At 35.9% G+C, this 57,671-nt stretch carries 47 protein-coding genes and 1 pseudogene (2 of these 48 cut by a window edge); 34 read left to right on the top strand and 14 right to left on the bottom strand.

The window, feature by feature from the left end; genetic code table 11:
• The 4 genes from IPH52_19455 to IPH52_19440 all read left to right on the top strand — a co-directional run.
• On the top strand, positions 1 to 1,251 hold the final stretch of the coding sequence (locus IPH52_19455; GenBank protein MBK7057181.1) for a hypothetical protein. It extends 2,001 nt beyond the left edge of the window; the window shows 1,251 of its 3,252 coding nt (coding positions 2,002-3,252); its start codon lies off the left edge, out of view; the stop codon is at positions 1,249 to 1,251.
• A 554-nt stretch (positions 1,252 to 1,805) separates the two neighbouring features.
• Complete coding sequence (locus IPH52_19450; GenBank protein ID MBK7057180.1) at positions 1,806 to 2,591, top strand: hypothetical protein; 786 nt, start codon at positions 1,806 to 1,808, stop codon at positions 2,589 to 2,591.
• A gap of 52 nt (positions 2,592 to 2,643) precedes the next feature.
• Positions 2,644 to 4,329, top strand: coding sequence for an ABC transporter ATP-binding protein/permease (locus IPH52_19445; protein ID MBK7057179.1), 1,686 nt, complete (start codon positions 2,644 to 2,646; stop codon positions 4,327 to 4,329).
• 77 nt (positions 4,330 to 4,406) lie between these two features.
• Positions 4,407 to 4,961 carry a Uma2 family endonuclease gene (locus IPH52_19440; GenBank protein MBK7057178.1) on the top strand — a complete coding sequence of 185 codons (555 nt, stop codon included), beginning with the start codon at positions 4,407 to 4,409 and terminating at the stop codon, positions 4,959 to 4,961.
• A gap of 3 nt (positions 4,962 to 4,964) precedes the next feature.
• Here IPH52_19440 and IPH52_19435 read toward each other — a convergent pair whose 3' ends face one another.
• A complete protein-coding gene (locus IPH52_19435) occupies positions 4,965 to 6,251 on the bottom strand; it encodes an ATP-binding protein (GenBank protein MBK7057177.1) in 1,287 nt (428 codons plus the stop codon).
• Between the two features lie 102 nt (positions 6,252 to 6,353).
• Between IPH52_19435 and fliN the strand changes: the two genes are divergently transcribed.
• Both fliN and IPH52_19425 read left to right on the top strand, forming a co-directional pair.
• Positions 6,354 to 6,854, top strand: coding sequence for a flagellar motor switch protein FliN (gene fliN, locus IPH52_19430; protein MBK7057176.1), 501 nt, complete (start codon positions 6,354 to 6,356; stop codon positions 6,852 to 6,854).
• A 7-nt stretch (positions 6,855 to 6,861) separates the two neighbouring features.
• The gene (locus IPH52_19425) at positions 6,862 to 7,560 is read left to right on the top strand and encodes a hypothetical protein (protein ID MBK7057175.1); all 699 of its coding nucleotides are present in this window, start codon (positions 6,862 to 6,864) and stop codon (positions 7,558 to 7,560) included.
• 52 nt (positions 7,561 to 7,612) lie between these two features.
• Here IPH52_19425 and IPH52_19420 read toward each other — a convergent pair whose 3' ends face one another.
• Together IPH52_19420 and IPH52_19415 are read right to left on the bottom strand one after the other, a co-directional pair.
• On the bottom strand, positions 7,613 to 8,641 hold the full coding sequence (locus IPH52_19420; protein ID MBK7057174.1) for an alpha/beta hydrolase family protein: 1,029 nt from the start codon (positions 8,639 to 8,641) through the stop codon (positions 7,613 to 7,615).
• Between the two features lie 252 nt (positions 8,642 to 8,893).
• A complete protein-coding gene (locus tag IPH52_19415; protein MBK7057173.1) occupies positions 8,894 to 9,424 on the bottom strand; it encodes a hypothetical protein in 531 nt (176 codons plus the stop codon).
• Positions 9,425 to 9,905: 481 nt separating this feature from the next.
• On the opposite strand from IPH52_19415, the gene IPH52_19410 reads away from it, so the two are divergent.
• The 12 genes and pseudogenes from IPH52_19410 (at position 9,906) to IPH52_19355 (ending at position 22,922) form a co-directional block, all read left to right on the top strand.
• Positions 9,906 to 10,487, top strand: a complete 582-nt coding sequence (locus IPH52_19410; protein MBK7057172.1) for a hypothetical protein — start codon at positions 9,906 to 9,908, stop codon at positions 10,485 to 10,487.
• Between the two features lie 61 nt (positions 10,488 to 10,548).
• Entirely contained in the window at positions 10,549 to 10,980 is a 432-nt protein-coding gene (locus tag IPH52_19405; protein ID MBK7057171.1) for a hypothetical protein, read from the top strand.
• 2 nt (positions 10,981 to 10,982) lie between these two features.
• A complete protein-coding gene (locus tag IPH52_19400; protein ID MBK7057170.1) occupies positions 10,983 to 12,092 on the top strand; it encodes an AI-2E family transporter in 1,110 nt (369 codons plus the stop codon).
• A 4-nt stretch (positions 12,093 to 12,096) separates the two neighbouring features.
• Positions 12,097 to 13,368 (top strand): exodeoxyribonuclease VII large subunit, encoded by a 1,272-nt coding sequence (locus IPH52_19395; protein ID MBK7057169.1) that lies wholly within the window; start codon positions 12,097 to 12,099, stop codon positions 13,366 to 13,368.
• Positions 13,369 to 13,647: an exodeoxyribonuclease VII small subunit gene (locus tag IPH52_19390; protein MBK7057168.1), complete on the top strand. Its 279-nt coding sequence runs from the start codon at positions 13,369 to 13,371 to the stop codon at positions 13,645 to 13,647.
• Positions 13,647 to 14,846: an MFS transporter gene (locus IPH52_19385; protein MBK7057167.1), complete on the top strand. Its 1,200-nt coding sequence runs from the start codon at positions 13,647 to 13,649 to the stop codon at positions 14,844 to 14,846. The genes IPH52_19390 and IPH52_19385 overlap by 1 nt, the downstream gene beginning before the upstream one ends.
• A gap of 275 nt (positions 14,847 to 15,121) precedes the next feature.
• Positions 15,122 to 16,498 carry an MFS transporter gene (locus IPH52_19380; GenBank protein ID MBK7057166.1) on the top strand — a complete coding sequence of 459 codons (1,377 nt, stop codon included), beginning with the start codon at positions 15,122 to 15,124 and terminating at the stop codon, positions 16,496 to 16,498.
• Positions 16,499 to 16,531: 33 nt separating this feature from the next.
• Positions 16,532 to 16,720: a hypothetical protein gene (locus tag IPH52_19375; GenBank protein MBK7057165.1), complete on the top strand. Its 189-nt coding sequence runs from the start codon at positions 16,532 to 16,534 to the stop codon at positions 16,718 to 16,720.
• Entirely contained in the window at positions 16,704 to 17,477 is a 774-nt protein-coding gene (locus tag IPH52_19370; GenBank protein ID MBK7057164.1) for a lipase, read from the top strand. Before IPH52_19375 ends, IPH52_19370 begins: the two co-directional genes overlap by 17 nt.
• A 44-nt stretch (positions 17,478 to 17,521) precedes the next feature.
• Positions 17,522 to 18,345: pseudogene (gene serB, locus IPH52_19365) on the top strand (phosphoserine phosphatase SerB).
• A gap of 24 nt (positions 18,346 to 18,369) precedes the next feature.
• Positions 18,370 to 20,001 (top strand): PEGA domain-containing protein, encoded by a 1,632-nt coding sequence (locus IPH52_19360; GenBank protein ID MBK7057163.1) that lies wholly within the window; start codon positions 18,370 to 18,372, stop codon positions 19,999 to 20,001.
• A gap of 56 nt (positions 20,002 to 20,057) precedes the next feature.
• A complete protein-coding gene (locus IPH52_19355) occupies positions 20,058 to 22,922 on the top strand; it encodes a tetratricopeptide repeat protein (GenBank protein ID MBK7057162.1) in 2,865 nt (954 codons plus the stop codon).
• Positions 22,923 to 23,147: 225 nt separating this feature from the next.
• On the opposite strand, the gene IPH52_19350 is transcribed toward IPH52_19355, so the two are convergent.
• Positions 23,148 to 23,837 (bottom strand): peptidoglycan-binding protein, encoded by a 690-nt coding sequence (locus IPH52_19350; protein MBK7057161.1) that lies wholly within the window; start codon positions 23,835 to 23,837, stop codon positions 23,148 to 23,150.
• A 125-nt stretch (positions 23,838 to 23,962) separates the two neighbouring features.
• Here IPH52_19350 and IPH52_19345 point away from each other — a divergent pair, with 125 nt between their 5' ends.
• Both IPH52_19345 and lpxA read left to right on the top strand, forming a co-directional pair.
• Complete coding sequence (locus tag IPH52_19345) at positions 23,963 to 26,035, top strand: adenylate/guanylate cyclase domain-containing protein (protein MBK7057160.1); 2,073 nt, start codon at positions 23,963 to 23,965, stop codon at positions 26,033 to 26,035.
• Positions 26,036 to 26,157: 122 nt separating this feature from the next.
• On the top strand, positions 26,158 to 26,976 hold the full coding sequence (gene lpxA, locus IPH52_19340) for an acyl-ACP--UDP-N-acetylglucosamine O-acyltransferase (protein MBK7057159.1): 819 nt from the start codon (positions 26,158 to 26,160) through the stop codon (positions 26,974 to 26,976).
• Between the two features lie 15 nt (positions 26,977 to 26,991).
• On the opposite strand, the gene ppk2 is transcribed toward lpxA, so the two are convergent.
• Positions 26,992 to 27,864: a polyphosphate kinase 2 gene (gene ppk2 / locus IPH52_19335; protein ID MBK7057158.1), complete on the bottom strand. Its 873-nt coding sequence runs from the start codon at positions 27,862 to 27,864 to the stop codon at positions 26,992 to 26,994.
• Between the two features lie 185 nt (positions 27,865 to 28,049).
• Between ppk2 and IPH52_19330 the strand changes: the two genes are divergently transcribed.
• Genes IPH52_19330 through IPH52_19320 form a run of 3 tightly spaced genes read left to right on the top strand, consistent with a single transcriptional unit; the run spans position 28,050 to position 34,167 of the window.
• The gene (locus IPH52_19330; GenBank protein ID MBK7057157.1) at positions 28,050 to 30,659 is read left to right on the top strand and encodes a response regulator; all 2,610 of its coding nucleotides are present in this window, start codon (positions 28,050 to 28,052) and stop codon (positions 30,657 to 30,659) included.
• A gap of 1 nt (position 30,660) precedes the next feature.
• Positions 30,661 to 33,009, top strand: coding sequence for a response regulator (locus tag IPH52_19325; GenBank protein ID MBK7057156.1), 2,349 nt, complete (start codon positions 30,661 to 30,663; stop codon positions 33,007 to 33,009).
• A complete protein-coding gene (locus IPH52_19320; protein MBK7057155.1) occupies positions 33,010 to 34,167 on the top strand; it encodes a hybrid sensor histidine kinase/response regulator in 1,158 nt (385 codons plus the stop codon).
• 6 nt (positions 34,168 to 34,173) lie between these two features.
• Here the strand turns inward: IPH52_19320 and IPH52_19315 are convergent, their stop codons facing one another.
• Both IPH52_19315 and IPH52_19310 read right to left on the bottom strand, forming a co-directional pair.
• Complete coding sequence (locus IPH52_19315; GenBank protein MBK7057154.1) at positions 34,174 to 34,791, bottom strand: NAD(P)-binding domain-containing protein; 618 nt, start codon at positions 34,789 to 34,791, stop codon at positions 34,174 to 34,176.
• A 177-nt stretch (positions 34,792 to 34,968) separates the two neighbouring features.
• A complete protein-coding gene (locus IPH52_19310; GenBank protein MBK7057153.1) occupies positions 34,969 to 35,715 on the bottom strand; it encodes a type 1 glutamine amidotransferase domain-containing protein in 747 nt (248 codons plus the stop codon).
• A 294-nt stretch (positions 35,716 to 36,009) separates the two neighbouring features.
• On the opposite strand from IPH52_19310, the gene IPH52_19305 reads away from it, so the two are divergent.
• Together IPH52_19305 and IPH52_19300 are read left to right on the top strand one after the other, a co-directional pair.
• The gene (locus IPH52_19305) at positions 36,010 to 36,393 is read left to right on the top strand and encodes a helix-turn-helix transcriptional regulator (GenBank protein ID MBK7057152.1); all 384 of its coding nucleotides are present in this window, start codon (positions 36,010 to 36,012) and stop codon (positions 36,391 to 36,393) included.
• Positions 36,394 to 36,705: 312 nt separating this feature from the next.
• On the top strand, positions 36,706 to 38,424 hold the full coding sequence (locus tag IPH52_19300; protein MBK7057151.1) for a PAS domain-containing protein: 1,719 nt from the start codon (positions 36,706 to 36,708) through the stop codon (positions 38,422 to 38,424).
• Between the two features lie 13 nt (positions 38,425 to 38,437).
• Here the strand turns inward: IPH52_19300 and IPH52_19295 are convergent, their stop codons facing one another.
• Genes IPH52_19295 through IPH52_19285 form a run of 3 tightly spaced genes read right to left on the bottom strand, consistent with a single transcriptional unit; the run spans position 38,438 to position 40,680 of the window.
• Positions 38,438 to 39,187, bottom strand: a complete 750-nt coding sequence (locus tag IPH52_19295) for an MBL fold metallo-hydrolase (protein MBK7057150.1) — start codon at positions 39,185 to 39,187, stop codon at positions 38,438 to 38,440.
• Position 39,188: 1 nt separating this feature from the next.
• Positions 39,189 to 39,809 carry a hypothetical protein gene (locus IPH52_19290; GenBank protein MBK7057149.1) on the bottom strand — a complete coding sequence of 207 codons (621 nt, stop codon included), beginning with the start codon at positions 39,807 to 39,809 and terminating at the stop codon, positions 39,189 to 39,191.
• A 1-nt stretch (position 39,810) separates the two neighbouring features.
• Positions 39,811 to 40,680 (bottom strand): M48 family metalloprotease, encoded by an 870-nt coding sequence (locus IPH52_19285; protein MBK7057148.1) that lies wholly within the window; start codon positions 40,678 to 40,680, stop codon positions 39,811 to 39,813.
• 171 nt (positions 40,681 to 40,851) lie between these two features.
• On the opposite strand from IPH52_19285, the gene IPH52_19280 reads away from it, so the two are divergent.
• The 4 genes from IPH52_19280 (at position 40,852) to hemW (ending at position 45,367) form a co-directional block, all read left to right on the top strand.
• Positions 40,852 to 41,526 (top strand): hypothetical protein, encoded by a 675-nt coding sequence (locus IPH52_19280; GenBank protein MBK7057147.1) that lies wholly within the window; start codon positions 40,852 to 40,854, stop codon positions 41,524 to 41,526.
• 14 nt (positions 41,527 to 41,540) lie between these two features.
• A complete protein-coding gene (locus IPH52_19275) occupies positions 41,541 to 42,185 on the top strand; it encodes a hypothetical protein (protein ID MBK7057146.1) in 645 nt (214 codons plus the stop codon).
• 278 nt (positions 42,186 to 42,463) lie between these two features.
• On the top strand, positions 42,464 to 44,203 hold the full coding sequence (locus tag IPH52_19270) for a glycoside hydrolase family 3 protein (protein MBK7057145.1): 1,740 nt from the start codon (positions 42,464 to 42,466) through the stop codon (positions 44,201 to 44,203).
• A gap of 12 nt (positions 44,204 to 44,215) precedes the next feature.
• Positions 44,216 to 45,367 (top strand): radical SAM family heme chaperone HemW, encoded by a 1,152-nt coding sequence (gene hemW / locus IPH52_19265; protein MBK7057144.1) that lies wholly within the window; start codon positions 44,216 to 44,218, stop codon positions 45,365 to 45,367.
• A 273-nt stretch (positions 45,368 to 45,640) separates the two neighbouring features.
• Here the strand turns inward: hemW and IPH52_19260 are convergent, their stop codons facing one another.
• Positions 45,641 to 46,519 carry a tail fiber protein gene (locus IPH52_19260; protein ID MBK7057143.1) on the bottom strand — a complete coding sequence of 293 codons (879 nt, stop codon included), beginning with the start codon at positions 46,517 to 46,519 and terminating at the stop codon, positions 45,641 to 45,643.
• 356 nt (positions 46,520 to 46,875) lie between these two features.
• On the opposite strand from IPH52_19260, the gene IPH52_19255 reads away from it, so the two are divergent.
• On the top strand, positions 46,876 to 48,894 hold the full coding sequence (locus IPH52_19255) for a hypothetical protein (GenBank protein ID MBK7057142.1): 2,019 nt from the start codon (positions 46,876 to 46,878) through the stop codon (positions 48,892 to 48,894).
• A 2-nt stretch (positions 48,895 to 48,896) separates the two neighbouring features.
• Here IPH52_19255 and IPH52_19250 read toward each other — a convergent pair whose 3' ends face one another.
• Together IPH52_19250 and IPH52_19245 are read right to left on the bottom strand one after the other, a co-directional pair.
• Positions 48,897 to 50,786, bottom strand: a complete 1,890-nt coding sequence (locus tag IPH52_19250; GenBank protein MBK7057141.1) for a M48 family metalloprotease — start codon at positions 50,784 to 50,786, stop codon at positions 48,897 to 48,899.
• Positions 50,787 to 51,013: 227 nt separating this feature from the next.
• Positions 51,014 to 51,316, bottom strand: a complete 303-nt coding sequence (locus tag IPH52_19245; protein ID MBK7057140.1) for a hypothetical protein — start codon at positions 51,314 to 51,316, stop codon at positions 51,014 to 51,016.
• Between the two features lie 246 nt (positions 51,317 to 51,562).
• Between IPH52_19245 and IPH52_19240 the strand changes: the two genes are divergently transcribed.
• The 4 genes from IPH52_19240 (at position 51,563) to mgtE (ending at position 55,427) form a co-directional block, all read left to right on the top strand.
• The gene (locus tag IPH52_19240) at positions 51,563 to 51,790 is read left to right on the top strand and encodes a hypothetical protein (GenBank protein ID MBK7057139.1); all 228 of its coding nucleotides are present in this window, start codon (positions 51,563 to 51,565) and stop codon (positions 51,788 to 51,790) included.
• Positions 51,783 to 53,057, top strand: coding sequence for a replication-associated recombination protein A (locus IPH52_19235; protein MBK7057138.1), 1,275 nt, complete (start codon positions 51,783 to 51,785; stop codon positions 53,055 to 53,057). Before IPH52_19240 ends, IPH52_19235 begins: the two co-directional genes overlap by 8 nt.
• Positions 53,050 to 53,913 (top strand): DUF4261 domain-containing protein, encoded by an 864-nt coding sequence (locus IPH52_19230; protein ID MBK7057137.1) that lies wholly within the window; start codon positions 53,050 to 53,052, stop codon positions 53,911 to 53,913. The genes IPH52_19235 and IPH52_19230 overlap by 8 nt, the downstream gene beginning before the upstream one ends.
• A gap of 122 nt (positions 53,914 to 54,035) precedes the next feature.
• Positions 54,036 to 55,427, top strand: coding sequence for a magnesium transporter (mgtE, locus tag IPH52_19225; GenBank protein ID MBK7057136.1), 1,392 nt, complete (start codon positions 54,036 to 54,038; stop codon positions 55,425 to 55,427).
• Positions 55,428 to 55,478: 51 nt separating this feature from the next.
• Here mgtE and IPH52_19220 read toward each other — a convergent pair whose 3' ends face one another.
• On the bottom strand, positions 55,479 to 57,671 hold the 3' portion of the coding sequence (locus tag IPH52_19220) for a PAS domain S-box protein (GenBank protein MBK7057135.1). The gene runs 180 nt beyond the window's last position; 2,193 of the gene's 2,373 nt are visible here — the last part of the coding sequence; the start codon falls outside the window, past its right edge; it ends in the stop codon at positions 55,479 to 55,481.

Here is a 57,671-nt window from a genome sequence, read left to right as displayed (position 1 = left end):
TATGTAGCAGATAAGAGCGGAAATAAAATTCGTAAGATTGATGTTTCTGGAATTGTATCGACGATTGCAGGTACGGGGGTAACAGGGAGTGCAGATGGAACAAGCACTACAGCAAGTTTCAGCAATCCCGAATACTTAGCTTTCGATACTTCCGGCAATTTATATGTAGCCGATGCGGGAAATAATAAAATCAGAAAGATTGCGTCAGTTGCGTCAAGCCAATCAACGACTACAACGCCAGCACTTTTAGGTTGCTCTGATCCAACTAAAACAACAGTAACAGTGTCTACCTTTGCGGGATCTGGTGTTGCTGGTTCTACAGATGCAACGGGAACTGCGGCTACTTTTAATTTGCCGAGCGGAGTAATGGCTGATAGTTCGGGGAATTTGTTTGTAGCTGATAGAAGCAGTAACAAAATTCGTAAAATAACATCAGCAGGTGTAGTAACAACATTAGCAGGTTCCGGCGTTGCTGGTTCTTTTGATTCAACAGGAACTGCGGCTACTTTTAGTTCTCCATACGGAGTAACGGCTGATAATTCTGGGAATTTGTATGTAGCAGATACAAGCAGTAACAAAATTCGCAAAATAACATCAGCAGGCGTTGTGACCACATTAGCAGGCTCTGGTTCAAATGGTTCTTTTGATGCAACCGGCACAGCGGCTACTTTTAGTTCTCCATTTGGAATAACAATTGATAGTTCGGGGAATTTGTTTGTAGCTGATACAGGAATTAACAAAATCCGTAAGATAACATCTGCGGGAGTAGTGACAACATTGGCAGGCTCTGGCACAACTGGATCTACAGATGCAACAGGAACTGCTGCTAGTTTTAATTTGCCTCGTGGAGTTATGGTTGACAGTTCTGGAAATTTGTTTGTAGCAGATGCAAGCAGTAACAAAATTCGTAAAATAACATCAGCAGGTGTAGTAACAACATTAGCAGGTTCTGGCATAGCTAGTTCTATTGATTCAACAGGAACTGCGGCTACTTTTAGTTTGCCGTCTGGAGTAACGATTGATAGTTCTGGGAATTTGTATGTAACAGATACAAGCAGTAACAAAATTCGTAAAATAACATCGGCGGGTGTTGTGACAACATTAGCAGGCTCTGGCACGACTGGTTCTATTGATGCAACAGGAACTACGGCTACTTTTAGTTTGCCATTTGGAATAACGATTGATAGCTTAGGAGTTCTTTATGTGACTGACAGTGGTAACAACAAAATCCGAAAGATTGTATGCCAATAAGAAAATCTAACTAATAATAAAAAGGAAATAACATGAAAAGTAAATCATTCAAAAAAGCAATAGCCTTGTGGATTATGCTCATTATGCTATGTGTATCAATTCTCGATTGTAATACCAAGAAACAAAAAGATAACACAAACTTATTTTTAGGTTTGTTTTTACTCAGTCGTTCGAGTTCGACAAATTCCCTCGGATCAGAAAATAGAAGCACTGTTTTAAGCACGTATAATAATGATTATCTGCAATCGACCGTTGTTAGTTTGGGTTGGACTGGTTCTGTTTCTGGTTGTATTGCCGGGACAACATCTGATGATTCACAAACTAAGACTTTGAATCGGATTAATTTTTTTAGAAATAGAGTCGAACTTGGAAACGTTAGTTGGGATACTACTACCTTTTCGAAGACTCAGGAAGCGGCTCTTATGATGAAAGCGAATAATACTCTTAATCACAATCCGCCTTCTACTTGGACATGCTATACATCCGATGGAGCAAACGCAGCGGGTAGTTCTAACTTAGCTGGTTCTCATTCTGCTGATGCAATAACTGCTTATATGCAAGATGCAGGATCAAACAATACGGCTGCGGGTCATCGAAGATGGATACTCTATTCGAGAGCGCAGACAATGGGAAGTGGAAATACGGATACAAGTAATGCTCTGTGGGTAATTGGAAATTTCGCTAGTTCTTATCCTTCCTCTATGCCTACATTTATATCTTGGCCTCCGAAGGGATTTATCCCAAGACAATTAGTATTTGATAGATGGTCTTTTTCTGTTCCTGCAGCAGATTTTACAAATGCTACAGTGACTATGACCGCAGCGGATAATTCTAATATATCTCTTTCAAAAGAGCCTATCGCTGTCGGCTATGGAGATAATACTATTGTTTGGATTCCAACTGGAATTAATACTTCGTCCAAATCAGATATTCTTTATACAATAAAAATTTCCAACGTAATCGTCAGTGGAGTAACTAAATCCTATGAATATACTGTTAACATAATTGATCCAGGTGACTCAGGAGTAGCCACAGAAATTCCAAATGTAACATGGACAACGACTGGATTCTTTGGTTTTTATCAAGCAATTGGACAGAGGTTTATATTGAATTGCCCTAGTGGCGGAACTGCTAATAATCTATGGGGAGTAGATCAATACATTTACCTTTCCTCTGTTTGCACTGCTGCCGTTCATGCAGGAAAAATAACATTAGCCACAGGTGGAAAAGTTACGATAATAATTCGTGATGGAGTATCAACTTTCACCGGCTCAACTCGAAATGGTGTAACGAGTTATTCACAGAGTGGATGGACATCTAAACATTTTGTATTTGAGTGAAATTTTTTTGATACAGGTAAAGAAGTATTATGTTACAACAAAGGAACTCAACTTGAAACAACTACTAGCAAACACAAAAGAAATTTTTAGAAAGATACATTATCTTTCGTATCCGTTTTGGGTCTCGGAAGTGAAGAAGAAAGCTTTTTTTCTCCTATTTATTTTACTAGCACTTGTATCATTCGGAATATGGATTGATGTAGAGAACACTAAAATTTACGGACAATGGATGGAAAACCTGCAAGCTAAGAATGAGGCAGAATATTATAAATCTCTTTTATGGTTGATAGGGACTTTTCTAATAATGATCACAACTTTCTCTAGTTATTATTTTCTGCAACAATATCTTGCTTTATTTTGGAGAGAATGGATGACCAAAGATTTTTTAGATAAATATTTTTTGAATCATTCTTTCTATGCGTTACAACAAAAAAGAGTAATAGATAATCCCGATCAACGGATAACGGATGATATCCGTTCTTTTGTAGAAAGGACGTTAAACTTGTTCGTCGATGTCTTTCGATCCTTTTTTACCTCTATGGCTTATTTTTATATGCTTTGGAATATTTCTACAATTCTATTTTATGCAACGCTTGGAATTGCTACCTTTGTTACATTGGTTTCTGTTTATTTCTTTGGAAGAAAACTTTCTCGTCTCAATATTGAACAATATAGAAAAGAAGCGGATTTTAGATATAGTTTAATGCGAGTTCGAGAGCATTCGGAATCAATTTCATTCTTTTCGGGAGAAAAGCGAGAATTTACTTCTGTAGGTAAGTATCTAAAAGATGTAATTGAAAATAAATTTAGAATACTTATCGTGAGCACAAGCCTACGATACTTTCAATTAATTATTCAATTTACTGTCGGGGCACTTCCATATATCTTGATTGCAAATAGTTATTTCAAAGGAGAAGTAAATTATGGCACAATCAGTCAAGCGTCTATCGCATTTGGATCTATACTAGGTTCACTTCTTCTCATAGCATCAAACTTAGAAACTCTCACCGTCTTCTTCGCTGACGTTAGTCGTCTTACTGAATTAAAAGAAGCAATGGAAAATCGAAAGTCAGACATGACAAAAATAGAAATTAGAAATGAAAACGCTATTGAGCTGAGAGGATTACAGCTATTTACCTACGATGGAGAGCATGAATTGATTTCCAATCTAAGTCTTGTCTTAAAACCCAATGAATCATTGCTTATCACAGGACCAAGTGGAGTAGGAAAAAGTTCTCTCCTTCGTGCTATTGCCGGACTTTGGACTCGTGGCTCAGGTCAAATTCTAATTCCTGCGCGAGAAGAGCTTTTCTTTTTTCCGCAAAAGCCTTATTTGCCCATAGGCTCGATTCGCGATGTTCTTACTTATCCAAATGAATCATACGAAGTTTCTGATCATGAGCTTGTTACCTTGCTTGGAAAAATTGGATTAGAAACTCTTCCAGATAGAATTAATAATTTAGATAGGGTGATGGATTTCTCTCATATACTATCTCTCGGCGAACAACAGCGAGTAGCCTTTGGTAGACTGATTCTTTCGGGCAAAAAAATTGCAATCCTAGATGAAGCTACTAGTGCTCTTGATTCTGACAATGAGGATAAGATGTATTCCCTTCTTAAAAGTTCCGGTATTCAATTTATCAGCGTTGGACATCGAGATAGTTTGCGTAAATTTCATACATCCGAATTACACATAGAAAATAAAAATAAATGGTCGATAAAGTCTCAAAAGAAGTAGTGATTGTAAAGCTAGCCTAACTAACAGGTTGTTTTTTTCACTTGACAAAGTTTAAAAATAATTGCTAAACTGTTACCATGAGTGCGGTTCTTGAAAAGTCGTATACAGAAAAAGCCTTTCGATATGATATTGAGACATATCATAAGCTAAGTGCAACTGGAATTTTACCGCGCAATACAGAGCTCATTCATGGAATTGTTGTAAACAAAATGACTATTTCCCCAAAGCATTCTAAAGTTGTAACTAAACTCGGTCATATTTTAGCGCAAGCCGTATCCGAAAGTATTATTGTTCGCCAAGAAAAGCCAATCACAATTGGTGACTCTGAGCCTGAGCCAGATATCTCGGCTGTAGAAGGGAGTTATGATGACTTTGGAGACAAACATCCAGTAACCGCAGCCTTTGTAGTGGAAGTTGCTCTTAGCTCTTACGAGGATGATTTATACAAAGCAAATATCTATGCAAAGGCTAATATTGCTACTTATTGGATTTTAGATTTGCAAAATAATAAAATCGAAGTTTTTCAAAATCCAATTAGCGGCAAATACACATTGCATACAACGCATGGTCTAGATGAAAAACTTACTATTCCTCTGACCAATAAAAGCATAAGCCTCGCTGAAATTATCTAACCGCTATCTATTCTTCCTTATCACCTCTGCGGCTTCCTGATATACTTCAAAAGGTGGGGGTGATGCTTGTAAGCTTCTTTCGATAATCGCAGAAGCCCATTTACGCTCTACAAAATCACAGAAGTCTTTCATATTTCTTCCCGAGTAGCCATCTAATAGACTTGAAATCACAAAGCGATTTTCTTCATTCAAGTGAAATGCATAATTTTCTAGAATCGCTGCTCTTTCTTTTGTATCAGGCAATGGAAAGTAAATTGATTTATCAAATCTAGAAAGGAGTGCTCTGTCTAAATCTTGTTTACGATTCGTTGCACCAAGCGTTAGTGTGCGGGGCTTTCCTTCAAATCCATCTAGCTTACGAAGTAAAACAGAAAGCAACTTACGAGTAGCCTCCACAATTCCTTCTTCTCTGCTTCCTGCTAGAGAATCAATTTCATCTAAGAAAATTAACGCACTTGGAAAAAGTGCCGCCGCATCGAATACATAAGCGAGGTTTTGTGAACTCTCTCCGTAGTATTTACTCAGAATGGATTCTATTGGAACATATACCATTGGAATTTTACAAAGACAGGCTACAACTTTTGCCATCGTTGTTTTTCCTACTCCCGGATCTCCTTCGAATAGAACGGCGCGAGGTCTATTGCGAGATGGAAATTTTCGAGTCAACTTAGAGACTTCATCGAAAGTATTCGGACTTAAGATTGGCATTACAATGGATTCTAAAATTTCTTGTTTCACATTATTATACCCCGCGATATGATCGAAGGTGATAATGTTGCCGGTTAACGCTTCCTCTGCTGGATCAAAGACTGTTACCCCAAGTCTAGACAATAGCTCTTTTGGATTTGCATTCTTTTTAGAATTTGACCCTGTCACATATTTAAAAAGAGAGATGATTACAAAAATCTCTTCTCGTTTGAAATCCCCTTTCTTGGAAATTTCTACTTTGTTCTGGTTGTTATACACGATGAATCTAAATTTGATATTGTCTAGAATGGACTTGCTATCGAACATATTTTCGTTTAGAGCTTGGAAAACGTAAAAGCCCGGCTCAAAGGTATGAATGCGAATGTTTTCGATATGGTTTTTTATAATCTGGAGGCATTCTACAATTTGCTCCGGTGCGAGGGAACTTGCTAAAAACTCCACTTTCACTTCATTTTTTTCCGGGTAAATCTCTGGTAGAGCAATCTCTCCCGAAGAGACTGCTTCTAAGGCGGAAAGCTCTTTTAAAATGGCTTCCTTTGCCGTAATAAAATCAATAACAGTAGATTTATTTTTATCGTCCATGGTTCTTATTCTACCGTTATTAAAAATGTATTCCTGTCGTCTTTTATTCTTTGCTTGACAACATAATTTTTTTTTTATTTTTACTCTAAGAGGTACTTACATATGGCAGATGGCGCCCTTTCACAAGAAGATATAGATGCCCTACTAGGTGGGGGAAGTTTTGGCGGTGGAGAATCATCGAGTGGTGGTGATTCTAGCGATGATCCCTTTGCAGGAATGAATCTAGGCGGAGGAGATGGACCTAGTTCAGATGCCATTGCCGCAGCCCTTGGTCCTGGGTTCTCACAGTCACCTCAAACAGCGAAGCCTACAGCCGGAAAGATGGGTGGCTCAATGGCTTCTTCTAGTTCTAATTTGAATCTTCTTATGGACGTTACCATGTCTCTCACAGTAGAGCTTGGAAGAACGAATATGTATATCAAAGATGTCTTACAACTTTCCGAAGGTGCAGTCGTTGAACTTGACAAAAATATTGGGGAAGAATTGGATTTACTAGCCAATGGAAAAATTATTGGACGCGGTAAAATCATCATTCTTGATGACTACTACGGAGTGCAAGTAACTCATATCATCGATCCAATGGAACGATTGGCAATGGGTTAAGAGGAACATGAATAAAATAATTTTTTACAGTATTTTGATTTTGGCTTTAGTTTCTGTTTTTAACAGTTGCAGTAAAAAGTCAGTGAAACCCCTAAAATTTGGTTCTAAAATGGAATTCAAAGATGTTGATACAAATAAAGACGATAAGATCGACACCAAGGGATATTATATGGACGATTCTGGAAATTATCGTCTTGTCTACAATGAGTTAGATACAAATTCAGATGGTTACACTGATTTAATGATTTGGGTAGGCTCATCGAGTGCTCCCACCAAAGACGCACAAGTCAAAGAGATTGTAAAAATCCACGAAGAAGAAGATGAAGACCACGACGGAAAAATTGATATTCTAAAATGGTATCTTCCAAATGAATTCATCGCCCTTTCTCAACATGACAAAGACAAAGACGGATACTTTGAAGTAACCTCCTACTATAATTTCAAAAAGAATATTGTAAGATCTGAAATAGACACGAACTTCGACGGTCGCGCTGATAGAATTGTCTGGGAAACAAAAGCAGAGATCGACACGGACTTCGATGGAATCCCTGATACCTACACAGAAGCACCTACAAAGCTCATCTTAGAAGACAAAATAGAGCGCAAAATTGATTTAAAACCACTGGATAAATCTAAGTCCTGGTTTTTAAATCCAACTCTTGCTCCTCCAGAATATAGAGCCATTATTGGCAGTGGTTACTTTTAGTTATATCAAACCATCTCAAATGGGTTTCCAACTTGTGGAAATTTCATCTATTTTATTGGGAAGAATTGCCAAGCAATCGAAATGAATCCACGACTGCTTTTCTAAAATCACCAAGACAAAATAAGAAGGATCCAACGTGACCAGTTGAAACCCAACGAATAGTAGATTCAGACAAATGATTCTTTATAATTTTTGTAGAGTAATTGGGAATATAACCGTCATTTTGCGCTCCTACAATAATCATTGCATCTGGTCTTTTGGGTTTGGGAAAGCTGCGAATATCTGCACGATCTAAAATTAAACGCATAAAATGTCTGGCATCATTTTTATTCGGAGAATCAGATTGAAGACTTTTCCAATCACAAGCTCGACTGAGTGCTCCATCAATATAAACAGGAGAACCAGAATGACTTGGAATACAAGCTGCAACTGCCAATTCTAATTCTGATCTAGCAGCAGCGGTAATTGCTACGTATCCGCCCATGCTAATTCCTGTTACTCCTAGATTAGAATAACCTTCTTTACGAAGATAGCGGAGTAGGGCAATTCCTTCATCAGTAGTTGCGCGTGACATTCGAAGAAACTCTGTGAATGTTTTTAACACAACTCCTTTTTGGTCTTTTGGTCTGCGACTTCCATAAAAAGGATTTTCCAGAAGAACAGAACCTATTCCTTCTTGGATCAGGGGGATAGCCATGCTTATCCGCCTTCGAGTAAATCCTTCATCTCCTGTAGCAGCAAAATGAATAGCCAGCGGTGTATTTGAATTATGATTTTTAGGAAGAATCATTTGCACATACGCCTGTTTTGCCTCTTCGGGTAATTCTATTATCTTGCGCTCTCTTCCTAGTTTGTATTCAAATACAAATGGACTCTCGAAACTACCTTCTTTAATGATAAATTCTTTTTCTTTTGTTTCTGATTTCCAGATTAGTTCAATGTCTCTTACGGGACGAAGATGAATTTCTGTTGGATGATTTGCTAATAAATAATAAAGTCCCTCTTTGTCTCCCCAACCCGATTGAAAGAATAAGTCTCGATTCGCAAGCTTTGAATAAATAGTATCTAATAAGCTGATCATGTTTCTCCTATATACTCGGTGACGGCACCAGTGTGAGTTTATCGAATTCATGATAATCTAATGTAGTCAACTTAAGAAAAGGAAAAAAAGAATTAACCACATTATGTTGCGGCCCTTACGAACCAACATTGAGTTTAAGCGCGAAGAACGCGAAGAAAACACAGGATTTCATTACAAAATCCCTTCCTGATCTTCGTGCCCTTCGTGGTTAAAAAATCTTAATTTGACAGCATTACACGGAAATCCAGTATTCTACCATTTAATAAAATAAACGGAATTCCCATTTTCTTCTTTATATTCAACTTTTCCTGTTTTTATCATCGACATTTCTAAAATTCCAAGAAAAACGCCTTCAATTAAAACTGGTGAATAACCGGGTGAATTCGCTTCAATTACTACATTTTTATCTTCTGCAACTAGGATTTTTCTCGGTTTCACATCAGAGCCTTGGTGGTTTAATAAAAACCCTTCTGCTTCAAACTTTATAAAGTCAAGTGGAGTCTTTAATGTTTTAGGAAGCCCGGCTGTCTTTTCTATTGTTGGATATACTTTTTGTCCAATGTGTTTAATAGCTGCTCTTGCAAGGAGAGGCGAAGTATTGTCTTCGATTGCTTGAAATACGCCTTGAAAAATCTTTGTATCATACCATCCTTCTGGATCCAATTCATTGAATTCCTTACCGGTCATTCTCTTGACTACGTCTAGTGCTTCTTTTTTTGCGTTGGGTTTTGTCTCAAGTAAACTACAAGACAGCATAATAAATTTTCCTTTAACTTGTGCCATAATCCTTAATCCTTTTTGATTTTGAGTTTTAATTTAAATTATATGGAAGATTAATTATAAGATTGATTAAATGAAAACAAAATAATCAAATTTCAGGTTGTTTGATACTTCTCAATTAACGAGAAAGCATGAGAATTTTTATTTTTTTTATTTTTTACACTCCTTGCGGCTAAGCAATATTATACTAAATTACTCAACGAAATTACCTTCGGATGCATCAACCATACTGCTAATGATACTGTCTAGTATACTATCAAAGATACTGAATTTGCATTTTTGAGTATATTTAATAGTGGATTTAAGATTATCGTTGATAGTAAAATAGGTATATGAAAAACAAAAACTAAGGAATGGGACTACAATTGACTTCTCAGAGAGAATTTAGACTTTGTGGAGATGGATTATTTTATCAACTCTTTTCTCTGCGATCTCTGTGCACTCTGTGAGAAAAAAAACAATTTACAAAGTTAGTTCAGTCTGAATGATACTAGCCTATTCTATGAAAATGAACTTAAACATTCTACTATTCTTAATAACAATTCAAATATTTCCTCAATCCCAAGAAGAAATTCTGAAAGATCTAAGTGAGGATAATGCACCTTATACGCAAACAGATGCTTTCACCAAAGAATCCTATTTAGAAAAACTTAAAACGATTTACCTTGGAGTAAACACAGCTCTTGAAAAGAATTCCGATAAACAAGCAATCGAAGAAAGCAATCGTTTAGAACAATCAGGTATTACCTCGGATAAAATGAAAATCAGAGGCAACGCTGAATTAGGCGAAGAACAGATTCTTTACTTAAAAATCAGAAGACTTCGCGCCGAAGCCTATTATAATCTACGAGATTTTAAAGGGGCACTTTCCGATTCCAAGTTCATTGTAGAAAATCATCCTAGACCGGTAGTGTTCGATTTTACAAGGTATGCAGTTTCACTTTATTATTCGGGGGACGCGAAAACTTCTAAAAGAATTCTTGCACAGGCAAAATCAAAGTTCAAGAATGAAAATGACCAGACCATTCTTTCCAAAACAAACCGACTCCTTTTTCCAGAATACTAATTTTTGCTTGCTTGTCTGAGTCATTTTAAAAATACTAATTTCACTACTCCAAGGTGTCTTTATGAATAAAATTATTCCATTCCTATTTCTACTTTCGATTCCCCTTTTTGCAGAGGAAATGAAAGAAGAAGTTTTTCAATTTGAAAATCTTCGCATTATTAAAAAACCTAGCTCTCCTCCGAGAGCTGTGATTTCACATGATTTTATTCCCGCCAATGGAACTGTCTTGCAATCCGTTGAACTAAGCAATGTTACCGGCATGATTCCCGAATCTGCATTGTTTCTAGAGTCCACTCAAAGCGTAGAAGAATTGATAAAATTCTATGAATCCGTTCTAGTCGCAAGAGACTGGAGAATTTTACAAAAGGACAGCAAAGGAAATAAATCCGTTATCCTCGGAGAAAACACTTCTAAGAAAGTAATGACCGTTTTAATTCGAGATGACAAAGACCATCGACTAGTAAAAATTTTCTATCGTAGACCTGGATTCTAACTGTGAGTCATGGCGAATTAAAAAATAGCAAGTATGTTTTACTTGTAGTCTTACTTGGACTCTTTTCAATTGCGAGTGCATTCGCTTTCTTGGTATATCAGTCTTATTTTTGGGCGGGGATTATTTCGCTTATCCTCTATATAGGATCAAGAGACTATTATTTAAGACTAAAAAATATTATACCGGAAAGAATTCGTGGAGTTGCACCAACTCTCATGATTTTAATTGTTCTAATCACCATTGTATTGCCTTGCTTTTTCGTGATTCGCACACTCTTAGATGAATTGATTTCTCTTTTATTTGTTTTAAAGGTAAACCTAAGTGAGGAAAGAATCGTTCCTACGCTAATGAGCATTAACCTCATCACAGATTATTTTACTGACACAGAATTTTTTTGGGTTCAATTCCCAAATATGTATCGAGAGATCGTTAGTTCCTATGGTGACATTCTCAATATAGATAGCCTCTATGGAATTCTAAGTAATACTACTTCTCTCATTTTAGGTGGAATCAAAATTCCACTCGCAATATTCGTAAATATTTGTTTTTCTTTTATGCTTTTATTTTTCTTCTATAAAGATGGTCATAAATTGGAACTTTTTCTAATGAACAATCTTCCTTTCTCGGAAGAAGTAGAAAAACAAATTGGAATAAGAATTTCCGAAGCAGTAAAAGCAGTTCTCAAGGGGAATATACTGATTTCCCTCTTGCAAGGATTCGTTGCCGGTATGCTTCTTTTCTTTGCTGGAATTCCTAATCCTATTCTTTATGGAAGCATCGCTTCCTTTTTTTCATTGATACCGGTAATTGGAACTGCTGTGGTCTGGCTTCCGGCTGGCTTTTACATTGGGTTCTTTGAAGAAAGCTGGATCGTTGCAATTATTTATATGAGTTTATCCTTTACCTCCTATATGGTTTTAGAAAATTTAGTGAAGCCAAATATCTTAGATAAGAAATTAAACTTACATCCATTTCTATTATTTCTCGCTCTTTTAGGCGGGATTCAACAATTCGGAATTGTCGGTCTAGTTATCGGACCAATTGCGGTTACTCTACTGGTTATCCTCTGGGATTTTTGGATGGCATATCGTAGAAAAGAATTCAGGTCATAAGCTCATGCCAGAAATTCGTCCTCTCTCGGTGAGTGAAGTCAATCGATCTATTAAGTCGATTCTACTTGAGCGTAGAGAATTAAAAGATATTTGGATAAAAGGAGAAATCTCCAACTATAGCCCATCCGGTGCAGGTCATATTTATTTTTCTCTCAAGGATCCAACTAGTGTTATCCGCTGCACATTCTTTTCTTTTCAAAACAAAAACTACAAAGGAAAGAAGCTTCAAGACGGAATGGAAGTCCAAGTATTTGGAAGTATTAATCTCTACGAGCCCGGCGGATACTATAGTGTAAACGTAGCAAGAGTTGAAGAGCTTGGCAAAGGGGATATACTCTACCGAATTGAAAAACTAAAAGCAGAACTAAATGCGAAAGGCATTTTTAATGTTGAGCGCAAAAGACCGATTCCCCGCTTCCCTAAGACTTTAGGAATTGCAACTTCTCCGAATGGAGCTGCAGTAGAAGACATCATTCGAATAGCTAAGGAGCGTTATCCAAATATCAATATACTGATTGCTCCCTGTCAAGTCCAAGGAGAAACTGCTCCTTCATCGATAGTAAGTGCAATTGAAGAATTGAATAACCCTAAATGGGAAGTAGATGTTATCATCGCAGGACGGGGCGGTGGGAGTTTTGAAGATTTGATGCCATTTAATGAAGAAGCAGTTGTGATGGCATATTATAATTCTCGCGTTCCAATCATTTCTGCTGTAGGTCATCAAATAGATTCTCTTCTTTGCGATCATGCGGCTGATGCCTATGTGCCTACACCAACTGCGGGAGCAGAGCTTGCTGTTCCTGAGATAGAAGAGCTAGAAAACTATTTGAGTGATATTGAAAATAGATTTAATCAGTCTCTCAAATATAAACTGGATATTGCTAGAGACAGACTGCATTTAATTTCCAATAAACATATTTTCCTAGAGCCAAGAATGCTCTTAACAGATCGAATTCAAAGAGTCGATGAAATCCTAAATCGGATTTTTCTTTTGGGAAAAAATAATATCTCTACCAAGAAAAACTTATTACAGAGATTTGAAAATATTACGATTCACGCAAAATCAGTATTAAACGCAAAAGATAAACAATTTCAATTAGCACTTGGAAGAGTAGATAGTTTTTCCCCATTGGAAACGCTTACTCGTGGTTATTCAGTAGCAAGAAATAAAAAGAAAGAAGTCATAATCTCACCTACCCAAGTCAAGGTAGGGGAAGAGTTAGAGTTAATTCTCAAAGATCAAAAAACGATTAAAGTAGAAGTAAAGGAGAAATAGATGGCGGCAAAAGAAAAAGAAGTTTCCTTTGAAGAGGCATTGCAAGAACTAGAGCAAATAGCCGAAAAATTAGAGCGGGGTCAATTGACTTTAGAAGATTCCATCAAGGCTTATGAAAGAGGAATGGATCTAAAAAAGATTTGCAACGAACGACTCAAAGAAGCAGAAGGTAAGATTGAATTCTTAGCGAAAGCACCCGACGGAAAGATTGTGAAAGAAAGCGCTGTGCGCGATCACAAAGAGAAAGAAAAGAAAACCAAAGAAGAGATTCTTTTTTAATGCTACCAATCAAAATCAAAGAGTGGCAGCTTCTTTTATTATTAGCCTGTATTCAGTTTTCCAATATTCTAGACTTTGTAATCATGATGCCTTTAAGTCCTAGGCTCATGGATGTATTTAAGATTAGCCCCGCCGAATTTGGATTCATTGTTTCCTCTTACGCCTTTAGCGCAGGGTTTGCTGGAATTCTGGGAGCTTTCTTTATTGATAGATTTGATCGTAGAATCGCGCTTAATACCTGTTATGCGGGACTTACATTAGCGACACTTCTCTGCGGGGTAGTTCATACGTATCCGCTTTTGGTGATGGCTCGCATTCTAGCTGGCGCATTCGGAGGATTAACCGGAGCTATCATATTTGCAATCGTTGGAGATTTAATTCCTTATGAAAGAAGAGGTAAAGCAACCGGAGTAGTAATGTCAGCATTCTCTCTTGCGTCCGTGATTGGTGTTCCAGTAGGATTATATCTCGCCGAAAAATTTAATTGGAATGCTCCTTTCTTCGGCTTATTCGGATTTAGCGCGATTGTGCTTGTATTCGCTCATTTTTTTACTCCTTCTGTAAAAGGACATCTTTCTACTTTAGCTAAGCATCCTATCAAGACTTTAGAAATTTTATTTTTTAATAAGAATCATTTAATCGCATTTAGTCTTATCACGATGATGATGTTCGGTGGTTTTTCTGTGATTCCCTTTATTGCTCCTTACTTAGTTGCTAATATTGGTCTGACGAATGCAGAGCTTGGTTATGTTTATATATTGGGTGGCGGCTTTACCGTATTTACCGCGCGTATCATAGGAATTCTTGCGGATAAATTTGGTAAACCGCTTCTCTTTGCAATCATAGCCCTTCTTTCCTTACTGCCAATTCTTGCTGTTACGAATTTACCAAAGATGTCTCTTTTCGTAACACTCACTGCAACAACGTGTTTTTTTGTATTTGTATCCGGTCGATTTACACCCGCAATGGCAATGATTACTGCGAGTGTTCACCCTGTTAATCGAGGAAGTTTTATGAGTATGGTTTCATCGATTCAACAGATTGCCTCTGGACTTGCAGCTAGTCTTTCGGGAATTATCATTCAGCAAACTGCCAATGGTCAACTAGCTGAATTTCCCAAAGTAGGACTAGTTGCCACTGGAGCAACACTCATTGCGATATATTTATCTACGAGGATAAAGACTGTTAGCCATAATTAGAAGTCATATAAAATCTTCCGAGTCATTGTGAAATACCCAGAGTTGTATCGATTCAGAAAATTTTTAAGCCACACTAGTCGGAAATACCCAAAGTATATCTGCGAAGGCACTAAGATGTAGATAGATAGTGAGCCATCACGATAGAGTGTATTTTTTACAGGGTTGTCAATTTGCACTTACTCTTGAAAAAAGATATTTTTTTATAGATTCTACTTGCAACAAATACATAATTTTTTTCCCTTATCTAAAATAGAAATTAAATCAGGGATGGAATAATGAGTAAACCTTCTTTACCGCTCGGAAAACAGGTAGCCTATGCAATCGGACAATTAGGCTGGTCTTTATTGATTAATATCATTGGAACGTGGTTAGTATACTTTTATCTGCCACCTAAAGATGCAGGGATTCCTATTCTAATAGTTGATACTGCTATCTTAGTAATATTCAATGTGATTGGGATTATATCTTCGGTTGGTAGGCTATGGGACGCAATCACTGATCCGATTATTGCTAATAAGAGTGACCAATTAAATACGAAGTGGGGAAGAAGAATTCCTTTCTTAGCCACAGGTGCTTTTCCTGCTGCCGTATTCTGTGCATTAGTTTTTATGCCGCCTGATTCCGGAACCTCGACTCTAAATTTAGTCTGGCTTGTGGGAGCACTCTTTCTATTTTACTTATTTCTTACCATGTATGTTACTCCTTACTTTGCGCTCATTCCTGAACTTGGACATACACCTGAAGAACGATTAAATATTTCTACTTATATTTCAGTTACTTATTTTCTTGGAATTGCTATTGCTAGTTTTGCTCCCGGTGTTTGGGGAAGATTACTCGCAGAACCAAGCTTGGGTTTAACTAAAGTGCAAGCCATTCAATGGACATTAGGACTTTTTTGTGGCTTTGCTACCTTCTGTATGTATTTTCCTGTTTTTGCAATTGATGAGAAAAAATACTGTGAGTCAGAGCCATCCAATGTTCCTTTTAAAGAAGCTCTTATTTTAACATTTAAAAACAAAAGCTTTTTATACTTTGCTCTTTCTGATTTTGCTTACTTTTTAAGTGTAACTATTTTACAGACTGGTCTTATTTACTATGTTACAGTATTGCTTTCACAAGAAGAAAAAATGCAAGGCGAGCTTATGACAATACTTGGGATCTTTTCCTTTGTATTGTATCCTGTCGTAAATATTGCAGCGAGAAAGATTGGGAAAAAACCAGTTGTCCTTTTTGGATTTGCAGTATTCCTTTCTCTGTTTATTTTTATATACTTTTTGGGCGAAGGAGTTCCTTTACCAAAACTCTTTCAAGCATACATTATCGTAATTGTTGCAGCGATTCCGATGGCGATACTGGGTATCTTGCCAAATGCTATTTTGGCTGATATTGCCGAGTTGGATGCGATTAAGACTGGTTCAAGAAGAGAAGGTCTATTCTATGCAGGCAGAACGCTTATGCAAAAGTTTGGACAGACGATTGCAATTTTACTTTTTACTAGTTTATTACTTTTAGGTCGTGATTCTTCTAATCCAGCTGGAATTAGACTCACCGGACCTGTCGCTGCTTTTTTCTGTTTCTTAGCTATAGTTCTTTTTATGAAATATAAAGAAAAAGAAACACTAGAAGAGATTGAAAGGTCAAAGGTAAAATAAATCCTGACAATAAGGGACTTGGAGGACTTAGTTATGCGGTATAAAATTGAAATTAGTAAGTTAAAAAATGGTTACATCGAGGCTAAACTTATTGATGCTGCGACAAACCATCCAATTGAATTCAGAATCTGTGATACCGAACAATACGTTCAATCGCAGATTGCGGATTGGCACAAGAGATTTAGAATGAATGAGCCTAAGGAAGATGATATTAAGAAATAGTATAATCTTTTTTCTTATTAGCTTATTTGTCAGTTGTTCTAGTTTCCCCTTCGTGGGGAAACAACGAAACGATTACTTCAATTATTACGAGTCAAATTTTCAGTGCCATTCAGATGCAGGTTGGAGAGATTCTAATCTGTATTCTCGCTACCAAGAACTAGCTTGGAATCCACTTCGAAAAAAATACAACGAGGACAATGCAAGAGTCAAGAATGCAAGTATAGTCATTGCAGGCAATAGCCTCATTCAACTATTTGAAGACAGACTTATACAAAAAGAATTTCCGGGTTTGAATGCAGTTGGGCGCGGCATTGCGGGTGATATGACCGAAAGTTTGAGAGCTAGGTTATCGGATAACGTATTTACCCTTAATCCCAAGACCATCATCATCGAAATTGGTGGAAATGATCTTATCTTTGGAAAATGTTTATCAGTTACTGAGAATAATATTCGTGGAATCATCGAAGACATTCAAGCCTATGATAAGAAAGCAAAAATCATTTTTCTTTCTATTCCACCTACAAAAAATGCTACTCTGAATGCAGTTGTTCCCGTTCTAAATGCGACCATTCAAAGTCTTTCTAAAGAGTATAATTTTACCTATTTGGATTTATGGAAGCAAATGAGACATCCCGATTTGCCTATGATTAAAGACGAATATGTTCGTTATGCGGAATTTGGAAAAATGGATAAAATTCATTTCAATGAGAAGGGTTATGAGGTCATCGGTCAGCTTGTCAGACCTCTTATTAAATAATTACGATGCTTATTTTTATTACCTCTTCAGGAAATCCACTCCCGATGAAAGAGGGGCTAATTCCATTTTCTCTCAACGCAAAATATAGATATTCAAGTTCTATTGAGACTTTATACGCCCATTATTTTGATACAGAAATTCCGATTGATAGAGATTCCTTATTACAAATTAGAGAGAATTTTTTTACTCAGAAAGTGGATGTTCTTTTAGTTGATCGCTTGCTCGATAGACGGAATAAGTCTTTATTTGCATTTGATATGGATTCTACTTTAATCAAAGAAGAAGTAATAGACGAACTCGCACGCAAGAAGGGAGTTTACAACCAAGTAGCCGCTGTTACAAAAGAAGCCATGGAAGGTAATTTAGATTTTGATTCGGCTCTGAGGAAAAGATGCAGTTATCTCGTGGGTATAAACGAAAATGTTTTTCAAGAAATCTTTGATCATCTAACGCCTAACGATGGTGCGCTTGAAGTATTACCACTCATTCAAAAAGACAACGGAATAATTGCTATTTTTAGCGGAGGCTTTGTTCCTGTTATTGAAAAATTTACTAAGAAGTTTTCGATATCCTTATTCTCTGCCAATCAATTAGAAATGCAAAATGGATTTACAACTGGCAAGGTGATTGGAACGATTGTAAACAAAAATCGGAAAAAGAATTATTAATTCAACATAGAGAGGGAAATCATATTTCCATTTCTCAGACGGTTGCAGTAGGGGACGGTTCAAACGATTCCCTCATGTTAAATGAGGCAGGAATTGGAATTGGATTTCATGCGAAGTCCGGTTTAAAAAAGGAAATTCTAAATTGGGTAGATCATCATTCCTTACTCTCTTTATTGTTCTTATTTGACTTACGTGATTGATTGTTATTCTGAAAGGAGGCAAAATTGAAAGCTATTTCCATTTTAAAATTTGCAATTCTGTTTTTTATTCTAAACGAATGCTCAACAGTTACTAGCTTAAAAGGAGTTTCCTCTCGAATGGAAAAGCCTGAGTTAGCCGCAGAGGCAGTTGCCTTGCCTGAGGCTCCGCTTGTATTTGATGAAAAAGATTACAAGTCAAGAAAAGTTTCAAAGAAGAAACCATTCTTTACATTTGCTCCCATTCTTTTTCCGGCTGGATTTAATAATGAACTAATCGCTGTCTTCCACCAAGAAAATCGTTTATTCTGGCAGAATACAGAGTCGAAGGAAGTAAAAATTCCTATCGATGCATGGAAGAGTCAGGAGAATCTAAAAAAAGAATTCATCGCCCAGGACATTGATGCATTCATTAATAGTGAGCTTGCATTCGATGGAGAAACTCTGAAAGTAAAACAAACCTTCATTGATCCCGTAAACCAAAAAGAATATGGTTCGATTGATTTCGAAATAGCAGTTATTTTTCCTGGACAACCTGAATCCAAAGCAAAACTAGAACTATATAAGTCCGAAAATAAATTCAAAGTCTTAGAAGAAGCTAAGGTTCCTATTTTAAAATTTATCAAACGTCCCGACCGAAATTTACAAATCGCACTTCTTCGTTCTACTGTATCCGCACATCTAAATGTTTCTTCTTCTTCGAGTGATACGATATTTTTTCTAGATGGAAAAGAAGTCGGGAAAATGCCTATTAGGCGCATGATGGTTCCTGATGGACCACATCAAATTTCTTATAAGAAAACAGGTTTACCTGCTGTAACTAAAAAAATTCTTACCCGTGCAGGAGAAGAAGTTAATTTAATTCAGGAATGGGAAGATGATTTAAGTGTAGGTTCCCTGAAAATATTTAGCTTTCCGAAAGGACTTAAAGTTTCTATGAACAAAGAGGTGAAAGGGGAAACTCCATTTTTCCTCTATGGAATTAATCCTGGAAAATATAAAATGGAATTCTTAAAGTTTCAAGAAATAAAAAAAATGAATATTCCATTGCGTGAATTCGATGTGGAAGTAGAGCCTAAGAATACTGCATCTCTTTTCTTTCCGATGGAGTTGTATGATTCGTTTTCTTCGGCAGCAGTAGATTTCTGGCAACCAGTATTTGGTGGAGTTAATGTTAATTATGCGGGAAATCTTACCTTTGAAAATCGCAGTGGTCTAGTGATTGAAAAACCAAAAGGAATTGTCAGTCAGCCGATTCTCCCCGATACAATGGAGATTAGCTCTGCCTTCTTTCTTCCTTCTGAGATGGGTTCCGGAAATGTTTCCTTTTCTCTTATGACAAAGAATTCTATCTTTACGCTCGAAGCAGAGAAAGAAAAAGTTTTTTTGTATAAGTTTCCTTCCAGCGGAAATTCTCTAGCGGCATATTCCTATGATCCACAGATTAAAGAGCAATACCGTGCTTTTAAATTTGTCACTGATATTGAAAAGGGTAGTGTTCAAATCTATCTAAATGACACGAAAGTATTTGAGGACTCTATTGATTTTCAGGATACATGGAAAATATCTGTCTTACTTAGAGGAAATGCTTCGCCAAAGGTAAATGCACTTCGTTATCTATGGATTCAATATCCAAAGTATATTCAACTTTCTAAGTAGAGTATGTTTTCTTCCTCTTACGAATTGAGCTTTATACTAAAAAGAGTCTGTGGGCAGTGATTCAAAACATCTATCTCATTCTTATTTTACTATTTTTTCAAAACTGTTCTTTCTCTGAAGATTCTTTGCGTAAAGACGCAAAAGAAGAAATGGCAATTAGCCGCACAGACAGTAGCGATTCTTCTCGCGCTAAAATTTTACTCAGCGATGGCACTCAGTATTATTATGAAGGCAAATATAAAGAGGCAATTGAAAAATCGAAAGAGGCAAATTCTATTTTACCTACAGAGGATGGATATTATTTATTAGGCTTAAGTCTTTATAAAAATAAAGATTATCTGAATGCAAAGAAAGCATTGGAATCAGGACTAGAATTAAATCCGAAGAGTGAACTGATTCTAGTCTCCTACGCTTTGGCTTTAACCGCAGCGGGTGAAGAAGAGGAAGCGCTTTTTGTATATACAAAGCTCTCGGATTATTTTCGGGAGAAAGAGATATATACTTTTAAACAAGGAATTTCTCTAAAATCACTCAAGCGATATGAGGAATCTTTTTTAGTATTTACAAAAATAAACGAAGAAAGTTTTCCTTACAAACCGCAACTCTATATGTATATGGGAGAGGTTTGTTTTGAAATGAAAAAGTATTCGCAAGCAGAAGGATACTTTGTGAAAGCAAATCAAGTGGATCCCAACATGGAAGAAGCAAAGGATGCAAGGGCTAAAGCAAAGTTTGCGCTAGCGATGGAGAATGGGAATGTATCATTTCTAGGTAAAAAGTATTCTGTAGCAATTGTATATTATACGGAAGCAACGATTCTAAATACAAAGGATTCAAAAGCTTTCTTTAAACTCGGTGAGTCCTTTTATAATAATCTTCAATTTGCTAAAGCAGAAGAAAATTTAAAGAGAAGTATATCTCTAGAAAAGAAAAATAAAGAAGCCTACTCTTTGTTATCCTCTTTATATGCAAAGACAGACAAATACGAAGCCTCTATTGCTATTCTAAAGAATGCGATGGAAGAGTTTCCGAATGATAAAGAATTATACAATCAACTAGGAATTTCTTACGGTCAAATTGGTAAAATGAAATTAGCCTTACTTTCTTTTATGAAAGCAAAAGAGATAGACAGAAACTATTTAACTGCGAGAATAAATCTTGGTATATTAATGTTAAAGGAAAAGAAACTCTTAGAAGCAAAGCATGAATTTAGAGAGTTACAAGAATTATCCCCCAATGACAAGTTTATAAAAGAAAAAGTTGCAGCATTTCTCCGCGCAGAGAAAGAGAATTCAGAGTCTAATTCGAATAAGAAAAAGAAAACAATTCTTGCTATTTCAAAAACAAAAGAAGAGGAAGAAGCGTATCGCTATCTTAAGAAGGGGCAAGAATCATTAGCCCGGGAAGCATTTCTAAAAATTATAGAAAAGAATCCAGAGTCTGCTTTTTCTTACTATCAGTTGGGTGTTCTTAGTTTAAGTCAGGATAGGCAAACAGCTCTTCGCTATTTTGAAAAGGCAATCGCCATGAATTCCGATTATAGCTCTGCTTATATTGCGCGGGGAATTACGTATTATAAATTAGGAAATCGAGAACGAGCAAAGGAAGATTTCCATTATGCGCTATCACTCGATTCAGAAAAAGAAATTGCTTCTTATAATTTGGGAATGATTCTTTACAATGATAATTTAACAAAAGATGCAGAGACGATCTTCTTGGATTTAACACAGGAATATCCTGATTTTGCAGATCCGTATTATCATTTGGGATATATGTATTATGAACAAAAGAAATTAGAACAAGCAGAGAAGTATATCTTGATTAGCCTTAGACTGGAACGAAACCCGTCAACCATCTATGCTTATCTTATGATTCTAAATGCAATCCAGAAGAGTCAGGGGAAAAGAGAAAGCATTGATAAGCAAATTCAAACTTTAAAAAAAGAAATTGTAGAAAAATATCCGAGTTCAACTTATGCAAAGAATTTGTCTGAATCAGTATTTCAACAAAAGGACAATCATGTGGTAATGCAAAGTTATCCGCTACAGGATAAGATTATTACTCCGCCTATTTATATTAATCAGTCTTTAGTTGTAAATCATGGAACTTCCATTGCAAGACTTCGCTCTGATTCAAAGTCTATTCTCTGGAGAGTAGAAACTCCGATTTCGTATCATACCTTAAAAGCAAATACCAGGCTTTATGGAATCTCGAAAACCCATTTGGATCAATTTGATTTAGAGACTGGCAAATTACTTTGGCATCTAAAATTAAATCCGAATGCTACAGAGCGTTTCATGATAAGTGATTCGATTTTGAGTTCTGCGATTGTAAATGGACGAGAGGTAATTCATTCTTATTCAATGGAAGGGGATTTTCAATCTAGTCTCAAATTAGATATGGGTAGCAAATGGGAACTAACCTCGAAAGGAAGTTTGTTTGTATTCCATGCTACTGTTGATGGAATCAGTTGGGAAATCTATGACGCAAAATTAAATCTCTTAAAGAATACTTTAACTCTTATCGGTGCCGAGAAAGGCGATCTCATTATTCTAGGCTCTCTGGATAATTCTTGTTATGTGCTTAGTGGAAATTATATCTATCGGTTTGATGCAACCGGTGAATTTAAGAGAAGTTTAAGAGTAGAAAGCACTTCTATTATATATTTACAACAGAATACTATCTTTCTTCGAACGGATACTGCCTTATTTGCGCTGAGTGAGAATTTGGATAAGTGGAAGAAGATACAGACTATCGATAAGAATCAAGATGAGTTTTTGGTTGGGGAAAATACCTATCTCAGTGAAGAAGGAATTTTAACGGTTAGAGATACTAGCGGGAATCTTTTCTGGTCAGAGAATCTGAGCAAGCGAGCGGATAAAGGCAAATCAAGTATTTATAGTGTGTATTTTAGAAAGTAGGGTAATAATTTGCCACAGAGGCACAGAGGTTTATTAAATCTTAGAAAAGGATTAATAAACTCTCTGTGCATTTGTAATAAAATATACACAAGCTAATTTGGTTTTAGAAAACTGTCATCCTGAGCGTGTCGAAGGATACTAATTCTAATAGAGATGGTTCGACAGGCTCAACCATGACACCCGAAATTCAATTTAACTTTTGTATATTATTCCAAAAGAATACTATTAAAGTTGAACTCCGAGGGATTCTACTGATTCCATGTTGATGAGTCCGTCTTTGTTTACTTTTAGCTTTTTATCTTTTTGATAATTGTTAAGAGCATCCATTGTTTCTTGGTCTAGCTGACCATCTGTTCTTCCTGGAGCGTAGCCTTTTTCTTTAAGTCCCTTTTGGAGTTTTTCGATAACGGCTGGTCTTGCATTGTTTCCGCAAAGAACTTCTGTCCATTCATTTCTTTCTTCCCGAACCAATTCTTTCTTTTGAGAAGTTTTGTATTCAGCAGGAACTTCAACGGTTTTAGTCGTAGCTGGGGATTTTACAACGTCTTTCTTTACTGTCTTATAAGTGGGCGGTGTTTCTTCGTAGCAATAAAGAACATTGTCCTCTGATTTTTTCCAAGAAGAAGTTCCAGGTTTGTCGATTACTTTCTCTTCCACTGTCTCAATGATAGCAGGAATTTCTTCCGTTTTAGTTGACGCAGGTGTGACTAAAACTTTTTCTTCCACATTTTTGTATTCTGCTGGAACAACAGCTTTCACATAACAATGACCGGATTTTGCATTTTCTGGATAGTCTTTGACTGAGCGCTCTTTTGTGGTATCTTCGGCTTTATTGGCACTTCTAAGAGAAACGGGTTTGGAACAATCAATAGTCAAAAAGACCATTGAAAACAGAATTAATATTACGTATTTCATATACTCTCCTGATTGGAACAATTATAAATTAATCCTTTTTGTATATATTTTTTATTCAAAAATCTAATAATCATTGAAATTTTTTCATTACAATCTAATCAGTCCAATGCTAGAATACTGGGTATATGAAAACAAAATTATTAATACTTTTCATTGGTTTTTTTCTTTGGACTTGTGGCAGAGTTGCGAGTCAGGTTCATCCCAAAGCGGATAAGGGTGTTATCGACTTTAAGCATTGGGACTTCGCTAAAAATGGTCATATGGAGCTAGATGGACAGTGGGAATTTTACTGGAATTGCCATTTAAAGTCAAATCCAGAAACTTGTCCCATATCGGACTCTAAAAAATATATCAGCGTGCCCGGAATCTGGAATGGAGAAATTGTAGATGGCAAAGAAATTACCGGGAAAGGGTTTGCCTCTTATCGTTTACAATTTTCTTTAGAAGAGTTAAATCAGCCTTATGCGCTCAAAGTATTGGATGCAGCAACTAGTTATAATTTATGGCTGAATGGAGTTAAGATACTTTCTAACGGCAATGCAGGATTAGACGCTGAGACGACTAAACCAAGATTTCTTCCTGCCATTTACAACCTCACAAATCTAAAAGAGAACAATGAAATTATCGTCGAGATTAGTAATTATCATCATTATAAAGGTGGACTCTGGGAGAGTATTTCCTTTGGCGAATCAACTGAGTTAAATGCCTATCGAGAGAATAGAATCTGGATGGACGTATTTCTTTGTGGAAGTATATGTATAATGATTATATACCATTTTGGTTTATACATTCTGAGAAGGAAAGATATTTCGAGTGTATACTTTGCTCTCTTTTGTCTAACGGTCATGTTTCGTTTGTCTGTTACAGGAGAAAGAATTCTATTTTATAAGTTTCCAAACTTTAATTGGGAGTTAGGGAATAAGATTGAATATGCGACATTGTATCTTGTAGTGCCTACCTTTTATTCTTTTTTGTATTCTGTATTTGAAAATGAATTTTCAAAGCGTGTTAAGCAAATATTAAACATAGCCGTTTTATTATTAGTTGGATTGCTTGTAGTAACGGATATTTCCATTTATTCGCATACAGCACTTCCCTGGGAAATTCTAATTATTCTAAATTGTTTTTATGGGTTAATCAGTATAACTCGCAGTATTTATGCGCGAAGAGATGGAGCCTTTCCTTCCTTGATTGGATTTGTATTTTTAATTTACACAGTTATCAATGATATTCTTTATGCCAATACGGTTATAAATTCAACGTATATGTTGCCGTATGGACTGTTCTTATTTATTTTTGCTCAATCTTTTCTTATCTCTTTGCGTTTTTCAAAAGCTTTTCTTTCTGTTGAGCATCTATCGGAAGATTTGATTAAAACAAATGAGGCATACAGCCGTTTTGTGCCAAAGGAATTTTTAAGTGTATTGAATAAAAAAAGTATCTTAGATGTGAAGCTAGGAGATCAAATCCAAAAGGAGATGACTATTCTTTTTTCTGACATCAGGGGATTTACTTCCTTATCAGAATCAATGACTCCGCAGGAAAATTTTAATTTTATCAATGCCTATCTTCATTTTATGGAGCCGGTGATTTCTAAAAATAATGGCTTTATTGATAAATACATTGGAGATGCGATCATGGCATTATTTCCCGGCTCAGCGGATGATGCACTGAATGCTTCCGTTGAAATGCTAATCGAATTGCGAAATTACAATATTGGAAGGGTAAATACTGGTTATCCTCCAATTAAAATCGGGATAGGTTTAAATACTGGAAATTTAATGCTCGGAACGATTGGCGGAAAAAATAGAATGGATGGAACCGTAATCAGTGATTCAGTCAACATTGCTTCTCGATTGGAGTCGCTTACAAAGGAATTATTTATTCCACTGATTGTTTCCGATAGTGTAGTTCAAAAATTACAAAACAAGGAAAAGTTTTCTCTTCGTGAAATAGATGATGTGGTAATGCGTGGTAAGTCGCAATCCATTTTAATTTATGAATGCTTTGATTCAGACGAACCGAGTTTAAAAGAAGCAAAATTAAAGAATCAGAAACAATACAATCTCGCCCTGGCTGAATTTAGAAATAAAAAATATGCCAGAGCAAAAGAGCTTTTCATTGAATGTGAAAGGAATTGTCCAGAAGATTCAATTCTATTCATCTACATCAATCGATGCAAGGAGCGATTGGCTTGATTTTTTTTACACCCGATACAAATAAACATAGACTTTAAGAAGTTGAAATTTTTCTATTATGATATAAGGGACTTTGTAAAATCAGTTTTAACATAGTCTCAAAAATTTAATTGGGAGTGAGTATGTCATCATTATTATTTAAACCAGGAGTGCATTCCACGGCAGTCGTTGAGTCAGGCGCTAAAATTGGGAATAATGTATCAATAGGCGCATATTCTTTTATAGGACCCTCTGTCACAATCAAAGACAATGCAAAAATTGCACAGAATGTTGTGATCGTCGGTAATACTACGATTGGAGAAAACACAACTGTGTATCCATTCACTGTTCTTGGCACACCGGGTCAGGATTTGAAATATCCAGATTTCGAAGATGGAATTTTAACCATCGGACAAAATAACATCATCCGAGAAAAATGTAGCATTCATGCGGGAACACCAACTCATGAGACGATCATTGGTAATAATAATTTTATCATGTCGGAAACTCATATTGGTCACGATTGCCATATTGGTAATCATATCGTTCTTGCCAGTGTCGGTTTGTCCGGACATATTGAAATTGAGGATTACGTAGTATTAGGCGCAAAGTCAGGATTTCATCAATTCTGTAGAATTGGGAGATACGCTATGGTAGCCGGTGTTTCTGCGATTACTAAGGATGTGCCTCCATTTGCACTTTCGGAAAATGAAAGACCGAATGAATTTGCAGGGCTAAATATCATTGGACTCAAGAGAAAAGGTTTTACGAAAGACGATATTCATCATATCCGAGCGATCTATGATTTCTTATATGATATGAGTGGAGCTATCGAAAATAGAATTCAGCCACTCCGTGATAAATTTCCGAATGACAAGTTTGCAACAGAGATTGCTGACTTCTTAGAAAAGTCAAAGCGCAATCTCTGTTTACCCGCATCTAAGAACCCACGAAAAAGATAACGAGTTCGGTTAATGCTAATATACCTCTGGCACGAAGAATTGTTCGTTGCGCGGAGGTCTAATGTAATTATCCGCTGTCTTACGAGGAGCAAGAATGAGTGGATCGGGGGTCATATCCTGATAGGGAATCTTGCTCAGTATATGATGCAGGCAATTTAAGCGAGCACGCTTTTTATCGTCTGCTTCTACTGTGAACCAGGGAGCTTCTGGAATATTTGTATGCGAGAACATTTCGTCTTTTGCTTTTGAATATTCCACCCATTTGTCTCTCGATTCTAAATCCATAGGACTTAGTTTCCATCGTCTTGCCGGATCTGTAGTGCGGGATTGAAATCTTCTTTCCTGCTCTTCATCACTTACCGAAAACCAATACTTCAAAAGTATAATTCCTGATCTAACAAGCATTCTTTCAAACTCAGGACAGTCTTGCATAAAATCTCTATATTGACTGTCTGTGCAAAATCCCATTACATGTTCAACTCCTGCTCGGTTGTACCAACTTCTATCAAATATAACAATCTCACCTGCCGCCGGCAAATGAGGTACATACCGCTGAAAATACCATTCCGTTTTTTCTCTATCACTTGGAGTGCCTAAAGCGACTACCCTACATCCTCTTGGGTTTAGAGGCTCCGCAATTCGTTTAATTGTGCCTCCCTTTCCGGCGGCGTCTTTTCCCTCAAATATAATAACGATTCTTGCACCGGAGAACTTTACCCAGTATTGCATCTTTACTAATTCTAATTGTAATTTTGCCAAATGCTTCTCGTATTTCTTACTCGAAAGCTTGGAACTGCCTTCTCCTTCTGATGTAAATCTTTTGGCTTTCTTTTTTTTCTTTTCCTCTTTTTTTTCTGAGGTATCTTCTGATTCGTTGTCTTCACTCATTGTTTTTCTCCTAAAAGGTTTGTTTGGATTGGTTTGGAAGTTTTCAATCGTTGCCATTCTATCCAATAGGTTGCGATAAAGAAAATGTAAGTCATTGACTAATTTGCAATCAAATAATTATGTAATAAAAAAATCTTTTACAAATAATTTTTTACAATACAATCTTATAATAAAATGTTGAATATATGAACTGGGAATTTTTAGCCAATAAGAAATCTTCAAAGATTGTTAAGACGATATCGCTTTGGTATTTGGCTATTGTATTTACCTTGTTTATAATTGGAATCATTGCAATACCGTCTATCGTTCGCTTGGATGGAATTGCTCGAGATATTTACATTCATCCATTCTCTGTTAGCAATTCCGCGATTGAGCTTCGTTATAATATCATTCGAATCAGAAATCTGATGTTTCAAAGTTTCTTTGCTACAAACAAAGAAGAAATTTTGAAACTATCGGAAGAAATAGATTTGGTTGAAATTACTGCGCGTGAGAATATTTCCGTCATCAAACGGAACTTTTTAGGTGATAAAGAAAAAGTCATGGAGATGGAAAGACTTTTTGATACTTGGAAAGAGGTTCGTAAGTTAGAATATCAATACTTGCTTTCTGGTCAAAGGGTGTCCGCGGAGAAACTTCGTAAGGAAGTCGAAGAAGAAATATTTAATCCTATGAATCTATTGATTCTTTATGTGATAGACTTCGCAAAGAACAAAGTCGCAAGTTTCGTATTAGAATCAGAAGAGACTATGCAGCGGGTAATCTTAAGTCTCCTCTTGTTGATCTTTATGGTCTTAGCCTCTGGCTTTTTTATCATGAAGAGAGTGATTCGCTTACAAACTCAAACCGAAAAAGAAGCAACCGCAGAGAGAGAAGAATACTTGATTGAATCAAGATTATTCGCTGAGCAAGAATTAGTTAAAAATAAAAATCAGCTTAAACTCATAGCGGATAACGTCCCTGCTAGCGTATCAATGGTAAATGTGAATTTGGAATTTCAATTTATTAACAAACGTTTTGCTGAGATTCATAGGGTATCTTTTGAAGAATGCCTTGGAAAAACAGTCGCTGACATTATGGGGCAGTCTGTCTATGATAAAGTTCATATGAATTATACAAGGGCACTTCTAGGCGAAGCTGTGACCTATGAAAATCTTTTTGATTTGAAAGATGGGACGAGCAGATACTTCGAAATGAAATATACTCCCTTCTATGAAGACGAAAGACAAACAGGTGTAGTGATATTATCTCATGATATTACAGAAAGAAAAATGTCAGAAGTAAATTTAGTAAAAGCAAAAGAAGAAGCAGAGATTGCAAATAGATTAAAGAGTGAATTTCTTGCCAATATGAGTCATGAGATTCGAACTCCTATGAATGCGATTCTTGGATTCTCAGAAATCTTAAAAGATAAAGTAGGTACTGATCCTGTAGTTTTAGATTATCTTTCCGGGATTCAGAAAAGCGGGAAGAACTTAATTAGCCTCATCAATGATATTTTAGATTTAGCGAAGATTGAAGCGGGTAAATTAGATATAGTCTATTCTCCTGTAAACCTATTCTCCGTGATTCAGGATGTAAGACAGATTTTTTCCTTACAAACTATGCAGAAGCGTTTGAATTTTGAAATTGCAATTGATGAAAAATTACCCAAGTCTCTTTTGATTGATGAGTTGCGGCTAAGACAAGTTTTGTTCAACCTAATCGGTAATGCGGTAAAGTTTACAGAAAAAGGTGAAATCAAAGTTAAAGTCATTTATATACCAAAAGGTGGAGATAGTAGTTCCATTGATCTTGTAATCGAAATTCATGATACAGGAATTGGCATTCCAGAACAGGAAATCGATTCTATCTTTGAACCCTTTATTCAACAGTCAGGGCAAGACGTTATGCGATTTGGTGGATCGGGACTAGGATTGTCTATCACTAAAAAATTAGTAGAAATGATGGGAGGCACGATCTCAGTTACAAGCAAATTAGGAGTAGGTTCCATTTTTAGAATCTATATTCAGGAATTGGAAATATCTTCTCTTGCCCATAATGGAAAAGAGCACGATCTTGAAATTTCGAATATTAAATTTGATCCCGCAAGAATATTATTAGTAGAAGATATTGAGTCCAATCGAAAAGTAGTGACCGGCTTCTTAGAGAGATTTCATTTTACAATTATGGAAGCTCAAAATGGAAGAATTGCACTTGAGCTTTTAGCTACGAATTCTTTTGATTTAATACTTATGGATATGCAAATGCCTGAGTTAGATGGAAAGTCTACTTCTTTACTTCTCAAGAGACATCCTAAATACAAAGACATTCCAATTTTGATTTTAACTGCATCTGCAATGAAAGAGAATGTGCAAGAAATTTTAACCTTTGCAGATGGGTATTTGTGCAAGCCCATTTCTAAGCTTGAATTAATTAATGAAATCGCATTATTCTTGCCACATCAGAGAAAGACTTTCGAACAAAAACGAGTAGAATTTACGGAGAAAAATTTTCTAGTCAGTATGAAGGATTTCTTATTGGCAAATCCAATTGAGGTAGAATTTAAAAAGGATTTAGATCAATGGTTTGTAGATAGTGATTCAGCAAGAAAATCATTGCAAACAAACAAACTTACAGTTTTTATTGATTCCTTAAAGAGATTAGGGGAGAAGTTCAAAGTTGATCCTCTGATACAATTTTCAGATAATCTTTTGCGGTTAATCAAGAATTTCTCTATTCCTGAAATATCTGAGGCACTTCGGTTACTAGAACCAATGCATGTAATCGTAACGAAGGAAACAAAAGGAAAATAGCATGTATACAGGCGGCAAATTCATATTAGTCATTGCAGATTCGGCTACTGAATTAGAGATTATATCTTTTCTTTTAAAAAGAGATGGTTATCTAGTTCATACAGTAGCCAGTAATCAAGTTGAATTTACCACACTTGAAAAAAATCTCCCTGATCTAATTCTTATAGATATTAACCTCGAAGAGATTGATAAAGATGAGCTAAATCAATACTTCAATTCTATTAGTAGCGCACGAGAAATTCCAATTATTTGCATAAATCCTTTTTACCATTCAGACGAAGCAAGAAAGGCATTAGAGGCAGGTTGTTCTGATTTTTTGATTAAACCAATTAATCCCACTGAATTGTCTATACGTGTAAAGACACAGTTAGAGCTAAATGCAATTCGTAAACGTTTGGAATATGTAAATTTGGCATTGGAAGAAAGTGTGATGATTCGAACGCGTGAATTGCAAGATGCCAATATGCGGTTACGGGTAAGTGAGGAAAGGTGGCAGTTTGCGCTCGAAGGAAGTGGAGATGGAGTTTGGGATTGGAATCTTGTAACAAACGAAGTATTTTTTTCTAAACGCTGGAAAGAAATGCTCGGATACAATGAGGACGATACTTGGGATAAGTATGAAGAGTGGACAAGGCATATTCATCCTGATGATGTCGGATGGGTAACAGACGCTATCCAGTTACATCTTTCAGGGAACAAATCAAGTTACGAATCAGAGCATCGTGTGATTTGTAAGGATGGAAATTATATATGGGTGCTTTCGAGAGGTAAGGTGATTAAATCAATAGACGGAAAGCCTTCAAGAATGGTTGGAACACATACAAATATTACCGAGCGCAAGAAAATCGAGAGTAATCTTCATAAGGCGAAAGCAGAAGCAGAAGTTGCAAATAGATTGAAAAGTCAATTTCTTGCTAATATGAGTCATGAGATTCGAACTCCAATGAATGCAGTTCTTGGCTTTGCCGAAATTCTAAAAGATAAAATAGGGGATAATCCCGATTTGCTTGAATATCTTTCCGGGATTCAAAAGAGTGGAAAAAATTTAATTAACCTAATCAATGATATATTAGATATTGCTAAGATTGAGGCGGGGCGCTTAGAAATTATTTATTCAGCAGTAAATTTGAATTCTATCATCAATGATATAAAACAAATTTTTTCCATTCACACTGCTTCTAAAAGGTTGAAGTTTGAGGTAACGATAGATGACCATTTGCCGCAATCAATTATCTTAGATGAATTAAGGTTGAGACAGGTGTTATTTAATTTAATAGGCAATGCAATCAAATTCACTGATAAGGGTGGAGTTGATATCAACGTGCGCGGTTTTCGTAAGGGGGGCAATAAGCACCGAATTGATTTGGTTTTTGAAGTATCGGATACAGGAGTTGGAATTGCTCCTGGCGAGATTGATACAGTATTTGAACCTTTCAAACAGCAACAAGGTCAAAATGCGCTTCGTTATGGTGGATCAGGACTTGGACTTTCTATTGCAAAGAGATTAGTGGAAATGATGAATGGCTCAATTTCTTTAGAAAGTAAATTAGGGCATGGCTCTAAATTTACAATATCAATGCCAGACCTAGAAATTTCAGATATTCCCGCAGAAAAAAATATGGAAGCCTTAATTCCCGTTCCACATATAAAATTTATGCCCGCTAAGATATTATTGGTTGAAGATAATGAAGCAAATCGGCAAGTTGTTAATGGGTTTTTAGAAAAATCAAATCTGTCCATTTACGAAGCTTTCAATGGTAGAGTTGCCATTGAAATGCTAAAAGAGCAAGACTTTGATCTTATTCTCATGGATATTCATATGCCTGTGATGGGTGGTCGAGAAACGTCTTGGATCATAAGACAAAATGAAAAATATAAGAAAATTCCAATCATTGTCTTGACTGCATTCGCTATGGAAGAAGATATTTCAGAGGTGCGATCTTTTGCTGATAGTTATCTTAGTAAGCCAATTACAAAACAGAGTTTACTGATAGAGATTGCCAAATTCATTCCGGTAATGGAAGAAAGTAATGATGTGGATAAGATTGAATTTGCGGTCGAAGGCTTTCTTGGAAAGTTAAATGATCTACTTCTAGCAAAGAAAATTCCAGATGAATTTATTAGGCATTATAAAGTTTGGTATGCAGATAGTGAGACAGCAAGAAAGTCCTTGAATACAAGCAGATTGAAAATATTTATTCTAGATTTGAAGACGTTAAGTGATACATACAGAGCGGAATTATTCGTTCAGTATTCTAATTACTTGATTCAATTGATAAATTCTTTTTCTATTGGAAAATTGTCTACTGCTCTAGGTGGTCTTGATCAAGCATATGGTCGGTTAAAATAGATGGAAAATTCAATTTCACATATTTTGATTGTAGATGATATAGGGGAAAATCTACAAGTGCTTGGAAATATTCTGAGTAAAGAAGGATTTGATACTAGCTTTGCGCTTAATGGCAAACAAGCTCTTTCCATCATTGAAGACACGCTTCCAGATTTAATTCTACTTGATATTTCTATGCCGATCATGGATGGATTTGAGGTTTGCAGGATTTTAAAGAGGGAAGAGCGAACACGCAATATCCCCATTATCTTTTTAACTGCCAAAACGGAAATCGACAATATGGTTCATGGATTTAGTTTGGGTGCAGATGATTATGTTACTAAACCATTCAACACTCTCGAACTCCTCGCCCGTGTTCGAGCCCATGTAGAATTAAAAAGATCGAAAGATATAATTGTAGAGCAGAATACAAAATTGAGTATTCTGGTAGACCAACTCTCTGCGAATAATAAAGAGCTGAATAAGCTCATCGCATCTAAAGATAAATTTTTTTCTATCATTGCGCACGATTTAAAAGGACCTGTCGGAAATTTGAATTCTTTCTTAAGCTTTATGACTGAAAACTATGATAGTATTTCTAAAGAAGAATTTCGGCAAGATATAAGGTTACTAGAAAAGTCATCTCAAAAAATTAAAGATTTACTTGAAAATCTTTTAACATGGGCAAGATCCCAAAAAGGGGATATTCAGTATAAGCCGGAAAATTTTTCGATTTCACAAATTGTTCAGGCAACTATTCTTCTACTTGAATCCACTGCGAATCATAAGAAGATTTCTCTCTTAAATAAAACAGCGGATAATTTAAGAGGCTACTTTGATTATCAAATGATAACAACCGTTATCCGCAATCTTGTGAGTAATGCTATTAAGTATTCTCTTGAGAGTGGCACAATTACAATTTCTGGAAGAGAATTCGAAAATACTATCGAGATTATTGTCGAGGATACCGGTATCGGAATGAGTCCTACTACCGCCAGCAATCTATTTAAAATAGACGTTAAGCATTTTAGCACGGAAGGCACTCACGGAGAAAAAGGAACCGGACTTGGACTCATACTCTGCAAAGAGTTTATAGATAAACATTCCGGAAAAATCTGGGTTGAAAGTGAAGTAGGGAAAGGAAGCAAGTTTATTTTTTCCATCCCCCGAAGCGTTTAATCATTTTTATCTCTTCAGAAGTTTAAAACCTATATCTCGACCCTGTCCTTGCATCATGGCTAGATTGATCCAGAAGAAAGCAAATTGTTCCATGAGTTGGAATTTATCATTGCCGCCAATGCTATAGCATTCTGCGAAGCCTGCATCTAGCCCCAACTGTTTAGTAGCCGCTTTTCCTTTTTCACTATCACCCGCCATGAATAGATCAAGAGAAGTATTTCCGTAGACTGGATTTTCCATGTTGTTAAAGCCTGTAGTGTTAAAGCATTTTACTACATCTTTAGTCTTTGTGTTGGCAAGAATTGAATCGGCAGTGTTGTTAAACCCAACAGGTCCTCTTCCTATAACAATGTTCATCGCATCAATAATAATTTTTCCTGATGTGTCTCCTAGTGACTTCGCTACTTCGATGGCAGCGGGAGCGGGTGTAGCAATTAAAATTACTTCTGTATTTTTAACTGCATCTTCTACGGAATGAACGGAAGTTTTTGGATTGGCTAATAGTGCTTTGCCTTTAAATCCATTTAAGTCCCCGACTCCAAGAAAAATTTCATGTCCGGCTTTCGCCCATTTAGTTGCCAACGCACCACCAACATTACCTGTTCCTATAATGGCTATTTTCATTTTGTCTCCTCTAAATTATAAAAATTAAAAACTATATACCTATGTGTCAAACTGATTCCAGCTTTTTACTTAACAATTATTTTCTAACCACGAAGAGCACGAAGGACACGAAGAAAAATTACTTCCTTCGTGCTCTTCGCGGTCTTCGTGGTGAATTATTTTATCAGTAGGAAAGTCTTATACTCCTAATGCTTCTATGACTAATTTTGCCGCAGCAGCGCCGGAATATTGTTGTTGTCCGGTGATGAGTCTTCCGTCTCTGACTGCAAATGCTTTGAACATAGAGTCTACGATGAAGTTTGTGTTTGGTATTTTTTTGGCTTCGTCTTCAATCCAGAAAGGCTGAATTCTTTTTCCAACAAAATTGTCTGCAAATTTTTCTTCCGAGTTTGCAAAGCCTGTCCAGGTTTTACCGTCTACTAGTAATTTGCCGTCTTTTAATTTTACTTTTAATAGAACACAAGTTCCATGGCATACGATAGATACAACTTTTCCTGCATCGTAGAAGTCAGCGACAAACTTGTGTAATTCGCTATCGTCAATCATTGTATACATAGGAGATTGTCCGCCGGCAATAAAAAGCGCATCGTAGTCAGATATTTTTACGTCCTTAATGCTTTTTGTATTTTTTAAAAGAGCAGAATGTTTTTCTGATTTTTTAAACCCAAGGCTGATTAGGTCATGTGCAGAGTAACCGCTTGCATCTTCTGGATCACTATATCCATCTGCCTGTAAATCACCTCCTTTAGGAGAAACGATTTCTACATCGTATCCTTTTTCTACAAATTCCCAATAGGGGTGAGTTAGCTCTGCCCACCAAAAGCCAATTGGCCAGCCGGTAGTTTGCGACATAGAGGGATTACCCACTACGATTAAAACTTTTTTTCTTTTGTCTGGATTTAATACACTGATATTTGCACTCATTTTTCTTCCTTTTAAATTTGCGTAAGAGGATTTGCCACAGAGTCACAAAGACACAGAGGAAAAGAGTAAGGAAAGTTTCTATGCTCTTTTGATATTCTTTGGTTAAATATTTTTGTCTTACACAAATGTATCTGTAATTATTAATGTTACATTTAGGAAAGGTAGATATTCTGTAAAATAAAAATAGAATTAATGTATAAAAAGTGTTTAATACTTACTTGTGGGTAAGTATTAATATTTTTATTTGCCTTATTGTGGGACTTACATAATAAGGAAAAAGCATTGGAGTAGATTATGACAATTTATAAATTAAAAGATATGGTGCATCAATGTCCATTTGAGTTAACACTATCCGTGCTCAATGGAAAATGGAAGCCTATCATTTTATTCAAATTAATGAAAGATAAATCTTTGCGTTATGGCGATTTAAAAAAATCCCTTCCTAAGACTTCTGACAAAATGCTTTCAAAAGAATTAAAAGATTTAGAGGATTACGGCATTATTTCCCGCAAAGCCTTTTTAGAATCTCCTCCTCGTGTTGAATATTCGCTCACAAAAAAAGGAGAAAAATTAAAACCAATCTTTGGTCTGATGCGTAAATGGGGAAGTAGCTTCAAAGTGGTTATGGAAGGAGACGAAACTAAAATTAAAAAAGATAAGACATCACCTTTTACCTAATACCAATCTTACTCTAATCTAGAAGCCACATAGAAGCCAAATTCGGCTTCTATATGGCTTCTATGTCCCTTTTATGTGGGTCTTATATTATTAGCTTATATTAATTAACCACGAAGGACACGAATAGCACGAAGAAAGAAGAAGACAATTTCCTTACTACCTTCGTGAACTTCACGGTAAAAGAAAGACATTGAACGATTATTCGAAATACTTTTACCGAGTGGATACTAAACTTATGGAATTTTCTTTTTTTTCTTGTTTTAAATTTTGCAGAATGCAAGAGTGCAATTAACAAACAATAATGTATTCAAAATGAACGAAACTGAAATCAAAGACTTGATACCAACTTGGATGCAACATTCCAAAAGCCATTATCTAATTGTCACGGACATGGAAGGTAAATATCGATTTGTCAATGATTTGTTTCAGACACGTTTCTCTTTTATTTCCGAAAATTTTATCGGACTATCGACTGAATCTGCCGTTCACCCTGAAGATTTTGTAAAATGCGCACAAGCAGTGATGCAATGCTTTGCGAATCCAAATGGGATTATCGAAGTAGAAATTCGTAAGCCTTCTAATCGGAACGGTGAGTATTTCTCTACCAAATGGGAGTTTTCTCTTTTTAAGGATAAGAACAATCAGCCGCTCGGGATTCTTTGCTTAGGACATGATATATCTGAAATGCAAAGGCAAAGTAAAATTGCAAAGGATTTTTCTCAAAAAATGGATACGATTATTGAAAACATCACAGATGGATTCTACGTTCTAGATAGAGATTGGAATTTTTTGACTATGAATTCAGTTGCGGAAGATGTTCTGGGAGTTAAATTGGAAACAGTGCAGGGTCAAAGTATCTGGAATTTCTTTCCTGATTCGCCTAATTATAATTATCCGGCACAGTATCGTAAGGCAATGAATGAGCAGGTAACAGTTCGTTTTGAAGAATATCGTTCCGACTTACATAGATGGTTCAACTGTGTTGCCTACCCATCCAAAGAAGGCTTAATGGTTTTATTTAGAGACAATACACAGGAAAAAAAATTAAGACAAGCTATTAGCGAATCGGAAAAAAAACTCCGCGCGTTACTCGATAGCACGACTGATCATAATATCATGCTAAGCCCGGATTATGATATTCTATGTTTCAACAAATCAGCCAACGAAATGGCTCTAAAAGCCCATGGAAAAGGGCTAATTGAGAATAGCTGCATTTTGGATTACATCGCGAAAAAAGACCAAGCTGATTTTAAGCGAGAGTTTTTAACTGCATTAGAGGGAGAAATTGTAAGTTTAGAAAGAGAAATCCATTTCGATGCATTCAGCATTTGGGTAGAAGCCAGTTTTTTCCCTGTCTATGATGATCACAAAAAGATAATTGCTGTTAGCCACAATGTAACTGATATCAATGCAAGAAAACAAGCTGAGGAAAAATTAAAACAATCCGAGGCTATGCTAGGTGCGATTTATAACAGTTCTACTGATTCACATACTTTGCTTAGTAAAGATTTTAACATTGTTTATTTGAATAAGAAAGCTGAATTGGTTAGCAAAGAAATCTTTGGAAAGTCTATGCAAAAGGGGGATAATATTCTTCCCTTTATGGTACCTGAACTAAGAGAAGAATTTATCTCTTATTACCTAAGAGTATTGAATGGTGAAGCGATTGATGTAGAGAAAGTGCATGACGGTCAATGGTGGTTATTCTCCTTATTTCCTGTTTATAATGGTTTAGGTGAGCTTGTTGGTATTTCCAATAATTTAAAAAACATTACTGAATCCAAAAAAGATCAATTTAAAATTATAAGTCAAAATGCGAAGTTAAGAGAGATCGCTTGGCTTCAATCTCATAAGGTGAGGTTGCATACAGCCAATATTTTAGGTTTATGCAACCTATTTATTGAGCACAAAGAGCTTTCTGAGGCAGATAAAGAAAAAAGTATTAACTATATTTTACAAAGTGCTCAAAATCTAGATAAAGTAATCCACGAAATTGTGAAACACACCGATGAAACGGATTACGACATTTAGCCGCAACGCGATTCTAGCTCTTCAAAATTCCTACTTTTAATTCTGCGAACCAATTGATAAAACGTTCCACATCCTTACCTTTAAAGATCAATCCATGCTGAGGACAGAATTGGTCTATGTTTAGCTGACTGACTCGTGAGCACCAATCATTCTTTGCTTCATTTGATCCCATCCATCTTTCGTGAAATCCTTTGCAGTATTTGATATGGGAGTCAAAGTCGTTCACATAAATTTCTGATTCGGAAAGTAGATCGGGAGGAAGAAGAGCAGCGCCTACATCTCCAGAAAAATAAATCTTTGCTTTCTTATCATACAAATGAAAATTACCCGATGAATGCAAATAATGAGCAGGAACAAATTCTAAATCCAAGCCATGAAAAGAAAAATTCATTCCATTATCGGGGATAATGGCAAACGTCTCATTATTACCACCGAAATGAGGAAGAAACGTTGACCAAAGAACGCTTGTAAAGCATTTGATTTTAGGATCAATATCTAGCCAGAGAGTGAGAGAAGAAATAATATCCGGGTCCTGGTGACTTGCAAAAATATATTCTATATTGATTGGATTTACTTCTGTTGAAAGAGAACTTAGAACTGCGGGGAAAATCTCTATTCCCCCCGGATCAGTCACAATCAATTTTCCATTTTTGCAAAGCACATATTCATTCGTATCAATTAAATAAGAAGGCTTCTTGGGGTCACGTGCGATTATCCCCCACTTGTGATCTCCTTCCGAATAGATATACTGAAATTTTTTCAACTTATTTGTCCTCGATTAATTCTAGATTTAAAAGTTCAATTTTCTTTAGAATGCTTTCAATTTTGGAAATAAAATTGGAAAGTTCTACAGAGAGTTCATCAAATGCAGCTTGGTGGTTTTCAATGTAAACGGATTCTATTTTTACAGAGAAAACGATTGGTCTTGAATTTTTACATAGTTTGATTGTCTCTTTAATGATGGAGCGAAAAGAAGTAAATTGGATGTGAAAGCTTTTTTTTAATTCATCTACTTTCTCATCATACTGGGAGAATATTTTTTTTTCTAAGTGGGTTAGATCAAATTTTCTTTCTCCGAATTGACTTTTGTATTCTCTAAAAAATTTTTCCTGTAATGCTTTGTTTCGACTGAACTTTGCTTCTTCTGTAATGATTCGGAGAGATTCAAACATGATTAGAAATAATTGACTTGCCTTCTCTTCGATTAAGGCGCTAATGCGTATTAGCTCCACAGAGATTGGAGTAAAGCCTGTTGATTTTTTGGTATTATAGCTAATCCTGGCAATTGATATCTGACTATTTAATGCGCAAAGCCTGATTAAGTAAGACGCATAGTTGATTGCCTTGATGGCTTCATTGATTTCATTGACTGTTTCAAATATCATATTAGCCTCTATCGTCTATCGGTTCACCGTCTAGAGTGCTACCGGCTCTCAGGTGTTTTTTGATAATTGATTTATATCTTGTTTCTAGAAGATTGGATGGAATAGGCGGCTGTATCTTTGCTAAACGAATTCTTTCGGAATTAGCCTTTAGCCGCTCTTCGGGAATTGGGTGGGTCGATAGTAGACTCTCGACTGCTTTACTCATTCGATTTCTCTTTTCTTCTTTGGCGATTTTTTCAAAAAAATAAGACATGGCTCCCTGGTAATAAGGACTTGATTGCAAATAGAGAAATCCCAATTCATCTGCCTCTAATTCATCGCCCCGACTGTTTGAGAGAAGGGCGAGAGTGCCTGCGATTTGTAAACCCATTTCTTTGAAAACAGACGAGCCATTTCCAAGGATTGCAGATACTATGAGTTGCACTCCCATCGCAGAAAGCATTCTTTGTCGCACATGACGCTTTTCTGCGTGAGCAATTTCATGAGAAAGAACTGCCGCGAGACTTGCTTCATTGTCTAGAAATTTTAGAAGTCCTGTGTATACATAGATATAGCCGCCCGGTGTGCAAAAGGCATTGATTGCTTTATCATCGTTTAGAATGGTTACTTTGTAAGAGTAAGTTTTCTTTCTCTTAACCAAAGGGGAGCGAATGAGTTGTTTGACTATGGATTGCACATAGCCCTGTAACTCATTGTTGACTAGGATTGGAAATTCGGTTGGCTTAGAGCGAATTTCTTTGTCAAGGTTTGCTCCCATTTCTATATCGTCTTTATCAGAGAAGGCAGCGTCAGCAATTTGCTCGCAATTGTTAAATACAAAAAGACATAAGAGCAAAATAAAAATTAGATTGAGTTTTCTTTGTATAAGCACGGGTTAATTTTTTTTGGAATTTCATCTTGGTCAAGGAGTAAATTCAATCTTGCTTATTTTCGAAATTAAAAGAATTTATTCCTTGAAGAAATAAGAATTGAAAACTTTTATCTACTTAGGCAATACTTTTGGCGAGCCGTTGCCGATAAATTTAATTACGAGGACATTTCTATGTTATTAAGAATCTATCTAGTAATTTCTGTTTTTTCAACAGGATTACTTTTTGCCCAAGCTAAAATCTCAAATCCTGATAGAGAAACTATCGGAGCAGTGCAACAAAAGAGTGATGCGAAAGCCGGCGCCGTTGATAATAGCGCAAGTGCAAAAGCGGTTCTTCAAAATATTGCCATTTTGGAAAAGAATATTGCATTGAAAGTTGCTGATCTAGAGAGATTGCAAACCGAAGCAGCTGAATTCAATCCTGATATGAAAAAAGAAATTCGCATTGTTTATGAAAAACCAACCAACCCAATCCCCGGACCGAGTAAGTATCTTGTTTACCGTTATGTCGAGTATGAATTTGAAGGTGCTAATAAAGTCAAAGAAATTCGAGTTATTTCCAGACACCGATCTCTCACAGAAGATATGCATTCGATTATGAGGACAGTTTCTTTCACTCCTGGAAGTATGGATAGCATAAAGGTGACTGTTGATAAATTGGAAACGAAAGCAAAAGGCATTTCTGAAGTTGGGAATTACAAGGATTTTGCGCCAGAGATAAAATTACAAGCTCTTAAAACAATTGACTTGACACTCTTTAATTCCATTTATAGATTAGACGCTTTTATTCAACGTAACCAAATTACCAAGAATGACAAAAATAGAAATCAACTAGAAGGATTATAAAAAAGGAGAGAAGTATGTTTGCAAAGTTTTTAATTACATTGTGTTTAATTGTAACCTACAGTGTCTCGGCACAATCAAAAAGTGTCGCTAGTAGTGCGTCTGTTACCACGGTAGATCCCGGCGATAGTCTTAGGGAAAAGGCTTTGCAAGATAGTGTCAAGGCAAATGAAGCTTCCATTGTTGCAAAGACTGCTGAGATTGAAAGACTACAAGCTAAAATTGTAAATTACAATCCCAGACTTCAAAAGCTTATTACTATCGTAAATGAAAATACCCTTTCTACATTTGAAGAGCATCAACCTTATAGTGTAGTTAGATACATAGAGTATGAGTTTGAGGCAGGCAATAAATTAAAGGAAATTCGTTTTATTTATAAAAAGAAATCCTTAAGAGATAATGTCATTTATGTATATAGAACCATGTACATGTTACCGAATAATTTTGATAGCATTCGCATTGTAACTGAAAAAGTGGAACAAAAAGCAAAAGGCATTATTACCTCTGAGGCTTACAAAGATTTTTCAGCGGATGTGAAACTTCGCACTTTAAAAACCATCGATACAAATTTATTGGGTTCTATTTATAAGATAGATGGCTATTTACAAAATGCAGGACATGAGAAAGACAAAAAATCTTCTCGAGAACTTGAAGGCTTTTAGTAAATTAAAAGAATCCACAGATGAACACGGATTAACACCGATGGATTGGGATTTAGATTGCGAGTTTTTTTAAAACTGTCACCTGAGTTGTTTGCCCTGAGTGAAGTCGAATGGGTGGAAGGGCATACAATTCGTTAAAAGTATGGATTCGACAAGCTCACCATGACAATTTTAATCCTTTTACAAAATCCATAAATCCCAATTGCTTTCCTTTGGTGCTAAGAAATATCACTCATTAGCTCCCATTTAAAAATCAAATCAATCTTACATTAAAAATTATGAAAAAAAAATCAATACTTAACTCTCATAAACTATTTCTTCAAATCCTCTATGTCTCGTTGTCTCTAGCGCCAGCGTGGCTAATAACTAGTATCCATGCGACTGACTATTCTGATATTCGTAAACGCACTCTAGAACAAGCTGCTGAAATTGTATCCAAGATGACAGATGAAGAAAAAGCAGGACAGGTAATTCATATTGCTATTCCTAAAAACTATTTAGACGAAGTAGCCATTAGTGAATTACAAAAAGTAAGACCCGGTGGAGTCATTTTATTTGGAGTCAATGTAGGAAAGAAAAAAGAAATTCGCGCGCTTACAAAAGGACTTCAATTAGAAATGAAAAATCTAAACTCTCCTCCTCTGTTTATTTCTATAGACCAAGAAGGCGGAAGAGTAGTGAGAGTAGAAAAAGGGGTGACTAGTTTTCCGGGTGCCCTCGCCATCGGACAGACAAAGAATCCTAGCTATGCATTTAATGCCGGTCTTATTACTTCTTATGAATTAAACAAGCTTGGGATTAATTTGCTATTAGCCCCTGTGCTAGATGTAAACAACAATCCAGAAAACCCAGTGATCAATACGCGCTCTTTCGGAATGACGTTAGACGCCGGAGACCTTGCTATCTCTTATGAAAGAGGAGCAAGATTAGGTGGAGCAATTCCTGTTATAAAACATTTTCCCGGACATGGAGATACAAATGTAGACAGTCATTTAGGTCTTCCTGTAATTGAAAAGACAGAGGCAGAGCTTTTAGACTTTGAATTAGTTCCTTTTCAAAAATCAATACAAGAAGGTGCAAAGGCTGTGATGAGTGCTCATATCATTTATCCCAATCTAGATAAAAAATATCCTTCTACACTTTCTAAGAAAATACTTACAGATATTTTGCGAAAGAAACTTGGATTCGAAGGAATGGTGATGACAGACGCAATGGAGATGCACGCGATATCTAAGAATTTCCAAAATGAAAAAACAGGCTCTTTAGCTATCATGGCTGGTGCTGACGTAATTCTTCTAACAAGTTGGGGAAATACAACAACACATTATTATAACATGATTCTAGAGAGTATTAAAAATAAAGAGTTCGACATTGACGGCAAGAACGTGTTAGACGAATCTATTAAAAGACAAATTGCTTTAAAGATTGAAAACGGACTCTTTCATAGTTCGTATTCCTATAAAAAGATTGAAGATCCAACTCTAGAAGAATTCATTAAAGAAAAAAGAAAAATTTCTAACGACCGATACAACGACTTGAAAGTGGCGAATATTGAAGAGTTAAATGCGCGTATGTCGCTTGATGCGGTTAAGAGCTATAAGACTCCATTTAAAACAATTTCTCTATCTGAATCGAAGAACTTTGTATATATATGTAAAAATGAAACAGTTCGCTCCGAGCTTACTGCTTTAAATATTCCCTATTACTCAGAAAAGAAAATTCCAAAGCTACTTAAAAAAGCAGCAGGCAAGACATTTGTTTTCGATTCAAAAGACCAAAAAGAAATAGATGCAGTTGTAGGTATAGCAGAGAAGAATCCAAAAGTGGAATTTATTGTATTACATTATGGTTCTCCTTTTTTGAAATTGCCACAGCTTGCTAATGTAAAGATTGTATTCTCTTTTTCTCCGACCAAAGAGTCTATTCATGCCTTAATCAATGAAAGCTTGAATACAGAAAAACCAAGAGAAATTCCTGCAACGGATTTAATTACTTCAAAACAGGTTTTACGGAATTAGTAAATCTAAGCTTTGAACACGATTTCTTATCGAAGCGGTTACGCTGGATTATACCTTCACTTTCCTTATTGTATTCACAAATGTTCCTACTGCGATTTTTATTCAGTAGGAATCGGGAAAAATAAAACACCCGATCAGAGTTCTTTATTTGAAAATTATAAAAAGGAATTTGAGCTTCGTATAAGTTTAGATTCTTCCATTCTAAATTATACTTTTGATACAATCTTCATTGGTGGAGGAACTCCTTCTCTGGCTAATTTAGATTTGCTCACAGAATTATTGGACTATATAAAATCCAAACTCAACTTTGCAGAAAATACTGAGTTTACGATGGAGATGAATCCAGAAGATATTTCTCCTGAAAAACTTGCTCTTATGCACAAAATAGGCGTAAACCGCGTGAATGCAGGGATTCAAAGTTTTCATAAAGACTTGCTTACAACATTAGATCGTTACAACGACGAAGAAAAATATTCACAGGTTCTAGATCATCTTTCTTCTTCTAATATCAAGCGTTTTGGCATTGATTTGATTTATGGGATTCCGGGACAGACTTTGGATATGTTTTTGTCTGACTTAAATCGAAGTATTGATGCGAGAGTAACACATATTAGCCTATATAGTTTAACTGTCGAGAAAGGAACTGAATACGCTAAACAGTTAAAAAAGAAACAAGCCAAACCTCCGAATGAAGATTTACAATTAGAAATACTGCAAACTCTACCTAATTTACTCGGGGCAAAAGGCTACAAGCAATATGAAGTTTCCAATTATTGCAAAGAAGGCGAAGAATCCCGTCACAATCTAAAATATTGGACGATGGAGAAATATCTATCTTTAGGACCGGGGGCACATGGGTTTACAGATAAGGGTCGTTATTTTAATCATCGCTCGATTGATAAGTATACAAGCGGTGAATTTGGATTAGCCTATGAAAGTCCAGTCTATCTAGATGAATTAGCACTTTGTTTATTTAGATTATTCATTCCTTTTGATTTGGTTTCATTTTTCGTTTTAATACCAGATAAAAAAGAAAGGTTAGAAGAATTAATTCATAGTTGGGTTAAATCTGGATTATGCGATTATACGAATGGAATTTTTCAATGGAAAAAGCACGCTGTTACACGCTTGGACGAGTTTATTCTCGCAATTGTTGGGGTTTGAATTCGAAAGATTCATAAACACAAAAAACGTAGGGGTTGAATAATTTCAACCTGCTATACAAGAGAGTTTTATCGCATAGCTCGGCTGTTGGTGAGCGGGCGATGGGTGGGAAAGCACGAAGAACACGAAGGTAGGAAACGGATAATTTCTATTTGGCACAACCACGGTCACCTCGAACAGCAGTTCGTGAGAGGTCTATCTTGCTTAAAGCGATTCGTTCTAAGGCAAATAGATTTCTCACGGTGAGGCTGTTCGAAATGACTGGTTAAGAAGTCACTGCTTCACAATAAAATTGACTGATGCATTCACAGGACGAGTTTCATTGCCACCTGTATTTTGGATAATTGCGGTATTGTCTATTACTTGAGCTGCATCTAAATATGTATAAATATTTCCACAACCGGTGCAAGTGTTACCATTTGCTTTTGCTATACTGTGCGTATGACTCTTAAACGCATCCCCCTGCACAGAACCAACATTATCCGCTGAATTCCCACCCGTGTTCATAGCTGTGCGTGTGCCACTGTCGGGATCACGTCCACTACCTCCATCTCTGCCGCGAAGGAAGCGACCGCGTAAGTCCGGTAAATGGAAATTACCTCCGCTGCATCCAAAGTTGCAACCGATGGCAGCGTAAAGATTTGAGTATGTTGTTTGGCTAATTTGCGTTCCATCACAGAGAAGCCAACCTGTAGGAGCAGTAGTTCCACCGAAGGCTACGATTGTTCCAGGTGGTATTGTTTCTATACTAGCGATTGCTGTCTTTAAAGTTTGGAAGTTTGTATTTAACTTTCCCGCAGTCAATGTCTCTCCATCGGAAAACGAATTCATCACACCAGTAACGGCTACTGCAAGTAAGCCGGCGGTTAGGAATGCGGCTAACATGCCTAATCCGAACTTAAAGCCAGAAGATAGACTTTGTAATGTGGAACAAGCAAATTGCGTGAGTGATCGTTTTAAGGTTAATAGACCTCTCACGATGAAGCGATTCGAGGTGACAGGAGTAATGCTATTTTTTATAAGTGTTGATTTTTGTCTTTTCGAAATAAGATAAATAAATCTTCTAAAGTATTTCGGCAGGCTAAACGATGTTACTCTCTCTCTCTCTCTCTCTCTCTCTCTCTCGGTGTGGGATGTTTCTTCTGGTGTCATTGGTTGGCTCCTATAACTTTTTTCTATTTTGTTAATCTAGTTAAATACATTCAATTCATTTCGCTAAGTATTTTAATTACTCTTTTCATGAATATATCGTGAAGTATTTTACAAGGTCAATCCATTATTGGTAATAAATTCTATTAAACAGACTAATTGATTCTTTACAAGAAATCTGCCATTGGTTTAATAACTATCGTCTCGCTTGCTTGGTCGCAAACCAGCGTCTTCGCAAAGTCTATTCAGATTAAGGCTATTATAAACTTTTCTCGTCGAATTATCTTTCGACTTACAACTTGACAAATTAATTAAAATCCTTGCTGTAATTTGTCCTAGGGTTGCGATAGAATGGATTTATGATGAAAAGAATACTTTTACTTCTCACCTTTCTGGTTATTTCTCCACTCATTGCAAAAGAAAACAAAATCTATGTAAAGGGAATTGATAGAGGCTCCTTGGTTCCAGCTTCTATCTCTAAGAAAATAGAAAATCTTTTAGTGTTGAGTGTAATTCGTATTTACCCTGACTCAAATGTTCTATCTGACGATGCAAGCATTGCAATTCTAAAGCAAGGAAAGATTTCACAGTCTATTGGAGCGGATACTGAGTTCTTGAATTACTTGGCGAATAGTTTACAGTTTCAGGAATTAATCACGAGTAGCCTACAGATGAACAATTCTATTTTACAACTTTCATTACAGAGCATTCAACTGAGTCCGAATAATACAGAGCTTAGAATAAATAACAAAGTCTATTTAGAGTTTACTGAATGGGAAATGCATTACCTGGTTCCCGAAATGGTGAAGGCTTTAAAAGATAAAAATTATACGATTGCCAGAAATCCACTCAATCCAGATTCAGAATTCAAATTGAATGAACTATCCATTCCGAAGATAACGGGCGTAAGTCTACAGCCAATGCAATTCGCATCCGGTGATGGTTTACCTGCTTCCTTCCTCGAAGGAGTGACTGAGTATACACGAAAAGCAGACGAGGACTATAAGAATAAGAAATATCTAGAGGCATCAGATGGATATTTGAAAATTATGAATTCCATTTTCACTCTTCAAGATGCAACTGAAAAGAAACTCAAACCACTCATTGGAAGTATACAAAATAGAGTCTTACTTTCATCCACAGCGGGATATGCCAGTTTGCTTCAAGCAAAGGATGAAAGTATTCCTAAGAGTTTACAGCCTATTGCAAAGGAAGATATACTCATTTACTTTCAAGGCTATTTGGAGGAGTGGAAAAAGTATAGAGTGCTACCTGATTATGCAAAGTCTGACAAAATCGAAAAAGCACTTAAGCAGAGGACAGAGGGGATAATGAAAGTATACCTATCTCGAATAGAGTTTTCCGGAGATGAAGACTATCAATCTCTTCAATTTAAAAAAGCTCTAACAAAATATAGATCTATTGAGCCTATTTGGAAGAATTATAGCGAATATTTAGAATTAGCCAGTTACCAGGAACAAATTTCTGCTAAGATTGCTTTGACTGTAAAATCAGGAACTGCGTATGTTTCGGGTAGAACGAAAGGCTATTTGCAATTTGGCGAATCAGAGAATTCTCGCTCTATCTTAGAAGGCTCTATGCAAAATAAGTCTGCTCAATTGGAGCGTAAAGAGCGCTCCATTCAATTTATGAATCAAGCCAAGGCAATGATTGAAGCTTACCCTGAATTCCTAGAAAAGGACATTGTTGCTAATTACAATTCTCTTGCAAAAGAAATCAATTTAGACAGCGAAAAGCAAACTCTGATTAGCCCACAAAACATTGCACTAGCCCCCGTTCGCTATGTCGGAAATGTCATTCGTGGAATAACAGATATATTTGTTTTTAAGTTTGGATATGGACTTGGTGTAGGCGCAGAGATTTTGGTGTTTGGAGGGAGTCCGTTGATATATACTGAATTATTAGTGGAATCTTCGACTGCTTATGGAATACAAACAGATATAGAAGAGGGTTCGTCACTTCATGAACTCGTAACGACTATTGATTATAAGGAAGCACGTCGAAAAACGCAAAGCTATAATTCTGAGTATCTTAAAAGAAAAGAATTAGAAAAAAGAGTTTATTACGGAGCTATAGGCGCAAATTTTGGAAACTGTTTTTCTTATTATCTTAGACTCTGTTTTGATTCGGATAAGAATTCTAATGAGCATAAATACAGCTTTCCTAAATACACTACGGCTAATATCAATATTGCTCTCGGACCTAGTATTTATATCGGAGCAGAATTTCACCGTATACCCGAACTCTTTGGATCCATTTTCTTTCAAGACTGGGATTTGCTAGATCAAAAAGAAAGAACACGTCCTCGGTATAAATACTTTGGATTGGAACGAGTTGAAGTTTTAGAGAAAAAATAGTATTAAGCTTCTCTCATTACATTTCCTTCTTCGTCTAAAGCAAATTTCCAACCAAAATGATTTTGTAACTCTGACTGACATAAATCAGTTGCATTCATCCATTCAGAGATTGTAAGGATAAATTGAATTTCTTCAAATGTAATTTTAGAATCTATTTTTGCGATTTGAATCATATTGTCGATGATAATTCGGGCATAATCAGGATTATCTTCTTTAATTTTCTCGGCGTATTCTTTTAGAATTATTTTTTGTCTTTCCTTTGTCTGATTTAAAAAATCGGTACGTTTTACTATATCCAAGGTATTGTAATGATGGGAAAATTGAATTTCCATTTTTTTAAAATAATCTAATTCCCTTCTATCTTTTTTCTTATCGGCAAGCATTACACCGTATGCGCTTAGTAGTAAAAATACCTCACCCGTGATGTAATTGCCAATAGGTTTTTCCATGCCTTCTATCATAAAGGATATGGGGATAATTTTAAATAACTCCTTGATAAATAATTCTGCTTTATACTTGGTTGGTGTGGGTTTGATTATTTCGCTGTATAGGTCAGAAAGGTAAAAATATTCCAATGCTTTCACTCGAAGTGCCTCTATTGGGTGAGTTCTAAAAATGTCATTTAATTCAAAGTAATTTCCTAATTTCATCAGATGAGTAGCTTGTTTTAAATAATCCTTTGAATTATAGAGTCCAAATTCGTCAATATTGCCTGCGGATACTTTCAAGCTTGCGCTCACAGAACTTTCGAAATCTCCGGATGCAAATAACCCGGCTCTATCTGCATTTAATTCTTGAATTTGTCTGATTAAACAAGATATGGAAAGAAAAAAAAGTCCGTTCTGCGAAGCTAGAAAACATTTTTCATCATAGGATAATTCTCTATTGGACCGATGAAGCGCAAAAATATTATTATGTATGGAGGATTCGCCATGCTTATAAACGAAATGTCCTAACTCATGCCCCACCACATACCTAAGCTCTTTCTCATCCTTAATTAGATTTAACAAATTATCGCAAAAGGCTAATATTAAGTTGTCGCCGGAAGAAATTACAAATGCGTTTTCAGTTCCACCTTGTTTTACTTTAAAAATACGAATTTTCGGTTTTATCTGGAAGAGGGTGGTGACTTCTTCCACTATTTTAAACAGAGAAGCATAGTTTGCCTTATTTAACTCAAATCCTGTTTTTAGAAGATTTCGCAGGTAATAGTGATATGCTCCTTCACTTGAATCCTTGTTAGGTTGAAGAAAGGAAGCCTGTTGAACTTCTGGATAAGATTCTAATATGGATCTAAAAATATCTTCTTCATCAATTTTAATTTTTTTTAAGACGTTCGAAATACCCGGCAGGGTTGCATTGAAAATGAATATTTCTTTTTCAATTATTTTATTTAGTTTTTTGAAATCCTCTGCGGTTAATTTAAGGTATTCTACGTTTTTAAAATTTTCACTTTCCGATTTTTCAGGAGAATCCCTATCTTGCGGGTAAGGATTCTTATTCAAAGTATCTTCCGTTGGTCTTATAATGTCGATAGGATTTTGAATTTTGAATTGGGGTTTAGCCAGCGGAGATTGCTTTACCATATCTACTAATTGATTCATCTTGGCTTTCCATTCTTCCATTTTCTTTTCTTGTGATTCAATCGTTTCATTTTTCACTTCATTGTATTTTCTCTTTGTGAATAAGAAGAGCTGAATGGATAGAAAACTCGTTATGACTGCAATGAGTAATATGATAAACGCATCTTTGAAAGATGTTTTTGCTTGGAAGATCATGGCAATGAATAATAAAAACCAAAATCCGACTACTACAACTGCAAGTAATAGCGATGTGATATAAAACGACCATAGGTTGATTTTCTTATGTAATAGTATTAGTCTTGCTAACATATATTATTCCTCGCTGTTCTTTAGCGAAAGCTAAGAGCATTAATTTATTTTTATAAAGAAAAGTCAAGTTATATATATGAAAACAATATTATCCTGAATTATCTTTCTAATTTACAAAATTCATTAAAGGGGATAATTGATATTTTGTCCCTTAGTGTCTTCCTGAAAATGACAAGACTTTAATAGTTGGCAAGCGACCATATTTTTAAAGCGAGCACCTAAATCTTCTACCTGACTAAAATCAGCGAGATAAAGTTTTTGTTTTTTTTTACTGCTCTAATTTTTGGAGCGCCAAATGGTGATATTACGAATGCATAGTAGAGAGAATCTAAAATTCCTATCCATCGCTTACATGTTTTAAAGTGAATTTGTAAATCTTCAGCAAGAGTCTTATAAGAAAGAGGAGACCCAATTCGAGTTGGCAAAGTTTCTGCCAATAGTTGAATCTTGTCTAGATCTTGAACATTTTCCAAATCACGTAAGTCAGTTTTTACCAACTTGTGGATAAGCTCTGTATGCCATCTATGCAAAAACTTTTCAAAGCTTTCAGGAAATCCTCCAAACCTAAAAAGTCTTTGCAGATTAGCCTTATTATTCCCTACTTCCGAAAGTGTGTAAGGATGAGTAAAATGGAGTCAATGCCATTTTACTCAGTATTGATATAGTCTACTGTTTAATTTCTTGTTTGGCTTTAGTTTTAAAAGTTTGCGGGAATGGATTTTTTACCGAAGATAAAATAAGGATGATAAATAAACCTTATTTTACATTTTAGTATTATGAGTGAACAACAGGAATTATTTCCGCCGGATAAATCTATGATTATTGTGGACTATTTAGATAGATACGGTCTTCCACATTACGTCAAATCAAGAATAGACGCACTCCTAGATGGAAGGGTGGATGAGTCATCTTTGGTGTGCTGTAATAGTGGATGCAATATTTGCTCGGAAACAATTTATGAATGCTTGCAATCAATTAAGAAGGAGTTAAATAGTCTTGGCTGAAAATTTATTTGCAAGCGGCTATGAACCATTAGCTTCTAGGGCGAGACCTGAGAGTTTTGAAGATGTAATAGGTCAGACTCAGACCATTCAAGTGTTAAAGAAATTAAAACGTCCTGTATCGATGATTCTCTATGGACCGCCTGGAACAGGGAAAACTACTTTAGCTAGAATCCTGAGCAAAAATTGGAAATTAAATTACAGACATCTAAGTGCAATTTCTGTGGGTGTAAAAGAAGTAAAAGACCTAATTGCGGATGCGCGCAAAATAGGAAGTATCCTCTTATTTCTCGATGAAATACATCGCTTTTCTACTTCGCAGCAAGATACTTTATTGGAAGCGGTAGAGTCAGGACTTATTATTTTAGTAGCGGCTACTACGGAGAATCCCGCGTTTCGGATCAATAGACCTTTATTGTCTAGATGCCAGATTTATAAATTGAGTTCTCTTTCTGAATCAGAACTTTTATTGATATTAGATCGTGGCATTGAAAAAGAAAATACAAGCATTCGATTAGACGTAGACTGTAAAAATCTGATTATACATGCCAGCGGGGGCGATGCAAGAAGGTTACTTGGAATTTTAGAAGCACTTCACACCATTGAACCAGATGAAAATGGCTGGAACAAGGAAAGCATTGAGGCTTATCTTTCTTCTCAAGTTTTCAATTACGATCGCAATAAAGAAAATCATTATGATTTCATTTCTGCATTTATTAAATCTGTTCGTGGTTCCGATCCAGATGCAGCTCTTTATTATCTGGCTTGTATGCTAGAAGGAGGCGAAGATCCAATTTTTATCATTAGGAGATTAATAATATTAGCCTCTGAGGATATTGGTAATGCATCTATGCAAGCACTACCTCTCGCAGTGAGTGCACTTACTGCAATTGAAAGGATTGGTATGCCTGAAGGTAGAATTATTCTCGGGCAGGTAACTGCTTTTCTAGCGAGTTGTCCAAAATCAAATGCATCCTATAAAGCACTCGATGAGGCATCTTTGTTTATCCGCAAAAATGGAGTTCAAGTTACGATACCCAATCATTTGCGCAATGCTCCTACATTCCTTCATAAAAAAGAAGGTGCATCGGAAAATTATAAGTATCCACATGATCTGCCTGATCATTTTTTTATTGAGAATTATTTTCCAGAGGAATTGAAAAATTCTCCACCACAATTTTATTTTCCGACAAACCAAGGAACTGATAAAAATTTAAAAGAAAGACTAAAATCTCTATGGGAAAAAACTGGTAGGAAGAAATATGATTAAACTTGGAATTTTACTGTTTGTAATTGTTTTACTTGCCTTATTTGTGTTGATTATCATTTACATGGGAAATGACAAAAGTTTCAGCAACACAGTATCTGGAATCATTTTACTAGAAGAAGAGCCTATCTTTAACTCCGCCACGATTCAGCGTGAGCTTGAGCTTCGCTATAAGTTGAGGATAAATAAGAAAACCGCCAATGATGGAATTGTAATTTTTTCGAGTGATAAATATCGGATAGTAATTGTTGCCGTCGATGCTGAGATTCCAGAAGATGAATTGGAATCGGTCTGTAAAATTTCTCATTTATGGAAGGATGCAAAAGAAGAAACTTCTAAGCACAAATCTCATCTTATTCTCACTGTTTCTTCAGATATTACTGACTTAGTTGAACTCAATATGCAGTTTACTAGAATTGCGGCAAGCATACTTAGAAATACTAAATCTCTTGGAATATATTTAGGTAATCAATCATTGATAGCACCCCGCGAATACTATATGAAGATCGCTGATACTATGAGTAATGATGATTTGCCGCTACCTAATTGGATTTATTTTGGACTTAGAGAGAATAATTCAAAGCGAAATGGTTTTACTATTGGGCTAAAAGAATTTGGCTTTCGAGAAATTGAGTTTACTGAATCAGAAAAATCCTTCGAGGAAATCTATAAAGTGCTCTACGATCTTGCTCATCATGTTTTATTATCGAGACAACCTTTGAAACAAGGGGAAACTTTTGATTTATCCGAAAAAGAAAAGATTTCAATGGAATCAAGAGCAAGCGAATTTCGAGACACCGAGAGTATGCAAGTTGTGGTTATGGAAAATCTGAAGAATCCTTCCAAGATTAGAGATTAATGTAATCTAAGTGTAAGGAGAATGTAAACTTTTATCCTTACGCAGCTTGATTAGAAATTCTGAAAATTTCTTCTATTGACTTCGAGCCTTACTTTAAAAAATAAGAAGGAAGGAATGCAATCATGAAAGAACAAGCCCCATTCAAACCAGAGCGCGATGAAGAAATGATATCCCTTCATGAGAAAGCTCGTCATCTTTCCATCGAATTGATTCATTCGTATATTGCTGGAAAAAATAATTCTGCATTAGCGGATTATATAGATAAGGCGCATCCTGCTGATATTGCAGAAATAATATCCCGTGCAAAAATTGAAGACGCACTTTACGTTTTTAGACTTTGCGATAAAGACAAACAAAAACTCATTTTCGTTGAACTAGGGGAAGAAACACAAGCAGAGTTTGTTGGATATTTGAAATTAGAGGAAATTGCATTCATTCTCGAAGACATAGAATCCGATGATGCGACTAGTTTTATATCCGAGATTGAGCCTGAAAAAGCGGAAGAAATTTTAAATTCCCTAGATAGCAAAGACTCTGCTAAAATTAGAAGTCAAATGAGTTTTGCAGAAAATACTGCAGGACGACTCATGAGTTTTGATTACGCTGTGGTAAAAGAAAGTGAGACAGCGAGTAAGGGGATATCTAATGTTCGCCGCGCCGCGAAGGAAACAGATAATATATATTTGATCTATGTGATTGATCAGAAGGGAATTGTAAAAGGTCATCTTCAATTGAAGGATTTACTTCTTTCTCATCATAAAAATAAGATCAGCAAAATCATGAAGCCTGTTCAAACCATTCATTATAGTATGGACCAAGAGGAGGTTGCACGATTCTTTCGAAAGTATGATGTAGTATCTGCACCCGTTGTCGATGACGAAGGAAAGATGATTGGGCGAATCACTGTAGATGATGTGCTCGATGTAGTTGAGGCAGAGGCTAGTGAGGATATACTTCGTCTTGGAGGACTCAGCGAAGATGAAAAACTTAAGACCTCGATTTGGGATTCTGTTAAACGAAGAATCATCTGGCTTGCACTAAATTTGTTTACAGCTATGATGGTGTCTACTGTGGTATCTCTTTTCGAAGGAACGATACAAAGGTTAGTAGTGTTAGCCTCTCTTATGCCTATTGTTGCCGGTATGGGAGGAAATGCTGGAACACAGGCAATTACTATTGTGGTACGTAATCTGGCTACTGGTGAGTTGACGCTCTATAATTGGTATGTGGCGGTGCGTAAGGAGCTAATCATTGGTATTCTCAATGGTCTTGTTCTTGGTTCAATTGTATTTACAATGACTTATCTAGTAAAATCGAATTTAACTCTTTCTTTTGTTATTGGATTTGCCATGCTTGCCAATATGATTGTTGCAGGACTCATTGGCTCAATCGTTCCACTTGTTTTAAAGTTCTTTAAGATCGACCCAGCAATTGCATCGTCCATTTTTGTTACAGCCTGCACGGATACGTTTGGGTTTTTCTGTTTTCTCGGACTTGCTACCTTATTTCTTTAACGCAACTGATTGTCTTTTCGGGGCAAATAGGTGGTATCTCCTGTTACATTCTTAACTCTTTCTTCTCTGTTTTTTCCTCCTCTCTTTGGGATCTTTACGAGTATCTGGTCTTCCTACTCGTCTATCTTTTACTTCTTGTGAATTTCTTGCTTCTCCGTTTTTTAAATTCTCGTATAATAATTTAAATTTATAGGATGGAGTTTTACAATCCTCATCAATGCTTAGTTCTTTCTTGATTCCAGTTACATAATACATTTCCACCTCACCTTTATTCTTCGCCTTAATTTTTCCCCTATATTCGAATTCAAAAAAATCTTTTACTTTTTCATAAGTAGAATTTGAAATGTTTACCATTCCTGTAGTTCCGCTGGATTCCATTCTAGAAGCCGTATTGACTGTATCTCCCCAAACATCGTATGCAAATTTTTTCTGACCAATGACACCTGCAACTAAAGGACCTGTATGAATGCCAATGCGCAATTCCCAATAAGGATATCCTAAGCCTTCTTTTAAATTCCTCACCTGTTCCATTAGATTTCGAATTTCAAGAGCCGCTAGAACAGTATCTACAGGGTGAGTTTTATTTGCGACAGGAATTCCGCCAGCACACATATAGCTATCTCCTATCGTTTTTAATTTCTCTAGATTATATCTTTCCATCAGGGAATCAAAGTAAGAAAAACAGGAATCCAATTCTGTTATCAATTCAGTGGGTGATAAATTTTCTGCAACTTTAGTAAAGCCTTCAAAGTCTGTGAATAAAACAGAAACTGAACCGTAATGCACTGGCTCCGTAGAGCCAGTTTCTTTGAGTTCTCTTGCAATTTTCTCTGGGAGGATATTCAGAAGTAACCGCTCTGATTTGAGTTTTTCTTCTTTGGATTCATTGTTTGCAAATTGAGCAATTTGTTTTTCAATTTCTGCAGCCCGTTTTGCCTTTTTCATTTCTTTCAAAAGATGTGCATTGTAAATGACTCCTACAATTTGATCTCCTAATCGTAATATTCTTTCAATATCAGGCTTGTTAATCTTTATAGAACTTTTGTGAGTTAAAAGATTTATAATTCCAATTACTTCATCTTGAAGAATTAGAGGAAACTGTAAGACTGATTTATAAGATCCTTTTCTTAGAATTTTTGCATCCATCTTTTTTAATTTATGTTTTTCATTTGTGTATTGATTGGTAATTCCTTCTTCTGAATTCATAATGTCTGAATTGTAAAAAGGGATTCTTGTTTTATAGGTTTGATACATCGTCCCCAGTGAATTGTTTAGATTCATTTTAAAATTACGAAAGAAATCACTGTCAAAATTTTCTTGAGAATCAAAAATGGAAAAAGTAGAATCCGAGAAAATTCTATTATTCTCTTTATCTATAAGTAATATCCATAAAATTTCAAATCCAAAACTCTCTCGAATGTAGGAATAAATTTCATTTATGATCAAAGAAATATTGGAAGTTGAGTTTATAATTCGGGTAAGCTCATTTAGCTTTTCCAATTCTTGTTGCTGTTCTGTTATTTTTTTCTCTGTCTCTTTTTGTTCTGTTATATCTCGAATGATTTCAATTGCCCCAACAAGTTTTCCGAATGAATCAAACAAACAACTAGCAGTGCCCATTGCATAGTGATTTCCATTTTTTAAATTAGGGACAAATGATTCTGCTCTGATTATATTTCCTTTTTCTTCTACGTTCAGGTAATTCTTTTTAAGCTCACCATTGGCAAGTGCCAAATCAATTAAGATTGGTCTTCGCTCTCCATAAAAAGGAAGCGCATACTCATAATTACCCTTTCCAATCATGTCTATAGCTTTGAGTCCTGTCATTTCTTCCATGGCTAAGTTCCAATGAGTAATCATTCCATTTTCATCAATGACGAGAGTTGCATCAGGTAAAAGGCTAATTATATCTGTTAATTTTTGTTCGGATTCACACAATGCACGCTCTGCACGTTTTCTTTCTGTAATTTCATCTTTTATGGCTATGTAATTTATTTTATTACCCGCTTGATCAAAAATAGGAGCGATGATTGTATTCTCAATGAATTCATCTCCATTCTTTTTTCTGTTAATGAATTCCCCTTTCCATACTTGCCCTAAAGCGATTGTGGTCCAAAGGTTTTTGTATAAGCTTCTATCAGACTTTCCTGTTTTTAATATACTCGGATTCTTACCTTTTATTTCTTTCAATGTATAACCGGTGTTTTCAGTAAATTTTGAGTTAACATATTGAATGTTTCCTGA

It is taken from the genome of Leptospiraceae bacterium, from assembly GCA_016708435.1.
Lineage (GTDB): Bacteria > Spirochaetota > Leptospiria > Leptospirales > Leptospiraceae > UBA2033.
Note: the sequence above shows the minus strand (reverse complement) of the source record. Positions and strands in the feature narration are given on the sequence as shown.

Bases quoted from the DNA above. Each gene is read 5' to 3' on its own strand.
- IPH52_19385 (MBK7057167.1), top strand. From the start codon at position 13,647: ATGCTACCAATCAAAATCAAAGAGTGGCAGCTTCTTTTATTATTAGCC.
- IPH52_19345 (MBK7057160.1), top strand. From the start codon at position 23,963: ATGAAAACAAAATTATTAATACTTTTCATTGGTTTTTTTCTTTGGACT.
- IPH52_19415 (MBK7057173.1), bottom strand. From the start codon at position 9,424: ATGGCACAAGTTAAAGGAAAATTTATTATGCTGTCTTGTAGTTTACTT.
- IPH52_19280 (MBK7057147.1), top strand. From the start codon at position 40,852: ATGTTATTAAGAATCTATCTAGTAATTTCTGTTTTTTCAACAGGATTA.
- IPH52_19270 (MBK7057145.1), top strand. From the start codon at position 42,464: ATGAAAAAAAAATCAATACTTAACTCTCATAAACTATTTCTTCAAATC.
- IPH52_19380 (MBK7057166.1), top strand. From the start codon at position 15,122: ATGAGTAAACCTTCTTTACCGCTCGGAAAACAGGTAGCCTATGCAATC.
- IPH52_19395 (MBK7057169.1), top strand. From the start codon at position 12,097: ATGCCAGAAATTCGTCCTCTCTCGGTGAGTGAAGTCAATCGATCTATT.
- IPH52_19440 (MBK7057178.1), top strand. From the start codon at position 4,407: ATGAGTGCGGTTCTTGAAAAGTCGTATACAGAAAAAGCCTTTCGATAT.
- lpxA (MBK7057159.1), top strand. From the start codon at position 26,158: ATGTCATCATTATTATTTAAACCAGGAGTGCATTCCACGGCAGTCGTT.
- IPH52_19300 (MBK7057151.1), top strand. From the start codon at position 36,706: ATGAACGAAACTGAAATCAAAGACTTGATACCAACTTGGATGCAACAT.
- IPH52_19320 (MBK7057155.1), top strand. From the start codon at position 33,010: ATGGAAAATTCAATTTCACATATTTTGATTGTAGATGATATAGGGGAA.
- IPH52_19370 (MBK7057164.1), top strand. From the start codon at position 16,704: ATGATATTAAGAAATAGTATAATCTTTTTTCTTATTAGCTTATTTGTC.
- IPH52_19450 (MBK7057180.1), top strand. From the start codon at position 1,806: ATGCAAGATGCAGGATCAAACAATACGGCTGCGGGTCATCGAAGATGG.
- fliN (MBK7057176.1), top strand. From the start codon at position 6,354: ATGGCAGATGGCGCCCTTTCACAAGAAGATATAGATGCCCTACTAGGT.
- IPH52_19390 (MBK7057168.1), top strand. From the start codon at position 13,369: ATGGCGGCAAAAGAAAAAGAAGTTTCCTTTGAAGAGGCATTGCAAGAA.
- IPH52_19240 (MBK7057139.1), top strand. From the start codon at position 51,563: ATGAGTGAACAACAGGAATTATTTCCGCCGGATAAATCTATGATTATT.
- IPH52_19255 (MBK7057142.1), top strand. From the start codon at position 46,876: ATGATGAAAAGAATACTTTTACTTCTCACCTTTCTGGTTATTTCTCCA.
- IPH52_19305 (MBK7057152.1), top strand. From the start codon at position 36,010: ATGACAATTTATAAATTAAAAGATATGGTGCATCAATGTCCATTTGAG.
- IPH52_19425 (MBK7057175.1), top strand. From the start codon at position 6,862: ATGAATAAAATAATTTTTTACAGTATTTTGATTTTGGCTTTAGTTTCT.
- IPH52_19420 (MBK7057174.1), bottom strand. From the start codon at position 8,641: ATGATCAGCTTATTAGATACTATTTATTCAAAGCTTGCGAATCGAGAC.
- IPH52_19405 (MBK7057171.1), top strand. From the start codon at position 10,549: ATGAATAAAATTATTCCATTCCTATTTCTACTTTCGATTCCCCTTTTT.
- IPH52_19410 (MBK7057172.1), top strand. From the start codon at position 9,906: ATGATACTAGCCTATTCTATGAAAATGAACTTAAACATTCTACTATTC.
- mgtE (MBK7057136.1), top strand. From the start codon at position 54,036: ATGAAAGAACAAGCCCCATTCAAACCAGAGCGCGATGAAGAAATGATA.
- IPH52_19315 (MBK7057154.1), bottom strand. From the start codon at position 34,791: ATGAAAATAGCCATTATAGGAACAGGTAATGTTGGTGGTGCGTTGGCA.
- IPH52_19435 (MBK7057177.1), bottom strand. From the start codon at position 6,251: ATGGACGATAAAAATAAATCTACTGTTATTGATTTTATTACGGCAAAG.
- ppk2 (MBK7057158.1), bottom strand. From the start codon at position 27,864: ATGAGTGAAGACAACGAATCAGAAGATACCTCAGAAAAAAAAGAGGAA.
- IPH52_19260 (MBK7057143.1), bottom strand. From the start codon at position 46,519: ATGACACCAGAAGAAACATCCCACACCGAGAGAGAGAGAGAGAGAGAG.
- IPH52_19330 (MBK7057157.1), top strand. From the start codon at position 28,050: ATGAACTGGGAATTTTTAGCCAATAAGAAATCTTCAAAGATTGTTAAG.
- IPH52_19230 (MBK7057137.1), top strand. From the start codon at position 53,050: ATGATTAAACTTGGAATTTTACTGTTTGTAATTGTTTTACTTGCCTTA.
- IPH52_19250 (MBK7057141.1), bottom strand. From the start codon at position 50,786: ATGTTAGCAAGACTAATACTATTACATAAGAAAATCAACCTATGGTCG.
- IPH52_19350 (MBK7057161.1), bottom strand. From the start codon at position 23,837: ATGAAATACGTAATATTAATTCTGTTTTCAATGGTCTTTTTGACTATT.
- IPH52_19310 (MBK7057153.1), bottom strand. From the start codon at position 35,715: ATGAGTGCAAATATCAGTGTATTAAATCCAGACAAAAGAAAAAAAGTT.
- IPH52_19375 (MBK7057165.1), top strand. From the start codon at position 16,532: ATGCGGTATAAAATTGAAATTAGTAAGTTAAAAAATGGTTACATCGAG.
- IPH52_19290 (MBK7057149.1), bottom strand. From the start codon at position 39,809: ATGATATTTGAAACAGTCAATGAAATCAATGAAGCCATCAAGGCAATC.
- IPH52_19325 (MBK7057156.1), top strand. From the start codon at position 30,661: ATGTATACAGGCGGCAAATTCATATTAGTCATTGCAGATTCGGCTACT.
- IPH52_19275 (MBK7057146.1), top strand. From the start codon at position 41,541: ATGTTTGCAAAGTTTTTAATTACATTGTGTTTAATTGTAACCTACAGT.